This is a genomic window from Membranihabitans maritimus, from assembly GCF_021729145.1.
In the GTDB taxonomy this organism is placed as follows: domain Bacteria; phylum Bacteroidota; class Bacteroidia; order Chitinophagales; family Saprospiraceae; genus Membranihabitans; species Membranihabitans maritimus.
This window is the reverse complement of record NZ_JAJSLW010000010.1, coordinates 57,672-115,342: the sequence shown is the minus strand read 5'-3', so window position 1 is coordinate 115,342 and position 57,671 is coordinate 57,672. Positions and strand designations below refer to the sequence as shown.

Here is a 57,671-nt window from a genome sequence, read left to right as displayed (position 1 = left end):
TCACCGCTCCTGGGTTCGAATTGTGCTGTAGATACTTTCAAATTGTCTTTCATATTATATTCTAAGTTACCTTTTCAATTATTTATTTTTACTAGGTCTCCATTTTGACAAACCACCAGACTCAGCCAAAAATTCAAGCGTTTTTTGATAAGCGATTAACTGTACATCAAGTAACATTTCAGGGGTAAAAATAATCATTTCACCTTCTTCATCCCTGGTTGAAGAGAAACCGTGACTTGGGGACTCCATAGTAAATGTTAATGCACCACAATGCATAGATAGAGCACTATTTAAATTAAAAGGACTATTGATTGATCTTTCCGGATTCGTTTCTCTATCCAGGTCATTTGTTCTTTCCAATCCTGCCAATGTCCATCCCGTCAAAATTTCTTTATAAATTTCATCATAGACAGAATTGAGATCTTTTTCTAAAAAAGTTCTGTGTATTTTAGGGAAAACAGCACCTGTATGCATATTTAAAATAATATCCGGTTTTTCACGGGCACTAAGATCATACAAGGCCTGCGTTTCAGGTTGAATCTCTCCCATAAAATCATCATGTTGAAAATTCACTCCGGCTTCATTCGAGTACCCTCCAGGAAATTTAGGCGTTGTAAAATCGAAAGGAATATGCTCTTTTATATCGGGCCAACCTATTATCCTTCCGTCGGGGAAACCTCCTGTGTTCCAAAATTCAATCACTTTGTGGTTCATTCCACTGTGAGGAGACATTCGTATAGGGACTCTGTTCCTTCCATCAGGATTCATAATAGGAATAATAATTATCCGATCGATTGAATTAATAAGTTCATCATATTGCTCCCATTCAGTTCCTCTCAAATCACTTCCAGTTTCAATTACGGAAAGCAGGTTAATTATCCCCATAATAGGTTCGAATTCTCCACCATGTACACCAGCCATGGCTAACAATACCGTTTTTTCGTGATCAGGTCCGCGATAGGCTTTTATATCCCGGTATCCTAAAGATCCGGAATAAGTACTTGTACCATCACCCTTCCGTGGACTACCGTAAAAAACGGCTCGTATTGGACGGCCTCCCGCAGAAGTGCCGACCTGCTTCACCTTCCCTTTTTTTATCTTTGTATCAAGGAAATTGTTAACCTCATCATTAGTAGTGACCCAAAATTCGGGTATTTCATTCCTTTCTTTTAAATAATCCGTGGGGACTTCAAAAGTATGTATTCCGGGTTTAATCCAGGTCGTTTCTTGAGAATAGCCATTTCTTGAGAAACACGTTCCCAATATCAATACTAATATCGCTAAGCAAATTTTCTTCATTATTCTTTTTTAAATATTTCAAAAACATCTATTATTTCAAAAATTCAATTGACCTTTTAATTTATAACAGACGATAGATCTGCTACATACACTTGTCTTTTACCTTCAGGAGCTGCCTGGAAAACCAGCTTTTTATAAAATCGATCCCATGTAGGATGGCCATCCAGACGAAGAGTCGAATTCTTGAGTCCCTGTCTGGGGGATGTATTCATAGCTAATAGGGAATGATCTGTATTAGTTTGTAGGTCGATCAATCTCAGTTTCAACATTTGTTCATCATTTTCAACGGGAAAGGCATCCGTAGAAATATACCTACTATCCGGAGTAATTCGCGGATGACCTCCCCCAATAATTGAATCTGATAATACATGAAAGTTTTTACCATCGTAACGATGTTGGCAAAATCGGTACGGTGAATGGGGTCCCTCAGGTTTTAAAACCCGGATAATATTTATTCCGTCCGGGTGCCAATTAGGATGGCCTCCTGCTTGGCCCCAAATATGGTCACCGGAAGCAAGATGGATATCCTCCCCTATTGTATTATACGTAAAAACCATAGGATTTCTTCCACCAAAACCACTTGGAAAAACGCATCTAAACACCTGAAGGATACGGGTACTTTGTGGGTTCACCTTTGTGTGCCAGCAATAATACGTTCCATTTTCCTCCGGTGGTTCTACAGGTATTTTAGCAGCCATGTCAGCCAGACTAACCAATAATTCCTTGTGATTAGACAATAGGTCGGTCTTCCATACACCCTGGTCTTTTGCAGCTCCCACTGGCAATTTACGGGGATTAAGAGGATCTTTGGAAGGAATTCCATATCCCTGCTGAGTGATATTCAAAAGCTCTAGGGGAAACCCTACTACAAACTGACCATTGGGCGCAATATTATACATAGGGCCGGCAAAGGCCGTTGTCTTCCCGGTTTCCAAATCAATTTGGACACATACAGCATCCTCACCTTTGAATGAGTCATTAGTATACAGGTATCTATCACTATCCCCCCAGTGAAGTAAAGCTCCAGTCTGAAACCCCCAACTTATGGTCTTGTAGACTGTGGAAATCGTTTGTTCCTGAAGATCAATTACGCAAACCTCTGCGACTTCACCGTATCGTGGAAGACGATCCTCCAGAAATGGTACTTTGGTCACTGCTAAATAACGATTGGAGGGGCTATGGGCAGGAATATCGTAATACGTAAAATTATAATGCCCATCATCAGGTGTTATTCTTTGAACAGGAATATCAGATTGTATGTTCTCCGAAGATATAGCAACACAATCATAGTTACGTTTTGAAAACGTAAGATTTTCTACACTCCACTTCCCCGGAGCAATAGTCCACGCCATAAATCCACACGATGTCTGTACAAATTTTCTACGTTTCATTAGTTATATGTTTCATTTTCATCTATGTCTTATCCTAATCTATTCTCCTGTTTTCCAGTTCCAGCCCACATCATTATTGTTCTTTATTCCATGTTCAGGAAAAGGATGCTTCTCATCAAATGGGTACAAAGTTTCAATATCTTCAATGACTATCCCTCTTTCCTGGAGTTTCCCCTCCTCATCCATCACCTTTGAAAGGTCCAGGTCCATGTGTTTGGCAAGAAACGTATAGGCCGCCTCACGCTTACTTGGACCATAGCCGTGTTGTTCATTTGGGAAATGAGCATTCTCTACCATTTCCTTCTTGTCATACAAGCCATAGATATATTGCATAAATGGAAACTCTACTTCCGGTGTAGCTTCAGTCGCGTCCATCCCGACCGAAACTAACAACAATGGCTTAGGTGCAACACAAGCCGTCATTTCTACATGATTAGTCCTGAAACCTTCAGATTTATGAATAGGCATGCCATTTTCACAGATACATCCTCCTAATGTACGATACGAAACCATAACGACAGGAATTGAAACATCTACTCTGGGATCCACAGCTCCCAAGTGAAAAGTTTGGGTACCTCCTCCTGATGCACCTGTACAAGCAATCCGTGTTGAATCAACCCCCAGTGAAACCAAAAAATCCACAGAACGAATGCTGTTCCAAATTTGCAATTTCATAGTTTCAGGATGTTTATGGATCCATCCTATATCAGCTAGTTGTCCGTATCCTACCATGTCATAGGAAAATACAACAGCACCCATTCGTGCCATAGAGGCACATCTTTTTTGAACGTCGGGTCTGTATCGACCATAATCCTCTCTTTTAGGCCAATGCCCGTGAGGGCTGAGCACCCCGGCAGGATTTTCAGGACTATTGATCGGACTATATATTGATCCGGTTACATATACACCCGGAAGACTTTCAAAAGCTACATTCTGAACCTGATACCCATCCAATAAACGCTTTTCTCCAAAAATGGGGTTAAGCGCACATTTGGCAGGCCATGGATTTAATCCAGTGGTCTTTAAGATATGGGATCTTATTACCTTAGCTCTCTTCCTCCATTCCACAGAATTAGTATTTGATTCCCTGATACTGTCGAGAAATTCTTTACCTTCCTCTTCCGAAATCACATAAATCTGTCCTGCTTTTGATTTCTCAACACTATGAGAATTTTGTTCTTTTTCGCTTTCTATGGAACATGAAACTGATCCTAACAAAATCAATCCCAAAGCTAAAGCTCGTTTCAGAAGAGTCGATTTAATCGTAATAAGAATTCCCATTAATGACTATAAGTTAAAAAAACATTTATTGCTAACAAAGTGATAATACATTCAAAATGAACCTTAACAGGTTTATCGACTATTGATTTCTCCCGGGAAATCATACTACACATTGGCAATAAAATCCCACCTTAATCCCGGTCAAAACACATCTATACTTCGATCGTATAATTCCTCCTCTTTTCTAAAGTAAGAAGAAATTAGCGCCCTATTCCTGTCTCTCAATATCCTGGGTTTTGTACTAATTGCGGTGCCCGGTTCAGTTCATCAGTTTCGATTGGCATCCAGTAGATCTTCTCTGAAAAAATCCGTTCTGGGGCTGCCTGTACTTTTCTCCAGGTGGTAGTGACCTCGCCATCTTCCGTCACTTCACGAATATCCACCCCATAGAGTATAGGGTCAAAATTCTCCTCTAACTCCTTCCATCTTCTAACATCATACCATGCCAAGTTCTCTGAAAATAATTCAAATTTCCTTTCATACTGTAATGCTTCAAAAACATCACCTGTAAAATCCGGAAGACCGGCCCTGTTCCTAATCATATTAATATAAGTAGTGGCCGTCTCTATATCCCCAAGCTCATAAGCGGCTTCAGCATAATTGAGAATGACTTCGGCATACCGTATCCATATTATAAGATTCGTATTATTTTCATCTCTTCCTACTACTTCATCATCCATGAATTTCTTCATTATATATCCGGTATAGTTACCATTGGAAGGAGAAAGAGGTCCTTGTCTCGTATCAAGTCCAAATCTTTCACTCACTACCTCCCCATTTTCAATCACCACCCGAGTCCGTCTGTCGTATATTCCCAATGGATCAATTGGTGCCAGATTATCAAATCTTGGCTGCCATACAGCGCTATCGAATAGTATACTTGCATAAAAACGGGGCTCTCTCTGTTTGTAGGGGTTATTCTGGGTATATTTAGATGAAACATTTACATATTCATCGTTAGTATTAAACTCATAGTGATCAAAAAAATCGGACCCATCGGCCATTTGATACCCATCAACAAAACTACCATACGGGGAATTATTCCCCCAATTATCTATCCCATTTGGTCCATTTCTCAAATTTGTACGGATTATAAAACCTACATCTGCACGATGCATTTTAGCCCACAAAACTTCCGGGCTGGATACATCTTTGGCCTTAAAAAAGTTGAAGTAATTCTCAGCAACGGCTTCCTGATCGGGAGCACCAAAATCTTCCAATTGAGCAGTCCCCATGTCGATCAATTCTTTCGCAGCGTCACGAGCCGCAGTCCATAAAGAGGTGCGATCCGCATTTATATATCCCACATATTCATTTTCCACTTCATCATCAGCTGTCAGGTCACTTGCAGCAAACAATAGCATTCTGGATTTCAGGGCAATTGCTGCTTCTTTACAAGCCCGTCCCATTTCCGTTTCTTCTTTCGGTTTCAGCAATTGAGCTGCCTCATTGCAATCATTCACAATAAAATCTATAGTCTCGGCAAAAGTATTTCGAGTGAAATTGGAAAAGTCCTCCCCAAGGTCTGCTGGTTCATTTAACAAAGGAACACCTCCATAGGACCGACAAATATCGTGATAAAATACAGCCCGCAAAAAAATCGCTTCTCCTTTCAAAACTTCTACTTGCTCTCTAATTTGTTCTCGCTCCGACTCATTGTATGCGTCAGGAACTTCATCGATTCTTTCGAGGAACACATTCAGTTTATGGATATTGCTGAAATGATGCCAGGTCAGGTGTCCCCGATCCACACCTGGACTCCCCGCACTAATATTGCCATTGGAATAATTAGTCAATTCAGCTCCTTTTGTCATTGTTGTTTCTCCAACAAAAAGTCCTGTTTGATACCCGTGGGCCCGTTGATTCCAACCACACTCTACATTATTATACAATTCATTCAGGTAAAATTTTGCGAGACTTATGTCCGACCAAACAACTGCATCTGAATAACTATCTAAAGGATTTCTATCCAGAAAATCATTGTTACAGGCAAATGTGAAAAATATAAGCCCTATAAATATTCGAATATTAAATATATATTTTTTCATAATAATTATTGCTTTTATCATCTTCATTAAACCGATTAAAAAGAAATTTGAGCTCCCACAGAGATCACCTTCATTATAGGATATGACTGCATCCCAAACAACTCCGGATCCATGATATCATTACCGGAATAAATCAACCAAAGGTTCTGTCCGGAAGCATAAATTCTCGCCGATTGTATTCCTATGAAATCCATTACACTCGCAGGTAATCGGTAGTTTAATTTCAAGTTCCTGAGTCTGGCATATGAAACATCAGAATAATTAAAATCCGTAATATGACTACTTCTCCAATACTCTTCCGTCCATTGATAAGCCCGGGGCTTGGTTCCATCTATATTATCCGGGGTCCAACGATCTTCTGCGTCGTACTGAAAATAGTTTCCTGCCGTTCCCGCTCTCAGATCATTGTATACTCGTCGTAAAGCCCTGCCATGTCCCTGTATCAACCCGGAAAGCTCCCAATTTTTATATGAAAAATTAAAATTTAATCCAAAGGTCAATTCAGGTGTTGTCGTCAACGGAAAAAGCTGCCGGTCATTGGCTGTTATCTCCCCATCTCCGTCAAAATCTTCAATAATGATATCTCCCGGCCTGGCACCCGCCACATGTGCCATAGAATTGACATGTTCTTCATCCCTGAAGATGCCTAATGACTTGTACAACAACAATGCACCCTGGGGCTTTCCCGTTCGAACCTGCCAGGGAACCGGTCGTTCCGGTTCATCTGATTCAATAATACGATTTCTTGCAAATGCCAGGTTTCCGGAAAAACCGTATCCAAAGTCCCCTTTAGAGTCATTAAAGCCAAGAAGAAGTTCAAACCCATAGTTTTCAACTATACCAAAGTTCTCATCCGGCAGGGTAATACCCACAAATTGAGGGACAGACACGTTCCTCTGGACCAAAATATTATTTCTTCTTTCGTAAAAGAAATCAGTATCAAATGAAAATTTTGAATTCAAAAACTGGGACTCCCAACCAAAATTAAAAACATTCGCTACTTCCCAGGTAATATTGGGGTTGGGTGCTCCTTGTTGGAGAAGTCCGGGAAAATAGGTTTTATCTGCTCCAAAAGTTCCTCCTGTGGCAAAACCATAACTTGCCAGGTATTGAAATGCCGCTACCCGATCATTCCCCATTTGACCCCAGGAAGCCTTCAATTTAAAGTAATCTATAAACGAAACACCATTTTTCCACCAATCGTGCTGGGAAGGTCTCCATCCGACCAGGACGGAAGGGAAATTACCCCATCTTCCAGCCTCCTCAGAAAAATTCACAGACCCATCCCTTCGCAGGCTAAATTGGAACATATATGTTTCATCATAATTGTAGCTTATCCTTCCAAAATAATTTTGCCTTGCCCCAAACCCAACAGAACCATTATTATCTTTCTCCTCATCTCCACCGGCAAAAAGATATGGAAGCCGATCCGATACAAAATACCTTCTGTAGGCATTAAAGCTTTCATTAAAACCTTCTTGCTGTTCATAAGCCACAAAAGCACTTAAATTGTGCAAATTATTTAAGGTCTTTGAGTAATTAATTTTGAAATTAAAAGTACTTGAATTAGAGTTTGTTGAATAATCAGTTACTCTGGGCTCAGAAAACCCCTTTTGACTTGGTATTAAAAATTCCGAACCATCCTCTTTTCCCGTATTTCCTGCAGCCAGATAAGCTTCTTCATTTAAGCTATAAAGCGTCCAGGGCTTTTGAAACAATTTCCTTTTCTGGAAATATATATCATATGCAAAATAACTGTTAAGACTCAATCCTTCTATCCAGGGAATTTTCAGGTTTGCGGAAAAAAGATTATTGCTTCTGTACCTTTTATCATCGTCAAAACCTGTCTCTTCAGAAGGTATAACCATGGGTTGTTCCCCAAACTCTATATCCGGGCCCGGCAATCCATTTGGAAAAATTGCGTGGTCAGTAGGGTACATTCTCCTAATAGTTCGAAATATTGTAGAAAACGAAACTCCGGAGTACATCCTGTTTTCTTGAATTCCGGTAATATCAAGACCTAAATCCAGGTATTCATTTACTTCAATATCTACATTGCCTCGAAAATTATATCTCTTATATGATGTATTTGAATTAGTATATAATCCATTATCATTTTGTGCCCCAAATGACCCGAAGTAACTAATTTTATCCCCTCCGCCCGTCACTGACAGATTATGCTGTCGGGTAGAGCTATAGTCTTTAAGAGCTGCATCAAACCAATCTGTATTCGGATGGGTCCAGGGGTACTCACCCGATCTATATTTTTCCACATCTTCTTCTGAAAATAGCATATTTGATTCATCTACGCCCCGATAGGATTGATTTTCACGGATCATAGTTGCATACGTAGCTGCATCAGCCATTTCCGGAAGCATTGTTGGAGTCAAAGCACCTTCGTAAAATCCATACGTTACTTTTGTCGGAACATCCTTTTTTCCTCTTTTAGTGGTTACCAAGATCACTCCGTTGGCTGCTTGAGCCCCGTAGATAGCAGCAGAAGCATCTTTTAAAACCGTTATATCTTCAATATCATTAGGATTGAGTGAATTCAAATCCCTTCCCGGAATCCCATCTACCACTACAAGTGGGGAATTATTTCCCAAAGTAGCATTTCCCCTAATTCTTATATTGGCCTGGTCATTTCCGGGCTCACCGTTCTCCTGCATAAAAATCCCTCCGGGTAATCGGCCCGCCAGGGCATTTGAAATAGCCCCTACCGGCGAGGCAGTAATTTCCTCCGAGCCTACTGATGTAACTGACCCAATAACATTTACTTTTTTCTGAGTACCGTAACCTACTACGACAACCTCATCTAACGTCTGGGAATCTTCCAGCAATGTAATTGTTATAGAGCTTCTTCCATCGACCGGTATTTCTGTAGTCTGGTAACCAATATACGATATGATTAAGACGTCATTTTCATTAACATCATTGAGTTCAAACCTCCCTTCAAAATTCGTTGCCGTTCCTTTATCAGTGCCCTTTACCAATACATTTACTCCAATCAATGGTTCACCTGACTGGCTCACAACTTTACCTGTCAGAGTCAGGGCATAACTTTTCAAACCTACCTTTTGAAAAGACAGTATTCCTCGATGTTGTTCCAGTGGTTTTATTGCCCTTGACTGTGAGGGAGAATACACAAGAATTTTATCATCTATAAGCCGAAACATTAATGGAGTGTCTTTTAAAATCAACTTCAAAGCCGTATCCAATTTTATAGAGGTCTCACTTATAGACACCTTGTAGTCAGCAACTTGAACCGGATCATAGGCAAATCGAAAAGGGGTTTGAATTTCTATATCCTGAAAGATATCTTGCAATGTCTCATCCATTGCATCAACAGTTATTATCTCGTCCTCCAATTTTTGACCAAATCCTTCATTGGCCATAATGATCTGTAACCCTGAAAGTAATATGGATACGAAAACAAAACTAATTCTCATCCAAAATTGCTTTTTAAGTCCAGGTAATGCATCAACAAAACACAAAGGCATTGCCTGAAAATGTAACTTTTTCATAAATTTGTATTTCCTTTTTGAATAATTTAAGTACGAATTATTTGAAACATTTAAGCCATCTTGTTATCGGCCTGCCCGCTGAAAGCAGATGGCTTTTTTTTTATTATTTTATCATTTCACTCAATATTTAATTATTAATTTTTTCACAACCGTCTCCTGAGATCACAATACGTCCATTTTCAGATCGGTACCTGGAATTACTAATGCCACAAATAATTATCAGAATATCTTCCAATTCATCTTCTTCGTCAAAGGATGCAAACAATCTACATTCTTTTATTTTCTTGTTCTCATATACTATTTCCCTATTGTACCGCTCTGCCAGGAAGTCTGTAGCCTCAGACATAGAGACATCAGCCATCCTGTATTCTGATGGTTGTAATACCTGTATCAACTCTTCTTCCAATTTATCTTCTTTATCAAAAGAACCAGATTGGACATCATAGGATAAAGATTCATCTTTATTCAAAATACTCAACGCTTTGGATTGATCACTTACCTGAACCTTACCACTTGTCACGGCCACTTTAACCTTTTTATCTTCCGGATGTGCAACAATATTAAATGAAGTACCCAGGACCGTAGTAATTATAGACTTACTTGTCACCTTGAAGGGACGCAAAGTATCCCTTTTAACATCAAACCAGGCCTCTCCCTCGAGTCTTACTTCCCGAACGTCATCTTTAAAGTCTAAAGGATGAAATATTTTGGATCCTTCTTTTAATAAAATATATGTACCATCCTTTAGAAATATACTTTTTGCCCCATTGTTTGCAACAACAACCACTTCTTCTACTTGTTGGTCGACTGTATCTCCAATAGTATACATTGTTAAATATCCCACAACCAAAACCACAATGGTTGCCGCTATACCCATAATATATCTTCTTTTTGAAATACTTTCTTTTTTCTGAATAAATGCCACCCGACTATTGATTTTACGCAATAGCCGATTTTCAAGCTGTTTTTTTTCCATAGCATCCCAATCCCACGTGGAATCCTTATCCTGGAAATACTTATAAAATTTTTCGATCAGGGCTATTTCATCCTGTGAGGCATCCCCATCGAGATATTTTTTTATAAGACGTGAAAAATCCTCTTTTGTCATAAAATCATTTATTCTTTAATGAAAGCCACCCTATGGTCAAATCTCTTTTCATCTTTCCGTTCAGTAAATAGTTGCATTAACAGGTATATAACACGTAACCATTTAATATATTTTTTAAAAAAAAATTTAAAACACCCCCTTAACACCTTGATATTCTAGAACTTATTTTCATACAAAAATTAACGAATTCAATTTCTTATCAGCCCAAGTCCATACCGGTCGGGCAACGACATTACTCCCTCCTTCAAAACAAATCCACTCTGAACAACATCTTCAGCCAGATCCAAACTCCCATCAAGGTCAATATATTTCGTATGGGGACAAGCAAACGCCACATGCAATGCAGCAGTAATACTGATGATACTTTCGTCATTGCACCCCCACATAAGACTTACTCCATTTCTGCATGCTATATCGCCTATTTTAATCGCTTCACTTATACCACCACATTTCATGAGTTTGATGTTAAAAAACCCACAAGCAATGTTTGACTGCACTAACATTTCAGCATCTCCAGGTGAAAGTAAGGATTCATCTACAGCTATTTTTTTTAGAATTTCTTTCGGAAGGGCTACCATTTCATTCTCTTTGCCAGAAGGTAATGGTTGCTCAATAAGTGGGATATCCAAAGATTTTATGCCATCGTAAAACTGGAGTAGATCAGCTATCGTATACCCCTGATTTGCATCGATTATAATTCCCATCCCATATCCAAAAACTTCTCTCAATTTCACCAGCCTTTCTATATCTTCTTCCAGATCTTTTCCCAATTTTATCTTTAGAATTTTAAACTTCCTTTCTAAATATTCTCTTGCCTCCTTTATGGTTTCTTCTACATTCTTAATGCCAATAGTAATCGATGTTGGTTTGGAATATATTTTCTGGCCCAGGTAAAAAGACAGAGGAACTTCCAGGAACTGAGTGAACAAGTCATAAAGCGCTATTTCTAATCCAATTCTAGCTGAAGAACTCTCTTTAAATCTAGTTTGGATTTCAAAGCAAAGTTGATGTAATTCTCGTATATCACGTCCAATTAAAAACCCTAAACGTTCATTAGTCAATACAGTGAATGCATCATCCAGGGTTTCCCCTACTACTTCATGGCTGGGATTAAAAGCTCCTAATCCCTTATTTCCCTGGTCCGAAAAAATAGTTACAATACCATTTTCCACCTTCGTAACTTCTTTAAATGCAATAGTATATGGCCGGGCTAGTTTTAAATTTTTTCTTGCTATTTCTATATGCTCAATTTTCATTTTGTATAAATATATTTAGCCGTTGTAATTACTTGTATAGTCAGTTATACGGTCAATGACACCAGTCACTCCATCTTCAATTGGCAATTCAACCGGGATTTCAAATTCCTTCTCTATATTTATCTTGTGATCTAAAGCCTCTTCCCGGGTCAATCCTTTCGTATTTAGTGTAATAACTATCACTTCAGAACCATAGGTCCGAATCAGGGCAATTTCCCTTTTTAAGGATATTTTTTGTTTTGTATGATCTTGTCCTTTATAATGTTCTCTTGCCGGAGCATGTTGAAGTACTACCCCTTTAGCACGTGCTGATAATAAATATTCTGCACCACATGGTCCACTGGGATTACAAAGAGCCGATTGACCTTCAATAAAGATTATTTCAGGGTTGCAATCCCTATAGCATGAAAGGATCGCTTTCTCCAACTCCCCCGACACAAAGTCATTGACTGTGGTGTCCAAAATGAATCCATACTTATACCCTTGGAGATATCCTGTTTGTCCGGTATAGATCATTTCCGCTTTGACGTCCTTTTCATGCAAAGCATTAACAATCAAAGAAGTGGTTGTCCGCTTTCCCAATGCACAATCAGTGCCCAATACTCCGATAATCGGACATGTAACCTCAAATATATCTCCGGACCAAAATGTAAGCTCATCTTTTGGTTTGGGTTTTCTAACATCAATTAAAGAAACATCATAATACTTAGCCAATGATTTCAATTCAGGTATTTCAGAGAGGTAGTCATGTAAACCCGAAACGATAGACATCCCTGATTTTATGCACTCTATTATCTCCTTCTTCAAAACCTCCGAAATTATCCCTCCTGGAAGAGCTATACCGACTATTGCATATTTTATCCCTCCACCGAATTTTTCTACAGTATCCACTACAGAAGGAAAAACAGGTATATTCCGATATTCTCCATCCAAAAGCTCACCTGCATCCTGCCCGGAATACACGTTGTCAATCACTCCGATTATATTATACTTTTGGCTTACTCTAATCAACCCATGTGCTGTTTTAGCATTGGGGTGATTGAATAAACCACATGTAAGTAATACCGCATTTTCAATCATAACTATCAATGGTTTTTATTTTTTAATTTATTAAAGCTATACCAAAAGGAATCGAAAGATATAATCCATTAATATAAAAGACCTATTATGCTGTTGCACGAAACAACTACAAACACGTAATTTCATTAGAAAAATAAATTTCAGAAACCAACCAAAATCAAATAAACAACTATATAACAGCACTTTAAATCAGAAATCCAGCATACTGGCATGCTTAAATAAGCTTTTCATCCCTATTAAACCAACCAAAAAAGTCAGAAGTATTTGTAATAAAAAATGTATTATCCTAATGAAACATGTTAAATAATTACTATCATTTTGTTATGTTTCAGGAAATTTATCTTTATATTTACTTGCGTCGGAATTTTACTACGCTTTATTATCACAATTATCCAGATTCAAATTTTCAATTGTGATACCTGGCATTCTAAACTGATTATTTTATGATCCGGAAATTATTTGATGTTTCTGACGAAGTCCTACTACAAAAGTTGAGAAAAAACAATCAACTCGCTTTGCAAGAGTTATATGCAAGGTACTGGGATCAGCTTTACATTAATGCTTATAAAATTTTAAAGAGTAAAAGTGCGAGTGAAGACGTGGTTCAGGAAATATTTATCGACCTGTGGGAAAAAAGGAAATTCAATAGTATAGGAAATCTTCCAGCATATCTTTATCAGGCGACAAAATATAAAACACTGATGGCTTTGAGAAGGAACAATATCCAACAAAAGCATTTGGACATACTTGAAAATATTAAGCAAGAACAGTTTGCTGATAGTATTATTGAATTAAAAGAACTTAGGGAAGAAGTTGTAAACTATCTTGACAATCTTCCCGAAAGATGCAGGGAAGTATTTTATAAAAGCCGGTTTGAACACAACTCCAATCAAGAGATCGCTGAACAATTGGGCATTTCCAAAAGGACTGTTGAAACTCACATAAGTAATGCATTGAAATATCTGCGAGGGGTAAAGGAACTTTTGGTGATGATCATTATTTTTCTTTGCTCCTGATTCACAGGGATTTTATATTAAAATATACTTAGCACCCCTTCATCGAACGAAGTAGTAACTTTTGCTTTTTCAAGTCCTTTTCTACTGTAGTTTTCTGTATCAATCCCCATACCGGATTCCTCTGACGAATCTCCAACCCTTAATATTGTAATATCCGGACAGGGATTATTTTCAATTAAATCTGGTAAATCATAACCATAAACAGATCCGGGAAAGGAAGACAGTAAATATTTTGGATTATATTCTACATTTTCCAATACCGATTTCCAGGCCGGAGTGGAACCGTCCAGTACAATTCCATCAAACATATTATTAAATGAAGCAAGCAGCAGATCTCCCACCAAAAAGCCTTCAGCCGCACCATACAAGCTAATATCATCCATTTGACTCTTTAAGAAATCGATAATCATGTCGATTTCACGGGAACGTATTTCAACAGGTAGCAAACCAGTCATAGCACCGCCATACCAAACATTTAAAGGAACATTTCCGATCCGGGCATCTCCTCCGTCAAAGCCTCCACCCAATTCTCCAATACCACTTAAATCAGGAACCAAAACATGATAACCTTTATCGATCAACTTCATCGGAATCGTACTTCCTTTATAATCATCTTTACCATTTTCACGTAGGAGAATGACCGCCTTACCTATTGTATTGGATTTTGGTCTGTACCAAATCAAAGGGACCGGGTACTTCCCCACTTTCCCTACCAGGTACTTTTCTAATGTATAGCTTTCAAAATCATATCTCCCGGAAAAAACAGATTCGAATTCCCCTTCAAACACGAACTTTGATTTCCCCCCTTCTTTAATGATTGATTTTTTGTTTACGGAAGAAGATTTCTTAGAAAGATAATCTTCAAGAATTAATGCATGCATGTTTTTCCCCTTCAGGCTGGTAAAAATGTTTCCGGTTTTTGTCACCCACAATTCTTCTTCCGAAAACGGTTCTGTTTCCTCGTCCTGAGCACTTCCCGGATTTGACAAATACGTTTGAAAAAATTTATAGGCAGACTCCCTGTTCGCTTTTGTCGATGCATGCCCATCATCATCAACAGCCATTTGCAATTGATTTTCCTTTCCATAAGCTTCGAAAATTCTTTTTGACTCCAGATAACTGTCTTTAGCTCCCTGAATATTGAAGAAGTCCCGGGTAGTGCCAATAATCATAGTTGGTTTGGGGGCACGGACTTCTATTAAGTCTGCCATATCCAATCCTTCACTAATTCCACCAATCCAATTTTGTTCTGCATCCTGTGGACCTATTGAGCGGTACAATTTATCAAACGTAGTAATATAACATTCCGGAGCAGATGCCAGGATCCGATCATCCATAGCCGCTATGTAGGCTGATTGAGTTCCCCCTCCTGACCTTCCTGTGATTCCTATACGCTCTCCATCAATCTCCGGTCGGGATAATAAGTAATCCACAGCCCGGATGCCGTCCCAAATAAAATACTTCCCCGGTGTAATTCCTGCTAAAATTGCCTGTGAGCCTGGGTACGAATGTTCATGGGTAGCACCGAATCTCGGCTTCCCATTTTCCAAATATTGAATTCGCTCTCCCTGGCCTATGGGATCAATAGCCAATACTGCAAACCCTTTCTTCACGTAGTTCATGATAATATGCTGATAGGTCTCACTTCTGTATCCATTTTCCGTGTGACCACTGCAGTAAATTATAGCAGGCACTTTCCCCTCCCTTTCTTGGGGTAAAAATAAAGCTGAAGTAACATAGTATCCCGGCATTGACTCAAAATACAGATTCTCTACCGTGAAGTCACTCCGCTCTAAAGTACCTGTTATTACAGGATTCAAAGGATTTTTTTCTGGAAAAGGACCAAATATTTTCTCCAATTTAACCTTTACGTCAAGTTGCCGAACTTTCCAGTCATATAATGTTTCTAAATTATGTATTTCTTCTTTACGATTATCCAACCGTTCAAATCCCCTCTCCGATATGGTTTCATACAGGGAATTGGAGACATTTCCGTAATATTTCCAATAAGGGTAAATAGATAAATCAATATCCTGGGCAATCGAATTAATCGTAAAAAAGAAAAACAATAAGAAAATATTTGTTCGCATACTATTTCGGCTATTTTGAATTGAATCTCCAATATAAAGATTTACTTCATAAAATTTATCGCACACCGTATTATTGGACATTGTAGTTTCCAAACTTTAAGATTTCACACACCAAATTCCTGTTGAATCTCCTCGAGAGACTTCCCTTTTGTTTCCGGTAGGATCAATATGAGAATAATAAAACCGATTGTACAAATCCCTGCGTATAACCAAAAATTGGCCGGCCATCCCAAATTCTCCTTTATGGTCGGGAACGTAAATGTAAGAGAGAAGTTACCGATCCAATGAGCTGTAGCAGCAATCGACATCGCTGCTCCCCTGAGATGGGTTGGATAAATTTCCGATAATATAACCCAAAGTAGCGGGGCCAGGGTAAAAGAATATACAGCTACACTCAACAAAGTCAGGACGACAATGGGAATACCCGATACGCCATAGTAAAAACAAAATCCTTCAATAATATAGATTACTGCTAAAGCCCCTGTCCCAAATAACATAAGTGTCTTACGACCCAAACTATCCACCAAATAAATCGTAAAAATTACCGAAATCACCATTACTGTGCCTATCACGGCAATCTGGAGCATCATCTGTTTGATATCATAACCAGCAGCCTGAAATATATCCGCTGCATAGTAAAAAACCACGTTCATCCCACTCCATTGTTGAAGAATAGCCAGGAAAATTCCCAACATCAAAATTTTTAGCATATTGGATTGTGTCAATTCCTTCCAATAGGATGTTTTTACCGTTTCACTTTTGAGAACAGCTGTTACTTCAGCAATTTCCAGACGTGCATAATCCTCACCCCCTATCTTATTGAGTATTTCAGCAGCTTTTTCATTTTCTCCCTTCTTTAGAAGCCACTTCACACTTTCAGGTATCATCCACATCAGTAAAAAGAATAGAAATGCCGGAATAAACTCGACCCCAAACATCCAACGCCATCCCATTTGACCGCTCCAGCTCTGCCGGATCATTTCCTCAGTTGCATTAGGCATTAGATTAGTATCCATTTCAGAAATTTGCCAGTTAACTAATTGAGCAGAAAGAATCCCAATCATTATCATGAGTTGATTCAGGGAGACAAATTTTCCACGAAGATGTGGTGGCGACATTTCAGCTATGTACATCGGCGATAAATTCAGCACAATACCAATCCCCAACCCTCCTAATATCCGATATGAATTATACGCACTAAAATCAGAACTCATAGCAGTCCCTATAGCTGAAATAGCAAAAAGAAATCCTGCCAGGATCAGCAATCTTTTTCGCCCAAATTTATCTGCCATGTACATACATGCCAATGCTCCTAATATACAACCAACAAGTGCAGAACTCGTTCCCCACCCTTGTTGACCAGGTGTCTCAAGCCCAAAATACGGTTCATAAAAAGGTTTGGCCCCTCCCACAACCACCCAATCATAACCAAATAAAAACCCGCCAATGGCAGCAACAATTGATATTAGGCGGACATAATTTAAGTTGTAGGGAATATTCCTGTTCATTTTATCCAAAATAGAGTATGGCAGCGAGAAATTTTAAATATTAGATATAAAAATAAAATAATTATCGAAGGGAGTATATTTACATAAGGATCTTTTGAATAGAGTGACAACACCCCAAGCAAGATCAATGAGCATTGATTATTTCATCATCGTTTATTGGTCATTGTCCCGACGGAATACCAGACAAGAAACTGATCAATGACTACTGCATACTGGTTCCAAGGCGTAAGCCCCCTCCCCCTTCGCAATAGCTCTCCTGCAAGGTTCTTCCGCCAACGCGGTTATTTGCCTACTTTATTCGATTGGCCATAGTTTTCTAATTTGCAGATTGATCATTGATTTTTCTTAATTGACCTTTGAATGCATTCGTGTTATTTGTGGTTAATCCCCTTTCTATACCCAACACGATTGACACTAATTCTTGTGAGGTCTCCTGACCTGACATTTTATGCTTGGGTTGCCAGGATAAAACTCTTCCATGGAGCCCTTCGCGACCTGACAAGAACCGAAGAGAAAAAAATTAATAACGTGAATTTAATTCCTCAAACACTATCTACTTTGTTCCACTTTCGGGAACTTCAAATCCACAGGGCCCAACAAACCTGAAACACGTAAGAATTTATCTGCACCAGGGCCATTAAATTTCACAATATTAGTCTGAGTCAGCCTATCTTCTTTAGGTAGTTTTCCATCTCCTACAAGGCGATTAGGCCACAAATTGACAATTTTAATAGATAATGTATTCTCACCGTCCCGGAGGTATTCCGTCGCATCAATTTCATACGGAGGAAACCAGTTAGCATAAAATTGATGCCCATTCAAAGTCACCTCAGCAATTGCATGCAAATTGCCCAAATTTAACAGTGCTTTGTTGCTTTTCCAGTCCGACTTTTTGATTGAGAACTTTTTGGTGTAGACTGCTGCACCTGAATAGTACCTGATTCTGGGATCTTCGAATTTCGTCCATGATTTCAGTTCATCGAATCCAACCTTCCCTGGGCCGCCCCAGGAAGTATCAAATTCCACGTCCCAGCTTCCGGTCAGGGGAACCTTTTTCATTTCTTCATTTAATGATATATTGTGGACCTTCCCATCAGACCACTCCAATGTATAATACCCGGTCTCATAAACACAGGTCTGCCATTCGCCCTCCTGCATTTCAAAATCTATGTACGGATTTTTCCTGGCAGCAAAGGAGTTTCCCGGAAATAGACTTTCTCCGTCCTTTTCTATAGATACGATATGATCTTCCATTTCTCCGTCAGCAAAAACAACAAAATAAGAACCCTCCGGAGGGAAATGAAGTGGTAAAGTTATATACCCATTTTCTTCGCGGTACGTCAAAATTTGTTTTTTCTCACCTGTATTGGGATCGAACAAATACGGAATCTTTCCAGATTCCCTGAACTTGCACTCCACCTTTTCGAAACGGTCGGGAAGCTCGGATAAATACCTATATTCAAAATCATTAATTCCCTTACGGGCATACTTATTAACTACGAAATAAATTTCATTTTCATTAGTAGTCCTGTGTATATAATCCAGTTCGGTTTTCGGGTCCGGGCTTATAAATTCAAAATCAGGCCGCACATTCATATCTGCCAGAACACTATTTACATCCTGCCCCCAAATTACTCTCCCTTTGCCGTATTTATTTTCGGTAATCGTCTCTCCATCAATATCGCCCCATAGTTTTTCAGCTATATCATTCAGTTCACGGTCGCCTTTGGGATAATCTGACAATCCGGTAGTAGCTCCCGGAGGTGGTGCTACTACAGTCATACCTTGCTCCACTAAAACTTTAATCTTTTTTAATACTTCCAGGTCAACCGACTGCTCAGGGGCCATGACTAGCAACCGATAACTCATACCGTCAGGTAAAATTATCTCATTATTAGAGAAAGAGACCCTTTCAAGCATCACATCCCTGGAACATTTATCCCAATCATAACCGAAGTCCAATTCGGGATATTCCTCCTTTAAAAACACGAAATTAGGAACATCATCACCATAATAATACAAGACGTCAGCCACAAACAATCCCTGCTGGAGCATAAAACTGCTTCGGTTGAGGTAGTCGATAAAATCATCTGCCTGATCCCACCATGTTACATGGGGGTTGAGATGAGTGCCTGCAAAATATTCATTACCTGGCCTCCCGAATTCCTCTGGAGAAGAAGTAAATGTGTGCCATACGATCCGGTTAATTCCCGAACAAAAAATCCGGTCGATATTTGCCTTGAGGTCTTTGGGTGCCCTCTCCCATTGCGGGCCGATACTTGTAGGGCCTTCAGCAGCTACAATGCGCTTTCCATTAGTATGGGCCACGCACGCACTCTGTTTTACAGCCAGTCTCGCAGCATCCGAAACTCTGTGGGTATTGGACCTCGCCCAAAATTCGCCCTGTGGAAAATCACTTTCAGCCATTACCTGGAGCGCATCTACCGGCGCAGAATGTGGTCCGCCGGATTCCGGATGAATACCCATACCATGTTCATGAGCCAACTCTGCAAATAATTTATAGTGGTTATTAATCACACAATCACCTACGGTCTTTCTAATATCGTGCAAAAATCGATTTGACAGCTCCCTGCCAGCCACGATACGACCTGTCAGAACCGGCATAAACTTATCTAAGTCATATCCCCTGAGTTTTTTGAATTCTTCAGGAAATCGATTCGTCCAGTTCGTCGTTCCCATCTCCCAACTGTCCGTCTGGAGAAATTTCACACTGTTACCTGCCACCTTAGCTGCATCAATTAAGGGTTGTATCACAGTCTTTCTGAATAGCTCAAATGCATCCGGGTTCAGATGATCCAAAGACAAGCCACTCCACCCATCACTTGTGGTCGATGTACGGGCTCCCGTGCAGGTCCACCCGTACCGTATGACCAACCAATTACCAGAGGGCACCTCCCATATAAGCTGATCACCATCAAATTGACCGGTCAAATCAATGATGTCACTTTTTCTAATAATCTCTGTACTTTTTGTAGAATCTTTCATTTCTCTCAATTGATGTAGAGGATATATTCCCTTCCAACCCATGGGTTTATTGAAAGATTTTTTCTCCCAGTAAAGTATAGCATCGTTTTTGACCGGTGCCCCCTCTGGTGGTAAGGGGATAGCTTGTACCATTACATCCCTGTATATAAGGTTTGAATCAGGTAAGGGCAACTCCATTTGAATCCTTTGCCCGCCAGCAACTTCAGCTTCGGAATACACCAGCTTTTTAACAGCCATTTCAGGGGTTATGGTAGGGGCTCCGGGATTCCATCCACTTTGTACATTAACACTTAACTCTATTCCTATCCGATCTGCCTCTTTTACAGCGTGTTGATACAAATCCATCCAATTCGGGCTCATAAAAACAGGCCCTGCTTTTGTTTTGTGGGCTATGTCATAACTTGAACTACCGGCATCCACAATGGAGGCTCCTCCATACCCTTTGGCTTTCATTTCTTCCAGGTCCCGGGTAATGGATTCTTTAGTTGCCATTCCGTTGAGCCACCACCAATAGCACCGTAAACGGGACCCAGGTGGTGGATTTTGAAATCCTGAATCCAGGTCATTAAATGATATATCCTGTTTTGTTTTAAGTGAATAATCAGTTTGCCCGCAAATGTCAATAGAGAGCAAAGTAATTAACACCAATAATATATATTTTGGCATGTATTTCTAAAATTTTTAGCCTTAGAAAGCGTACGTAAAAATGCTGAAGTACTAGGTCCCTTACAATTTCTATACTTCCAATAGAACATGTTCCCTTGGAACAATAATATTACCGATTCTCCCAGCCCTCGTTTTGTGGGATAGGAGCATCTTTGTTGGTATCTATTACATCTTGTGGAATCGGCCACAAATTATAGTCGAAAGTTAGCGTAGCAGGTGTTTCAGGCCAATGTGCATGTTCCCTTATACGTTCAACAGCAATATTATCCCCCATTCTAAGCAAGGTATTCCAGCGGCACTCTTCATATATTAATTCCCGGGCTCGCTCATCCAATATCGTATTGAAGTCATCATCCATATCTGCGGCTGTCACCAAATATTCACATTGTGCCCTTTCCCGCAATACATTAACATCGGCAGCTGCACCGGCTTTGTCCCCCAGTCTTTGTTTGGCTTCAGCCCTTAGCAAAATAGTTTCAGGGAGACGTATAATGTATTCATCACGGAATAGGTTACTCCTGTTTTCACCATCTTCCAACCCGGTGTATTCATCTACTGCTATTTTACATGAAACCGGATAAATCTCACTTGTATTATTTCGAATAGTAGTTTCATCTGCACTTAAATTATACATTACATCCCACGGAACTATCTCCTGGTAATACGGAGACGAAGTGACATTCCCTTTATATCTTCTCCTAAAGACAATTTCTGAATTTCTCATGTCATCTTCCCATTTTCCTTCGTATACCTCATCCCTGGCATACATGGTAATATTGACTTGCGAAATCCCCCTTCCTCCGAGACTCTCCAATGTACCTGAAAGATGTTCGCTTACTATATCCCTGAAAACCGGGCCATAAGTACGGGAATAAGGCAACTTTGATTTCCCATCTTCCGTAAGATATGCCGTATAATCAATTTGCGCTGCCCAAATACTCTCGGTATTACCGTCCTGGTAATTCACATTCTCTTCCTGAAAAAGATCCCAATAATAATTAGGCGTTAATAATAATGTGTCAGCAATAGGATTAACGGTTGAACCATTGTCATAAACTTCAATTGTCACTGACTCTTCATCAACTCTCGAGCCGAATCTCTCGTTTACAAGTGAATACACTCCTCCATCGATTACTTTATCGGCATTGACTACAGCCTTCTGATAAGCTGCCTGGGCTTCTGAAGAATTACCTTCTGCTTCCAATTGGGTTCCAAGGGCCAGGTACAGTTCACTTAGATTATGCTGAGCCGCACCACGGACAATTCGCCCTCCACGAGATGTCGTTTCTGGCAGGTCATTTTCGATAGCCTCTAATTCTTCAATGGCAAATTGATAAGTTTCTAATCGAGTAGAAGGTTGAAAATCGTACTTTGGCACTGTGCTTATTTCCGTTACAATCGGGACCCCTCCAAAAAGTTCTCCCAGATTTCGGTAAGCAAAAGCCCGAAAAAATCTTGCCTGTGCCAGGGCATATGCCTTTTCTGTATCCGAATCCCAGGTAATCTGGGGAAGTTCGGCAGCGTACAAAGCCAAATTGGCTCTGTTAATCACATAATACCAGGTAGAATAAACCTCGTAAAAGGTACCGTGGTCTGGATTAATTGCCCCATAGTCACTAAAAGTATTTCCTCTTCTGATAATGGGGACATCATACATGTCAGTCCCTTTCCCCCTGAAATTAAATATCCACTGCTGTTCAGTAGGATTGACCCATAAATCTCGAATATGGGAGTATATGGAAACAAGTACCTGATCTATTTGGGCAGAAGTAGAAAATGCATTATCGACAGTATAGAAAGTTGGCGGGTCTTCTTTAAGAAATTCTTCATCATTACATCCAACAAAACTGAGGATTATTGTCAAAAATATAATATTGATGTATTTAATATTTTTCATCGTTGTTTACTTTTAAAATTTTAGAAACTGACATTCGCACCCACAGAAAAGGTACCCATTACCGGAAAGGTGTTTGACAAGTAAGTAGCACCTACTTCAGGGTCACCTCCTTCCCAATTGGTGAAAGTTGCTACATTTTTCGCTGCAACAAATACCTGTAGCCGATTCATATTCACCCTTTGCAACCAACTTTGTTCAAAGCTATAAGAAAGAGTCACATCCTGTAACCTCACAAAACTTCGTGACTGTAATCCCAAAAACCGGCCATCGCCTGAAAATGTGGGTGCCGGATATTCGTTGCTTTGATTTTGCGGTGTCCAATACGGCTTCGAAGTCATATTGTCATTAAATCGATTGGTCCGTGTAAGGTAGGCATTGACATTAGACTGCATATATCCATCGCTACCGCCAAATACCCCTGTAATCAATGTATAAAATTCAAAATTCCCAAAAGTAAGCGTATTGCTCATGTTTAGTCTAAAACGCTCCTGGCGGTACCCCAGAATGGTTCTATCCTGTGATGTAATTCCCTCTTCACCATCCAGATCTACATATTTAGGTGCCCCCGGGGAAGCCCCCGTTAATGCGATGTAATCATCATCACCTTCCTGGACAATACCCTCTTGCTTATACCCATAATAAGGATTGATAGGTTCACCGATAAAAAGGCTATTCCCAATATCGTCATCCTCCACACCGTCACCGTCGTTATCTTCCCCGTATAATTTAGCCAGTTTGTTGTTATTTTGCCAAAATGTAACGGAAGAAGACCAATTAAAATTACTCTTCTGGATATTAATGGATCGTACGGTCAACTCTACACCTGAGTTATCAACCTGCCCAAGAGATGCAAAAACAGTTTTAAACCCAGTCATAACCGGAATATTTCGTTGAAAGATCTGGTCTGTAGTCTGAGAAAAGTAAATATCCAAATCCACAAATAGACGATTATTCAACCAACTAGATGAAAATCCTGTGTTCCAGGTTTCTGTACTTTCCCAGCCCAATGTTGAATTTCCCAGTGTACTCTGTACCAAACCGTAATAAATTTCACTCCCGGTATGTGAAAATTGATATCTATATCCCCCGGAAGGTCCATTGGCTACCTGCGATAAAGTAGTATAAGGACCAATTCCCTGATTACCATTTTGCCCCCAGGACAGTTTTAATTTCAGGTCATCAATGAAATTGTAATTTTGCATGAAATTCTCTTCTGAAATCCGCCAGGCCAAGCCAACAGCTCCAAAATTACCCCATTTTCTATCCGCTCCAAAAACTGAAGCACCGTCTCGTCGCAAAGAGGATGTTAAATAATATTTTCCCCCATACGAATAATTTAATCTTGCCAAATAACCAATATTCGTTCTTTTATTAGCTCCTGACAAATCAATTCTCTGGACATTTCCAAAATGAAGGCCGTTCATACCAAGCTCTGTATTTCCATTGGTGGAAAAATCAGAAGCTGTCATACTCTCATTAACAATCTTCCTGGAATCTCTTGTAGCCACTAAAGTAGCATCTATACCGTGTTGGGCAAATGTTTTATTATAGCTGAGTATATTGTCCCAAACATAACTAAAAGAAGTATTGTTATACGCCGATCCATTGGCCCTTGCCAGGAATCCCTGAATAGTGGAAGGGAAGTACCGGTCGGCCCCTTCTCCTTCTGCAACGTAATAATCTTCATAAATAAAATTCCCTCCGTCACTTCGATCGGATGTAAGCTGAACATTCATACGGAAATTCAATCCCTCAATTCTGGGGACATCAACCGAAGCATATGTTTGCAATCTATAATTATGCTGTATTGTTTGGTGATCCCTTGTCCCATCATTTACTCCCCACAACGGATGAATCAGGGATTGGGTATATGGATACTTTTCCAGATTCCCTTCATCATCCCGGAAGTTCACTCCGTATGGAGACATTCTGTAAGCTGAAGACAGGCTTGCAGAATAGCCTGAAAAATCTTCCCTGTTGTAGGCTCCATTCACACCGACGTTAATCCAATTATTGATATCGGCATCCATTTTCCCTAAAATAGACACCCGGTTAAAATCATCACCCTTGATTACGCTTTCATCTTTATTATATGTTGAGGACAAGTAGTAATTCACGTTGTTGGAAGCCCCGGACACTGCCAACTGGTAGTTTTGAAATAATCCCTGCTGAGAAATTTCATCCAACCAATTCGTTTCATTCCCCGCCTCATAATTTTCTAATTCACCGGCTTGCATCCAATCAGTCGAACCTTCAGCCAAACCGTTCCGGTCAATTACTACATCTATCCATTCTTCCCCTTTCATTAATTCGGGTCTATTTGGCCAAGTTTTCACCCCCGCTCTTGTATTGAAAGTGATCAACGGTTTTTCAGACCTTCCTTTTTTCGTGGTAATGGCAATTACACCATTAGAGGCACGCGAACCGTATGCTGCAGCCGACACAGCGTCTTTTAGCACATCAATACTAGCTATATCATTGGGATTTATAGTGTTCAGGTCTCCCATATAAATCACTCCATCCAAAACGATTAGAGGACTATTGCTACCATTAATTGAATTTTGCCCACGGACCAAAATACTCGGCGATTGCCCGGCTGCGTTTGAAGCACCAATATTCAAGCCAGTTACATTTCCTTTCAAAGATTGAAGCACATTCATATTGGGAGCCAATGATACAGGAGAGTTCTCCAGGTCTACCGAATTGATCGACCCAGTTATGTCAGATTTCCTTTGCACCCCGTATCCGACAACTACTACTTCTTCCAGGGTCTGTGAATCCTCTTCCAGAGTAATGTCTATATTATTTTGCCCATCTAAAGAAACTTCTTTAGTTTGATAACCTATATAAGAAAATACAAGTACTGCATTGTCTTCGATGTCACTAAATGAGAATTCTCCGTTAAAATCTGTAGAGGTTCCTTTTGATGTTCCTTTTACTAAAACATTAACGCCTATAAGCGGTTCCCCATTGGCATCGACTACTTTTCCTGATATATCAGCCACTAATTTTTTAAATTGAAGTCGATCCAATGCCCTAATTGACTCAGGGTAATCCCGTATAACCGGGACTTGCTTTACATTCTTCCTGTATATGATGATTTTATTATTTATCACTTTATACAGAAAAGGTGTCTTTTGCAGTAGAACATTTAGTATCGTATCCAGACTGCTATTATCATTTTTCAGATTTGCATAATATTCTCCTGCTTCGTTGGGGTTATAAGCAAAGCGATATTGGGTTTGTTTTTCGATTTTTTTAAATACGGTTGGCAAGGGTTCATTAATCGCTTCTATATTGATGATTTCATCCTCCAGACCCTGTGTATATCCATCAGTAGCTAAAAGCAAATTCAGCCCCAGGGTAATAAATACAACTAATGTAAAGCTGACTCTCATCCAAAAACGCATTTGCCTGCTTACTTCGGGGTAAAATACCTCGTAGGAAATTCCCCGGGGAAACAAATATTTCATAATTTTAAATGTTTTTAAATAGTTAAATGTCTTGATTATTTAAGTACACTCAAGTCTTTCCGGTGGCAGCCGGAAGGACTTTTTAATTCAAAGTAAAAGTTAAATTATTCTCCTCCTTTTGTATTGAGGATTTTCCTTATTTACATCCTATTCCATATATGATAATTTTTTGATTTTCAAATTTATACTTCGCATTCACTACTGTGCATACTACGTTTAGTAACTCTTCCAGAGAATCTTCCTCAAAAAATGTGGCCGACAGATAACAACCTTCGATTTCCTGGCTTGCAAATTCAATCTTTCGATCCCACCTTTTGCTGATAAACCCGGCCACTTCACTCATTGACAAATTCGATAAGCTGTATTCGACCGGCTTCCATGCCACGGCTTCTTTCTTTGGGTTTAAATCCATTTGGGTAAATTCCTTGGAATCCTTATTATACGCTATTTGCTGGTCAGGTGTAATCACGCCTAATTCTTTTTTATCCTCCAACACCTGTACTTTACCCCTGGTAACGGTTACTTTTATTTCATCTTCATCCGGAAGAGCCCTTACATTAAAAGCTGTTCCGAGGACACGCGTTGATATATTTCCACTCCGTACAATAAAAGGTCGTTCCGGGTCGTGTTTTACATCAAAATACCCTTCTCCTTCGAGAAATACCTCTCTCCCAGAAGAATCGAACTCAGATGGATATCGCAACTTGCTCCCCTCATTCATATAAACGATACTTCCATCTGGCAGATAGATATTCTCCATCTTCTCACTGGTTATCAAAATTTCATGAACAACAGCGACCTGATTTTCCGGAGATACCTCATTTATTGGATTTTCGTTATCTCTGCCCAAAAATACAGTAGCTACCAAAATGGCTATTGCAGCAGCGACACCGGCTATTTTCATCCCAATCGGAATTCTTGAACGGTTTTTCCTTTTTAATCCACTTTTAATCCTTTTTTTTATCCGGATTTCAAGCTCGCTTTGTTCTTCTTTAGTGAATTCTTCCAATACATTATTATTCTTATCAAAATACTTGTAATACGAATCCAAAAAAGCGATCTCTTCCTCCGAAGCCTCTCCTAATAAATATTTATCAATAATATTCTTTATGTATTCTTTATTCTGCATTGTATGGTTTCATCATCCTTTTCATATTAATAAGTGGTCAAAATCACCAAACCTCCCAAAACGAGAACAGACTTTTTTGTAAAAAAAATATTATTCTGACAAACAAAGATTACTTTCCCTTAAATACTAAAATACCGATCTTCTGTTCGTCGATTCAAAATGATTGTTGATCTAAATTCCTCCGCGACCAATAGGTTTTTTTAGTTCTTTTTTTCTCGAACTAAAAATAATTACTATATTTGCCTTTGTAATTGCAGGATCAATTTGTGAAATTCTAAATTTGATTTGCAAAACAAAAAAAATGGAAACGAAAGAAAAGCATTATCCGGAAAAGCAAGTAGTAGAACGTCTGGGTGTTCAAATGGAAAAAATGAACACACCACCCGTTCATTCAAGAATATTTGTCCTTTTACTTCTTGTGGACCCGCCGTATTTGAGCTTTGAGGAGATACAGGAATATCTACAGGTAAGTAAAAGTTCGGTGAGTAAGTACATTAATGCAATGCTGGAACAAGGTACATTGGATTACAAAACGTTCAGTGGTGACAGAAAACGATATTTCTATCTCAAATTAGACGACCTTCTGGATAAAATTTATGCCGGAGCCACAAAATTTTCTATTATCAGTGAACTAATGCAAAATTGCTATCGAGAGAGACAAAATTTGGATTCTCCAGATGTCAATGAACAATTGCGTGAATTGGCTGAATTTTTTAAATTTTTAGGAGAAGGGATGGAGAATCTCGTAAATGAATATATGAAGAAAAAACAAGAATAAATTTTTTTATTTCAATTAGTTCGAATTTTCCCGAACTAATTATTTTTAAAAAACTCAACAACCAACATAAAATGAAATTCACAAAACTATTATCGGTTTTCATATTAATTACAGTGTTGTCCCAAAGCCTAAAAGCACAGGAACATACAATAAAATTGGATCAAGCAGACTCACTAACACTGGACGACATCATCGAATTTGCCATCCAACATAATCCGGATGTACGCAATAGCCAGTTGGATCAATTATCAAATAATGCAAGCATCAAAGAAATTACCAGCCAGGGAATGCCACAAATTAGTGCATCAGGGAACTACAATAATAATTACGCTCTTCCTCAACAAATCCTTCCCGGTGAAATTATCGGACAACCCGGTACCACAGTCCCTGTAAAGTTTGGTGTACAAAACTCTATAACTACATCTGTGCAGTTGAACCAAATGGTCTACAACCCTTCTTTCTGGGTAGGTCTGGAAGCTGCTAAAACCTCAAAAACCCTTTACGAACTTTCTACATTTAAAACCAAGGAGGAATTGGTCTACAATATTATACAAGCCTATTATCAAATTCAAATTACCGAAGAGCAAATAGCTATTTTATTGCGCAACTTAGGAACTATGGACCGATTGATAGACATAGCCGAAGTGCAATATGAAGAAGGCATTATCAAAAAGCTGGATGTCGACCAATTAAAGGTCAATAAAATAAATCTGGATAGTGAAATACAAAGTAGTTCTCTTGGATTGGTTCAATTAAAAAACCATCTTAAATATTTGATGGGAGTTCCCCAAAGTAAAGAGATTAATTTAAAACGTGACCAACTATCTGTATCGGATTTTGCCCAAAAAAATGAGTTGAACCTTGAAACCAATACAGATTTGAGATTGATCAACATCCAAAAAGAATTAAACGAACTGGAAATCAAAAATATTCAGGCGGGCTATATACCATCTGTCTCCTTTTTTGCAAACTACGGATGGCAAGGTCAAACCGACCGGTTATTTTCAAAAGAGGAACAGTATGATATTGTGGGTTCGGGTACGGGATCATTTGGAGTAAGTGTTAATATTCCCATTTTCGACAGTTTTCAAAAAAAGCACCAAAAACAACAGGTCGTTATTGAAAAACATAAACTCGAAAACAATCGGATAAAGACTGAATATGCCACTACTATGGCATACAAAAATGCCCGCGAAAAGCTGGATGTCAATCTCAATCTGGTAGCTACACAAAAACAAAATATGGAACTCGCACAGAATTTATACGATGTCTCTGCTCTTTCTTTTAAAGAGGGAGTCGCCCCTCTCACAGAATTGATCAATGCTGAAACAAGTCTTAGGCAATCACAAACTCAATACTTAAGTGCTTTACTGCAAGTAGCATTGGCAAAATTAGACCTTATTAAAAGTAGTGGTTCATTACCCAACAAAATTAATCAACAATACAATACTTTCTAAAACAATACAAATTATGAAAATTAGTAAGATTCTGATACCTATCATTGTTCTTTCAGGACTCGGTTACCTGGTATATGCACAACTAAGCGAAAACAAAGTAGTCATTGAAGAAAGATCTGCTCCCAGGAAAGAAGTGAATTTGGAAATGCCCGTCTCAATTTATACGGCAACAACTTCTGAATTTAATGATTCACTTAATTTCAATGGTACATTTGAAGCAAAGAAAGAGCTTTCAGTCATAGCTGAATCCTCTGGAAGGATTACTGATTTATTTGTCAAAGAAGGGCAACGAATATCCAAAGGACAAGTCATTGCTAAAATCGATGACGCTAGTATAAAGGCGCAAATGGATATGATCAATGCACAGTTGGACAAAACGAAAAATGATGTTTCCAGCTATGAAAGACTTTTGAAAGCAGGCGCAATAAGTGAGCAACAATACGAAGAAGTAAAGCTTTCTTTGAAAAACATAGAAGCCAATTTAGCTGCTACTACTCAACAACTAAAATACACTACATTAGTAGCTCCAATGTCCGGTGTAATTCAATCAATACCTGTAGAACAAGGAAGTTTTGCTACACCCGGAACACAAATTGCAAATGTAGTCGATATTTCATCTTTGAAAATGGTCATTCAGGTTCCTGAAAAAGATGTTGTAAAGCTCCGTACCGGACAGAAGGTAAATATCCAAACAGAAGTATACCCCGAAAAATCATTTACCGGAGTTATAAGTTTGATTGCTGTGCAGGCAGATGCAGCACGCAAGTACAATGTCGAAATAGAACTGCCTGTATCTCCTTCTTTCCCACTAAAACCGGGGATGTTTGGGAATGTTAGTATCAATACCTCTTCAGAACCCACACTCGCGCTTTTTATCCCTAGAAAGTCCATTGTCGGTAGCATTCAAAACCCTGAAGTATTTGTGGTATCAAATAGGAAAGCAATGAAAAAATCGATTAAAATTGGACAGGTAAAGGGTAGTTTAATAGAAGTAACAAAAGGGGTTCAGGAAGGAGACCAGGTTGTAATTAGTGGACAGGTCAATCTTGAAGAGGGCACTACAGTACAAATTACTTCTTCTGAAAACCAGGACCAAAATAGCAATTTTAAGCAATTATCTGAATAACAATAAGTCATGTCAATAACAGAATTATCGGTCAAGAGACCGACATTAATTATAGTAATATTTACAATTTTAGTTTTTTTCGGGATCTTCGGATATAACAACCTCAACTACGAACTTCTCCCAGATATTGAACCTCCGGTCATGTCTATTTCTACCATGTACCCGGGAGCGGGGCCGGGAGAGGTAGAAACCTCCGTAACCAAAGAAATAGAAGAAGAACTCTCATCTTTAGAAAATATCGAGTCACTTCAATCCATTTCAGTAGAGGGGTTTTCGGTTATAATGGTAGAACTGGTATACGGCACTAATGTTGATGTTTCAATCCAGGAAGCCCAGCGAAAGATCAATGCTATTAAAGCAGACCTACCCGAAGATGTAGAAGAACCAGCAATAGATAAGTTTTCCCTTGATGATTTACCCATTATGAGAATAGGGGCTACTTCTGATATGGATAATGTGGAATTCACCAATCTTTTTGAACAAAGGATACAACCCGAAATAGCACGTATAGAAGGTGTAGCTCAGGTAGATATTGTAGGGGGTGAAGACCGAGAAATAGCGGTCAACGTAAGTGGTACTAAACTGGAATACTACAATATACCACTACTACAGGTAACCCAGGCAATTACCCAGGCCAACCTCAACTTTCCCACTGGAAGTGTAAAAAACAGTGACCAGGATGTAATGGTCAGGTTATCCGGAAAAATCAGAAGTTTAAACACACTTCGTAATCTGGTAATTCACACCATGCCTGACGGCTCCCAAATATTTCTGAGCGATGTAGCGGAAGTCTACGACACGAAAGTCGAAACCCAGACTATTTCCCGATTAAACGGAATAAATTCACTGGGGATATTGATCAGTAAACAATCTGACGGGAATACCGTAGAGGTAAGTCGACAAATCAAAGAGAAAATTAAAACACTTGAGGAGCAATATGCAGATATAAATCTATCTTTTGAAATTGCTCAAGATAGTTCAGAATTTACATTAGAGGCGGCCAATGCCGTTATTCACGATTTATTCCTTGCCGTAATTTTGGTCGCTTTGATAATGCTATTCTTCCTCCACAATTTGCGAAATGCTGTTATCGTAATGGTAGCTATACCAATTTCAATTGTATCCACATTTGCATTGATGAGTGCTGCGGGCTTTACTCTTAATTTAATGACATTACTTGCATTGTCGTTAGTAGTGGGGATTCTGGTAGATGATAGCATTGTAGTGTTGGAAAATATTCATGCACGAATGGAGAAAGGGGCTACAGCTAGACAGGCCGCTATTGATACATGGAAGGAAATTGGACTCTCTGTTAGTTCCATTACGCTTGTCATTGTAGTGGTTTTTCTACCCATTGCCTTTGTCCAAGGGATAGTAGCCGATTTATTACGACAATTTGCACTGGTAGTAGCAGGTGCCACATTGATCAGTTTATTGGTATCATTTACCCTTACTCCGTTTCTGGCATCAAGGTTTACAAAATTGACACACCTCAATCCCAAGAATTGGTTTCATCTGCCTCTTATTGGATTTGAAAAATTCCTTCAATATATCCAGGATGGGTACCGGGGCTTATTAAAGTTTACATTAAAACATAAAATAATCACCATCATAATAATCTTCGGAATGGTATTTTCTTCGTTTATGCTAATGACTAAAGGTTTTATTGGCTCGGAGTTTGCAGCATCCGGTGACACCGGTGAATTGATTGTGGAAGTAGAACTTCCCAAAGATTCGCCCATTGAACGAACTAACCAGGTAACACAGCAAGCTGAAAAGTTGATACTTTCGCAAACCGGAGTGGACAGAGTATTCACTACCGTCGGTCGCGTCAGTTCAGGATTTTCTTCAAGTTCAAGCCCCTTCCAGGCAGAACTATCAGTACTTTTAGTAGGGGCCGAAGAGCGGTCATTTAGTTCGGAAGAATTTGCTTACAAAATAAAACAGGAATTGCAAAAAAATATTTCTGGTGCAGAATTTAAAGCGCGTCCAGGAGATATGATAGGGGCAGGTGGAGTTCCGATACAAATTATTCTGCAAAGCTCTGATGTCGAACAACTTTATTCCTGGTCAGACACTATATTGAATGTGGTAGCTAGCGTAGCTGGTACCTCCGAAGTTGAAAAAACGGTAGAAGATGGCACCCCCGAAGTAAGGGTTGATATCGATCGCCAACGCATGGCGGATTTGGGGCTTTCCCTTAGCCAGGTAGGTGCTACGATGCAAAATGCTTTCACAGGCAATACTGATACGAGATTGCAGGACGGACAATTCGAATATGATATTCGCATTCAATTAGATGCTTTTGACAGACGAAATATCGAAGATGTTAAAAGCCTGACTTTTGCAAACGGCCAGGGAAAACTTGTCACTTTAGATCAATTCGCTAAGGTATACGAAGGCACAGGACCATCTCAATTGGACCGGTTGGACAAAATCAGCTCCGTAACCATCGAATCCCAGGTTGTTAACAGGCCAGTAGGTTCAGTTGGAGAGGAAATACAGGCGGAAATAGGGAACCTGGATCTCCCGACCGGTTTGAATATCAAATATGCCGGGGATTTGGAAAATCAGGCCGAGGCATTTGGATCTTTGGCTTTTGCACTATTGACTTCCATCCTCCTTGTTTACCTAATAATGGTAGCTTTGTATGATAATTATATTTATCCGCTAGTAGTAATGTTTTCAGTTCCTGTAGCGATTATCGGAGCATTATTGGCCCTCGCACTGGCCCTGCAAAATATGAGTATATTCTCAATGCTGGGAATGATTATGTTAATTGGCCTCGTAGTCAAAAATGCTATCCTGATCGTCGATTTTGCCAATCAATTGAAAAGAGAAGGAATGGACTCTTACACAGCAATTGTAGAAGGGACTATGCAGCGATTCAGGCCGATCCTGATGACGACAATCGCTATGGTTATAGCCATGATACCAATTGCCGTAGCATCTGGCGCCGGTTCGGAGTGGAAAAATGGATTGGCCTGGGTGTTGATCGGTGGTCTGACTTCCTCAATGATCCTTACCATCATTATAGTTCCGGTCGTCTACAGGCTAGTTGATCAAATAAGCGAATGGTGGCAGAAAATCATGGAAAAACGAAGAGCTCGAAAAGCTATTAAAAATGCGGAATTGTCTTCTCAATAAAAAACCTAACTTCCCAAAAATACCTTTTCTAATTTTCATAGTATTTAAATGGAGGTCTGCTATGGCCTCCACTTTTTCTAATCCGTAGTTTTTGATTGCAACAAACGAATCAACCTCCTGAACTAAAATTTCTCATATAATATTTGTATAATAGATATATGCATAAATGCCAGATATGGATGCAATTGTCAAAAATCCACCGCGAACATTTATGGAAATTTTTAGGGGACTTCCGGAAGAAACTTAGACACAACTAATAGAGAATCACCTCGTCATTAAGCCAACCCATCAGGATATCCAACAGAAAATTCTTCTGGAAATAGATCATAGAATTTATAATTATGTAAAATCATATAAGCTTGGAGAAAATCCGGTTGGCACTTAGATGTCATTTGGATGGGCAAAAAGTTTTTCAACCCGATATTGTATTTATTACATGTGAAAGAAAGAATATTAATCTTGAAAACGGCCTCAAAAGATTTCCAAGCCTGGCAATCAAAATCCTTCCCAACTTATAAAACAATTCGATACAGGAAAAATAATGAACGATCAAAACAAATCTAAAATATAAGCAGATCATGGTGTTGATCCGCCAACTGCTAAAGTCGATAGATTCATGGACATAAAAATATTCCGCTAACGTAAAAAGGATGGCTCCGAATCACTCTTAAGTGCTAGATAGGGGCATTTGAATTTTAAGAATTTAAGAATTTTCGTAAGGCTCCATTTGTCTCATCATCCTTTTGGAGGCAAGAAAAAACATATATGCAGATAAACAAAGGAAAATATGGCTAATATCCACGTGATTAAACCAAACACTTACACCCGTTTTAGTAAGAAAAAAAACAGAAGCACAAGCTGCAAATCCCACAGACCACATAAGGTAAGATATCATTCTTGTCCTGTTCTTTTTCCAAAAATAATGGTATAAGCTAAAGCCGAAGACAAACACTGTCAAACCGTAAGCAGTATGAATTTCAACATATCGAAACTGCAACGTTGTGAAAGCCAAAATGGCAAAAACAATTAGTTCTATAATATTAAAAATCGAGAAAAAAGAAGTGACTTTCGGTGGCATAAATGAACGGGAATACGCTATCATGACTCGTTCCATTAAGTTAATTGCTACCATACTGAGTCCCCAACCCAAAAATTTCCATTGTGGAGCCAAAGCGTACAAAAATCCATGACCGACAATTCCACCAATAAAAGTAGAAATAGCCATACATAGGAAATAACCCCGAAATAAAATATACACCCTGTGATCAATCTTATACCTTTTCAACTGAAAAAATGCATATAAGCAGACAGCAGACACCATCAGGTCTGTTAAAGTCGTAACTGGTTCATCAACCCTTAAACCAAATATATCGATAGAAGACTGCAACATTTCCGGGGCTAAAATAAGATTTTCTTTCATCGGCGTGAAAATATAAAATGGAATGGTTTTTTAGAAAGGAGTTAAGTAAAGTATTCCAAAAATTAATGAAGTTAATCCGAATCAATTTTCAAATTTAACGTCTTAACAAACATATCGAGCTTTGGATTCTTTTCCCGCAGTGCATTGAACTTATCCTGGGGAGTAATAAGAGGGCTTTCATTTGATTCATCTTGTGACTCAGATTCCTCTATTTCAAATTTTATTTGTATGTTTCTTGGACCTGACACACTCCGAATATTTTCGAACAGTTCACGCTGTTCCAGAATAGAAGACTTTGCCAACTGTGAACTCACTCTCACAATTAACTGATCCCCTACTAATTCGAGTAAAGAATCTTCCATGAATGATCGCAATGAAGGTGAAGAATGTGATTCTCTAAATTCTTTCCAGGAAGCATTAATTTCAGCTTTCAAAACTTCATTATCTTTTACTGCTTCACCTTTATTATTTTCCTTTTCTATGTCTGCTTTTATGTTACTCAAATTATTGAGCTTAGGCAAAACATGTTTTCCCGCAGACTGTTTTTTTACAGGAGTGGGGGCCCTTTTTTCAATCCCCTTTTGGATACTCCTTTTCTCAGCACCTTCTACCGAAATGTTCTCCGTAGCTTTCTGATCTGGTTCGGATTTAACAGTTGGAACTTCTGGAACGTCATTTTCCCTGGATTCTACTGAGATATTTTGAGATTCATTACCCGCTACCGGATTAACTTTTTTTTTTGCAGGCTCTTCACTTATTTCATTCAAATCAGTTCTCATAGCCTTTACATTTTTGAAATAGGCTATTTTCATTAACGCTATTTCCACATGTAATCTTTTATTCTGAGCCATTCTATAATTCACATCACAGGCATTAGCCAAATCCAGTGCCGTAAGTATAAAATCTCGCTCCACTTGTGCCGCCTGTCTTATGTACTTTTCTTTGAGATTTCCCACAGCATCAACCAAAGCCTCCGTTTTGTCCAGTTGAATCATTAACAATTGTCTGAAGTGTTCTTGAAGCCCCAGTAAAAAAACATGAGCATCAAAACCTCGCGAAAGCACATCATCAAATAGCAAATAAATTGCCCCTAAATCACCAACCATTAATTGATCTACAAATTTGAAATAGTAATCGTAATCTAGAATATTTAATTGCTTAATTACTTTTTCATATGATAGTCGACCTTCTGCAAAACTTGCAATTCTATCAAACATAGACAAAGCATCCCTAAGCGCTCCATCCGCTTTTTCAGCAATTACATGCAATGCCTCCTCTTCAAAGTCAATATTTTCGCTTTGGCATATACTTTGAAGGTGAGAAACTATCTCCCGAACCTGAATTCTTTTGAAATCATATATTTGACAACGGGAAAGGATTGTCGGTAAAATTTTATGCTTTTCCGTTGTTGCCAAAATGAAAATAGCGTGTGAAGGAGGTTCTTCGAGTGTCTTCAAAAAAGCATTAAAAGCCGAAGCAGACAGCATATGAACCTCATCGATTATAAAAAGTTTATAATCTCCATGCGCCGGAGGAATTCGCACTTGCTCAATTAAGTTCCTTATATTTTCTACGGAATTATTAGATGCTCCGTCCATCTCCAGAATGTTCATTGAATTTTGATTCTGGAATGAAACACACGATTCACATTTACCGCATGGCTCAACTTCTGAACCTGGATCCTGGCAGTTTATGGCCTTTGCTAAAATACGGGCAGTTGTTGTTTTTCCAACCCCCCGGGGGCCACAAAACAAAAACGAATGGGCAAGTTTCTGCTGCCTTATAGCATTCTTAAGAGTCTGTGTAATATGTTCCTGACCCACTACTTCCTTGAATTGCGTAGGTCTGTATTTTCTAGCCGATACGACAAATTGATTCATAGTTAATGTAAAGATATATAATTCTTCGTCATGCCAAGGAATTGATATTTATAGATTCTATTGCACCAATTGATTTATCGGTTAAATTTATTCTCCCCAAAGGCACCATACCCCCATAGGAAAATCCCGTTTATGGAGGATATCCCTTACATGCAAAAATTATATAAAAGTGCACAGAGACTAACTATATTATTTCTATTATTTGATTTCTTGTTCAACAAGTTGCATTGAAATTTGAATACAGCACCAATTGAAACAATTATTTTCACATTGCTCCAGATTCTCCCCTTTACGAAAGGTCAAACTACCTCTTATCAAAAAATTCATTTATATTGAGTGTAAGAAAATAGTATTTAACTTTATGTCGTGATTTATAGTTGAATTTCAAATGATTGGAATTAATCCGACCTTCAAGCCAGACGCTTATTTAGGTTAAAGAACAAAAAAAAATTGAAAAAAATATTACCAGGTCGGATACCAAAAATAAAATCATCATTAAATCACTTCAAAATAAAAATTTACCACTGAGATGAGGAAGATCTATATTTTTTTATCCATTGCACTTTTTTTCATTACGACAACAAATAGTTTATCAGCACAAAAAACAATAAAAGAAGCTACACTTACCTGGGCTGTCACCCAATCAAATGCCACCTCAGATCAGGGAGCACAAGCATTGGAAATGATGAAAAGCCTGGAAATGAAATGGACATTCAATGAATCAAAGATGCTCGGCAATATGACGATGGGCTCCATGATGGATACTAAATTCGTAGTAGACAAAAAGAATGATTCCAGAAAAGTATTTATGAGTATGATGGGACAAAAGTTCAAGGCTGACCTAAAAGAAGATCAATTTTCCAACATGGTAGGGAATATGCAAAATCAGGGCGGTAATGATTTCACAATAAAAAAAGACCAAACTAAGACAATCCTGGGCTATAACTGCTATCTTATTACCAGTGAATTTACACAACGTGGGATGAAAGGAACTATAAATGTTTACATTACCGAAGATATCAATATCGAAGATGCTGAGGGTTTATTTAATCAAAATGCCTTTGTGGATACAGAAGGGAACCAGGTGAAGGGCTTTCCTTTGAGTATGAATTATCAATTCCCGGGATTCACCTATACCATGCAGGTGATAGAGCTTAAAGAAACCTTTTCTCCTCATTTAGTCGAAGTGCCTAAAGGAGAAGAATATAAAGCCATGGATCCTTCTATGCTCAAGCAGTTTTCAGGTCAGTAATTACTTAGGTTTTACATTTTACATCCTCTTAAGAAATCTAAAGTCTGTCTTACATGGAATCAGTTTTTACAAACGACGCAGTAGTCTTAGGTATTTTAATAATCGTATTAGCCCTTGTTTTTTACACTTCCCAATTTGAAACACCCTTTTGGAAGAAGTTTTATACCATCTTCCCACCGCTATTGCTTTGTTACTTTATCCCTGCTATACTAGTGTGGCCTTTTAAACTGATTGGGGACGATGATTCTAGTTTATATTATATGAGCTCAAGATACCTCCTGCCGGCAGCTTTGGTACTCCTATGCCTAAATATCGACTTCAAAGGCCTTATCAATCTGGGCCCCAAAGCCTTGATTATGTTTATCACCGCTACATTTGGTATTGTCTTGGGGGGACCTGTTTCGATTCTAATTATCAATTACTTATTTCCTAACCTGCTCAATATTTCCCCTGATGAACTATGGAGAGGTATGTCGACCATAGCGGGTAGCTGGATTGGTGGTGGTGCGAATCAAACAGCCATGAAGGAAATTTATAAAGTAAGTGACCTTGTTTTTAGTTCCATGGTGGTAGTGGATATTATTGTCGCCAATATATGGATGGCCGTGTTGTTATATGGAGCAGGAATTACAAAAAAAATTGACCGGTGGCTAAAAGCAGATTCTACCGCAATAGAGGAGTTAAGGGAAAAACTGGACAATTACCGCTCCTCAATTGAAAAAATTCCCTCGGTTACACAATTATTCATACTACTGGGAATAGCCTTCGGAGGGGTAGCTTTGTCGCATGCAGGATCAGATATTATTCTTCCGTGGATGGAAATGCATAAATCCACATTTCAATCCATGAATTTACAATCGTTAGTTTCGGGTTTTTTCTGGATTATAGTTATAGCCACTACACTGGGCTTGGGACTTTCTTTCACTCGTTTGAGAGAACTTGAAGGTGTCGGTGCGTCTAAGTGGGGTACCATTTTTATCTATATCCTGGTAGCTACCATCGGCATGAAAATGGATTTTCAGGAAATATTCAAAAATCCGGGACTATTTCTACTCGGAGGGATTTGGATGCTGGTCCATATTATTTCGCTTTTAATGGTTGCAAAATTAATCAAGGCACCTTTCTTTTTTGTAGCAGTGGGCTCACAGGCTAATGTAGGAGGAGCCGCTTCTGCCCCGATTGTAGCCAGTGCTTTTAGTCCTTCGCTATCTGCAGTAGGAGTTATAATGGCCGTTATGGGGTATGCAATGGGAACTTATTTTGCTATTGTTTGTGCTATTCTCATGCAAGCCGTAAGCGGATAAAATTACAATCAGGAAAATTAGTTTATCAGATTTTAGTACTTGTAAAAAAATGCAATTAAATCGTTTCGCGATCATCCATTTCATTACTAAATCACGAAATATTCAGGGACTCAATCGCACAAAAATGATGATGAATCAAAAGCAAAGCATTCTAAAGAAGAATTGTCAAACTGTCGAAAACTAAACAAATCTTACAATAGTACTTATTTTTTTTGTATTTTTGCAAACTCTAAGCTATTTGAATTAAAAGACGGGATAATGAGTAAGAAAAAAGTCTTGATCGTTACTCAGGAAATGGAGCCTTATACAAATCTGAGTATTGTTTCAAAAATTGTCAGGCAGTTACCTTCATACATACAGAAACAAGGAATGGACATCCGAATATTAATGCCTAGATTCGGTACAATAAATGAAAGAAGGCATCGATTGCACGAAGTTGTTCGTTTATCAGGTATGAATATAATTGTGGATGAAGACGATTATCCATTAATTATAAAAGTGGCATCACTTCCGGGAGCCCGGCTTCAAGTCTATTTCCTGGACAATGATGAGTTTTTCCGTCGTAAAATGATCTTTGAAGATAAGGAAGGAAATCCTTTCAGTGACAATGCAGAACGCATGGTCTTTTTCTGTAAAGGAGTAATGGAGACAGTGCGAAAATTTGGATGGCCCCCAGACCTTATTCATTGTCACGGTTGGATGACGAGTTTAATTCCCCTTTATTTAAAAAAGGCGTATAAAAACGATCCCATTTTCACCAATTCCAAAGTAGTGTATTCTATATACAGTAGTCCTTTTGAGAATACATTGGAAGATAGATTCCTGGAAAAAGCATCCATTAATAATCTTGACGAAGGAGATTTGAATGCTTATCTAAATGGCACTGGACTAAACTTACATCACGGTGCATTGAATTATGCAGATGCTACTATTCTCGGCAAGCCCGAACTAAAGGAAGAAGTAGCAGACCTATTGGACGATAAAGATCATCCAGTATTCCTTCCCGAGTCCGAAGATGTAGAAGAAATACTTTCGGAATACATGGTCTTTTATAATAATTTATTTGAAAAGGAAGAAGAAGGTGAAAAAGCACCTGAATAACAAGGAATTTTAATTTCATTTATGAAAATAATCAAAAGCCTTTTGACAGTTATCTCTTTAGGGATAATGCTAAATGCCTGCACCAAATTCGAAGATGTAGGTTCAGGACTTGTTGATGATGGCAAATTGCAAATCATTACCGATACGGCACTGGACATTTCTTTTGAGAATATAAAAAGAGATTCTTTTATAGCCTTTCAGAATGCTGAAGGAGGTACTTATTCTCCTTTACAACATTTAATTGCCCGGTTTCAAGATCCCATATTCGGGGAAGTACAATACGAACTTAATGCCCAGTTGGTTCCTGGAAACTCATACAACTTTGAAGGGGCTTCCTTTGATTCGGCTTTTTTCTATCTGGCATATGATTCCAATTTTGCGCCGTATGGCAATTACGAACAACAACAAACTATAGATGTATACGAATTGCAAAACGAGGAAATTCCCAATGAAATATACACTGTAGACAAATTCCAAAAAGGTTCTGAATTGTTGGGGACATTAACCTTTTACCCAAATCCTACGGAGGAAATTGTCGTGGATTCTTCTGAAACTTTATACCCTCATATCAAAATACCCTTAAATGAAAAATTCGGGGAAAAAATTCTTTCACTGGACACTACGGTTACAAATAACGTAATTGACTTCCTCGAAGAATTTCAAGGCCTTTCCATAACACCTCGTGAAGGATCATTTGATGGTGGCTTGCTGTTTACTCTTAACTCTAATGTAACAACTATCGGGGGTGTAGAATTACATTACACAGTAGAGGATGAACAAAAAACAGCTAGGTTAAACTTCAGTAGTTCGGTTCCGCATTTCACCTCCATCAACCATAATCTGGAGGGCAGTATTGCCGAAGACTATCTAGAAACCCCTTCTGTAGATCCCGACTACCTGTTTTTACAACCTGGAAATATTGGAGTAAAATTGACCTTTAATGACCTTTCTAACTATCAGGGCGCTATCATCAATAATGTGGAGTTGGACTGGGGGATTGCCGGACATCCAACCGATGATACCACAATCTATTTGCCGGCAGAACATATTTTTGCCACCACCGGTGATGAATTAGGTAGCAGAAATGTAATTTCTGATATTGGACAATATCTTTCAGATAACCTTTACCGTACTTTTTTTGGAGGCGTACGTCAGGAAAATGAAGCTGAAAATGGAGCAAAAACATCTTATAAAATGAATATAACTCATCATTTTCAGCGCATGGTAGATGGGAAAGTAGATAATGTTATATATATTATTACTACGCCACAAGATGTAAACCGGATTCGTCGTTCTGTCATATATGGTCCAGGTGCTGAAGATCCATTGTTGCGTCCAAAAATAAAAGTAGACTACAGTACCATTAACGAATAATTAAATAAATCGAATGTACAATTTCCAATACAACACTATAAATCAAGACATACGCATTCCGGAATACGGCAGGCACATCCAGAATTTGGTTGATTACGCTATTACAATTGAGGATGCAGATAAAAGGCAAAAAGTAGCTGAGGAAATTGTAAAAATCCTGATTTCCATGTCCAACACTTCCAAATCCAGTGGAGATCCGTATCAAAAGGCATGGAAACACTTATTTTATATTGCAGACAATCGTCTGGACGTTAAATTGCCAAAGAATATTGAAGTAAGTAACACGGAAGAATTGTTTATCCATGAGCCAATGGAATATCCCCAAATGGATATAAATTTTAAACATTACGGGCAAAATGTTCAAAGGATGCTGGCCAAGGCCGAAAAAATGGAAAATCCGGCACATAAAACAGAATATATTAAGCTGATCGGATCTTATATGAAAATGGCTTACAAAACCTGGCACAAAGAGCAATTTGTAAATGATGAAATTATTAAAAATGATATCCAGGGTATTACGGATGGTAAAATAACCGACGATTTGAAAGAAATTGATTTTGATGCGCTACGTCATACCAATACTACTAGCTCCACCAGGAAGAAATCTCGCAACCAAAATAGAGGAAAAAGTAACCGCCGCAGACGAAAATAACTAAATCCAATGCAAGCAGAATCATTCATTGTAAAAGGCGGACAAACGCTCAAGGGTATCATTCAACCACAGGGGGCGAAAAACGAAGTATTGCAAATTCTCAGCGCAGTCTTGCTAACCCCTGAAAAAATTACTGTAGATAATATACCGGGAATTGTAGATGTTGACAAAATGCTTTCTCTACTCAAAGGGTTAGGAGTGAAAATTTCAACAATAACTCCCTCAAAATACGAATTTCAGGCAAGTGACCTGGACCTGGATTATTTATTTAGTCCTAAATACTATGAGGATGCCCGCAGAATCCGTGGTTCTGTCATGTTACTTGGTCCTCTTTTGAGCCGTTATAAAAAAGCATACATTCCCAAACCTGGAGGTGATAAAATTGGCAGACGAAGAATAGATACCCACATAAATGGGTTTCTCAAACTGGGAGCTACTGTAGAATATGACGAAGTACAGGATAGTTATTACCTTTCTGGTACAAAGCTTAAGGGCGACTTTATTTTAATGGATGAAATTTCGGTAACAGGTACAGCCAATTTGTTAATGGCTGCAGTACTTACTCCGGGTAAAACAACCATTTACAATGCAGCTTGTGAACCATATGTCCAGCAATTATGTAAACTATTGGTCAAGATGGGTGCCAGGATTCAGGGCATTGGATCCAATATGCTCACCATTTCCGGGGTAGAACAACTGGGTACAGCAGAACACTCGGTTTTACCGGATATGATAGAAATTGGAAGTTTTATTGGAATGGCAGCTATGACACAATCAGATATCACGATTGATGGAATAGAGCCTAATCAACTGGGAATTATCCCACAAACATTTGAAAGACTGGGTATCGCCCTGGAAATCAAAGAAAAACAACTTAAAGTTTTTGGATCACAACCCTATGAAATCCAAACCTTTATTGATGGATCTATACTCACCATATACGATAGTCCCTGGCCGGGGTTTACACCTGACTTAATGAGTATAATTCTCGTGGTGGCCACACAAGCAAAGGGAAGTATTCTGATTCATCAAAAAATGTTTGAAAGCCGTTTATTTTTTGTGGATAAACTTATAGATATGGGAGCCCAAATCATACTTTGTGATCCGCATCGCGCTACGGTTATTGGACTTGACAGGGCTTCCACCCTAAGAGGCATTGAAATGAGCTCTCCGGATATCCGGGCTGGAGTATCACTATTAATTGCCGCTATGTCCGCTGAAGGCGAAAGTATTATACATAATATTCAACAGATCGACAGAGGATACCAGAACATTGATGGGCGATTAAATAAGATGGGAGCATCTATAAAGAGAACCGTAATCCAGTAGGCAGTAGGCAGTAGGCAGTAGGCAAAAATTTAAAACTTCCTGTTTCCAATAAAATCAGCAAGTTTATATAGCGCCGATTTTGTATCAGATTCAGGGTGATCTGCCAGGTGCTTTTTTGCACGATTAATAAATTCTATCATTTTCTCTTCTGTATATTCTATTCCACCATTTTTCACTACTTTATCAATAATGTACTGCACTTGATCCTTCTTCTTGTTTTTCTTTTTAAGTATCCGAATAATCTTTCTTTTTTCGGATGACTCAATACTTTGAAGTGTATACAATAATGGCAAGGTAATTTTCTTTTCGCGTATATCATTACCTGTAGGTTTCCCGATCTTATTTCTCCCGTAGTCAAATAAATCATCTTTCATCTGAAAAGCAACACCGATACAATGACCATAGTTGGCAAGATCTTCGATTATTCTTCCTTCTTCCAAAACAGATTGAGCCCCGGCCTTACAGGCAGCTGATATAAGAGAAGCTGTTTTTCTTTCTATAATCTCAAAATATTCCTTTTCTGTAATATCCAGGTTCCTGGATTTTTCAATTTGGAGCAGTTCCCCTTCACTCATCAATCTTACAGCATCTGACACTGTCTCTAATATCTCAAAATCCTTATTTTGAACTGCCAGAAGAAGACCTTTCGACAATAAGTAATCACCTATTAAAACAGCAGCCTTCTTTTTCCATAGCGCAAAAACACTGAAAAAACCTCTTCTCTCAAGCGCATCATCTACTACATCATCGTGAACGAGTGTAGCGGTATGTAATAATTCCACCAAACTGGCGGACCTATAAGTCTTCTCCGAAATTTCTCCAGCCATCTGGGCACTTAAAAAAACCATCAAAGGCCTGACCTGCTTCCCTTTATGACGCGTAAGATAGTGAGTTATGCGATCCAGTAAAGGAACACTACTTTTCATTGCCTCCCTGAATTTGGATTCAAATGACTTTAACTCATCCCGTACAGAGTACTTTATTTCATCTAGCGACTTTGACATATATTGACTAAAAGGATTTGCAATATAGAAAAAATTAGTCCGATTAATGATTTCCCTATTCCTTATTTTATACGCAGAAGTATACGAATCTCAAGGAACAACAAGTTATCATTTTAAAATATGCTAAAAATGGTCCCAGGATATAAAACCAAAACGAATATAGTCTTTTCATACAATTTCGAAAGTCACAATTATTCAATTGTTCAAATTTTTTACGAGGGTTTTAATTACTTTTGTACATGAGAAAATCAAATCTTGGAAGTGCCAATCCGGAAGTAATCACAACCGTTTTAATAACTCTTCCAAGGGATAAAGCACAAGAAGAATTTATTCAAACTAGCTACTCATTAAGTTATTCGTTATATAGCTTTATGCTCTATATAAAATTTTATTTGAACCGAATTCTTTGGCCAATAATATATAATTAAACACTGTAAGTATTTTGCTTCAATTTTTCAGAGAAAATAGGATCTTTAATTACATTTTTGTTCTGGCCTACCTTCTGGTGCTTCGCTTCTTCACCTTCTTCCACAGCTATGGCCCCGTGGACGAGAAAGATTCCATTGTATACTACCTTTTAAATTGGGATTTTAATGGGAAGCAAGTTTGGGTGATTTTTGTTTCCATGATCCTGATCTTTTACCAGGCAGCATACATCAATAGACTCGTAGGAATTAATAAACTGTCAATATCCAACTCCTTATTTCCTGGCATTTTTTACATTCTTATTTTGTCGATTATTCCAGAAATACACCCACTTAGTTCTACACTTGTAGGAAATACTTTTGTAATTATTTCCCTTTATCACATGTTTATGATTGTACATCGCATACAACGGCCAAAAAGAATTTTCAATTCGGCTTTTTACCTTTGTCTTGCATCATTATTTAATATCGAATACATCCTCTTATTCCCATTTTTCATTATGGCTGCCAATGCATTTGTAGCAGTGAAGGCCAAAGATCTCATACTTTATGCGGTGGGCATAATACTTCCGTATTATTTCTTGTTTTCGTACTTGCTCCTCACGGGGCAGGTCGCTGCTTTCACTTCCCAGTTTCTAAGTAACCTTGATTTTTTTAAATATCCATTCATTTATCAAAACTACGGTATTGTAAAAGTTGGCATTATTGGAATACTCGCTTTACTGGTTATCGTTACATTTACTTCTGCAGTTTCTAAAACTAACATTTTTGCACGGAACAAACTGGAATATATTCTTTACCTTCTCATTTTTAGTATGGTTATTTTTGGTTTGTCAACTAACATATATTTATCTGACATTCAGATAGTTTTTATTCCTCTTGTGGTTCTATTAGCTGTTTACATACAGCAAATTAGCAAAAACAATATTGCCGAGAGTTTTCATTTTTTACTCTTTATTATCGCTATCCTATTCCAATATTTTTTAAACTAATTTAAAAAGGCATAATTTTCAGCAGGCTTTTTCATCTGTAATCCTATTATTAATCAGGGTGAAGTGCTACCTTTGTAAAAAATTAATCTATCATGAAGTTTGGAGTGATCGTTTTCCCTGGTTCGAATTGTGATGATGACATGGTTCATATTATCGGCACAGTAATGGGGCAACCTGTGGAAAAAATCTGGCACAAGGAAAAAACATTGAATGATTTTTCATCAAGCGATTGTATCATTGTTCCCGGTGGATTTTCATATGGAGACTATCTTAGAAGTGGTGCTATTGCAAGATTCTCTCCCATCATGGAATCAGTCATCCGTCACGGGGAAAATGGAGGATTAATTTTTGGCATTTGTAACGGCTTCCAAATTCTCTGTGAAGCGGGTCTTTTGCCCGGCGTACTACTTAAAAATACAAACCAAAAGTATATATCAAGAAATGTAGACCTTAGGGTAGAAACCAACCAACGGGTTTTGACGCAAAAAACCAGCGTTCATAGCATACTTACTATGCCCGTAGCACATGGAGATGGCAGATACTACTGCGATCCTCAAACACTTGAATCCCTCAAGGCAAATGATCAAATTTTATTCAGATATTCCAATACACAGGGGCAGGTAGATGACTCAACAAATATCAATGGTAGTATCGAAAATATTGCAGGAATATGCAATAAAAATGGAAATATTTTTGGTATGATGCCCCACCCTGAAAGGGCTGCCGAAGATATAGTAGGAATCGACGATGGGTTAATTCTATTTGAAGGTCTTATTAATCAGGTAGCAAATCCCGTATAATTTTTTTTATCTTCGTTATTGAAATCATAATCTCTCTTTTTACTCATTAACAAGTCGTTAAAGCACATTCAGCTTGAGATGCCTGGCATGATTTTAACTATTTTTGTAATGATAATAATGCACTGAGAAACATGGTAAGATTCTTTCTTTTATTGACCTTTCTGTTTACATACAATTTTTCCCAGGGACAAATTGAAGATCCAGTTCACTGGACTTTTTCTAAAAAACACATTTCCGCCAATACCTGGCAGCTTGTTTTTGACGCTGAAATAGAACCCGGTTGGTACGTATATTCACAACACGTTGATGAAGGAGGTCCTGTCCCTACTTCTGTAAATTTTGAACCCTCCCAAAAATTTACCCCCGTCGGAGAAGTAGAAGAATCCGGAAATAAGAAAGAAGGTTTTGACAAGACTTTTGAGATGCAAGTTGTCAAATACTTTGAAACACTCCAGTTAACCCAAAAAATTGAAATCGAGCCCGGAACGAATGCAATTGAAGGATATGTAGAATTCATGACGTGCAATGACGGTCAATGCCTTCCCCCCACTCCTGTAGATTTTTCATTTACCTTTGAAGGAGATGATACTTCCTTATCCAGTACTACCAGTAATAATAGAAGTGCACATCAAGAAAATGATACGGACAGTCCACAAGAAGCAGAAACTTCAAAAAAAGAAGATGCGAATGAGGATACAGGTGAAGTCACAAATCCGGTAATCTGGAAAGCCTCGGTAGTAGAATCTCAAGAAGACGGCAGTGTTGAACTGTCCTTTTATGGAGAAATTAATGAAGGTTGGTATCTGTACTCCAGCACAATGAGTGCTGATCTGGGGCCAATTCCTACAATGATCAGTTATGATCAGTCTGATATAACCCGACCTGATTTTCCCCTTAAAGAAAATGGAGAAAATGTAGCAGAAGAATACGATCCAATATTTGAAGTGGACGTTGTAAAGGTCAAAAATAATATAGAACTGTCCCAGCCAATATTTCCCGGACAGGACCATCAGTTGATATCGGGAAAAATTGAATATATGGCAACTTCGGACAAGGTATTTTTTCCTGAGCCGATAAAATTTGAATATAATGTAAAGGAAAAAGATCTCATTATCCTTAATGGAGGGGCTTTTGAAGATCCGGTAAAGGATGTAAATGAATTAAAAAATGAACTACAAGCCTATTATAAATTAGACCCCAAAAAATTAGACCATCAAGGCCTGGTTAATTGCCTGGCAGAAGGTGAAACTTCCCAACCAGAATTAACAAGTACCGGGAATGGTAAAATTTTCTTTTTGGGATTTCTGGGGGGATTAATAGCTCTATTGACACCCTGCGTATTTCCAATGATACCACTCACAGTAAGTTTCTTCACAAAAAGTGGGGGATCTAAGTCCAAAGGTATGGGAAATGCGCTTTTATACGGAGGGTTTATTTTTCTCATTTACTTTTTATTAAGTGTACCTTTTCACTTTTTGGATTCTATAAACCCTGACATTCTCAATAACATCTCTACCAATGTAGTCTTGAATATTGCATTCTTCCTGATATTTATATTTTTTGCTTTTTCCTTTTTTGGATATTATGAATTGACCTTACCCTCATCGTGGTCCAATAAAGTAAGTAAAGCAGAAGGATTAGGTGGGATATTGGGTATATTTTTTATGGCACTCACATTAGCCCTTGTTTCTTTTTCTTGTACGGGGCCTATCCTGGGATCTTTACTTGCAGGGTCTTTAAGTTCTGATGGCGGTGCCATGCAATTGACGGCAGGTATGTCGGGGTTTGGATTGGCATTGGCCCTTCCCTTCGGCCTGTTTGCTGCCTTCCCTTCCATAATGCAAAAACTTCCCCGATCCGGTTCCTGGATGAATACGGTAAAAGTCGTAATGGGATTCCTCGAGTTGGGACTTGCCTTCAAGTTCCTTTCTAATGCCGATTTGGTAAAACATTGGGGACTGCTCAAAATAGAACCCTTTTTAATAATTTGGATACTTATTTCACTGGGATTAGCCTTATACCTTTTCGGGATCATCAAATTTCCCCATGATAGCAAAAGCATAAAAATATCACTTACCCGAAAGATACTCGGAATAATTTCTGTGGCATTTGCGGTATATTTGATGACCGGATTTAGATATAACGAATCGACAGGGACTTTTACATCGCTTAAACTATTAAGCGGATTGGCACCACCTGTCGGGTATAGCTGGATATATCCCAACGAATGTCCCAATAACATCGATTGTTTCAAAGATCTTCGGTCAGGCATGCAATATGCCAAAGAAAATAATCTTCCCATTATGCTGGACTTCACGGGATATGCCTGTGTCAATTGTCGTAAAATGGAAGAACACGTATGGCCGGATCCGGGCATAACAAAAATGCTTAAGGATGAATACGTATTGATCTCTCTGTACGTAGACGACAGGGAAGTATTAGATGAGAATGAACAAATCACACTTCCGAAACACAATGGCGGTGAACGCACCCTTCTTACAGTAGGAGATAAATGGCAATTTTTCCAAACTGAATTTTTCCGGGCAAATACCCAACCATTATACGCGCTTGTATCACCAGATGGAAAAATATTAAACAAGCCTATAGGTTATACTCCCCAGGTGAAAAACTTTAAAGCATTTTTACAGTGCGGACTCGAAAATTTTAAATCAAATAAAAATACAATGGGGCTCAATACTTTGAAAGAACCCCATTAATAAAATAAATTTTAATTCAATATTTCATTGACTATCCGGTCTGCTTTGTATATGTGGATTAGTGCTCCCACTATACCGCCTGCATGAACACTAACCGACCTGTTTTCTGTCTCATCGAAAATAAAATTTCCGGGCAATGATTCTATATTCCCATCAAATATCAATCCGACCGCCTCTCCTTTGGAATTGATAATTGCAGAACCGCTATTTCCTCCAATGATATCATTGGTAGATACAAAATTCAATGGCGTTTTCAATAAATCCATAGTGGGGTTCAACCATTTATCCGGCAAATCCCAGGGAAATTCTTTTTTGTGGCTATAATACCGATCGTATAAGCCAAAATAGGTTGTATTAATCGGAGCGACCGTACCATTGTACTTAAATCCCTTTACAACACCGTCTGAAATCCTCAATGTAAAAGTAGCATCAGGGGGTAATTGATCACCAAATACCCGAAATGCAGCATTCGCAATTGCCTCATTTTGTGCGGCTATTTCCTTACCGTATTTTTGATTTAGCTCTACTGCTTTTTTATACTCCGGAATCATTTGGTTAGCCAACATAATTAACGGATCATCACTGGTTTCCGGATCATCAGAATTAAGCCACTCCTCCACTTTAGCTGAATCTGAAAAAAGGGTTGATGAAAATATTTTTCCTATATCCGTTGGGGTTACATTTTCATCAGAAAAGGCATTAAAATCCCTTACCAAAACATTGAGATACATTTCCTGGCTTTCATCGATAGGTGTCATTGATAAAATCTCATCTTTCAATGCCATTTTATTAGAGTCGGCGGTTTTATCGTCGAGGAAATCATATAATTTATGTAAAAGCCCGGTGATGGAACCTCGATATGGGCTTGGGTTCAATAACGTAGAAAAAGCTCCGTATTCTTCAACTTCGCTATAAATTATGTCTAATTTGTCCCAGGGATCATCCTGGTTTTGAAAATCAGATCGGACAGCGTCTCGAATTTCATCTTCCGCTGCCTTTTTCCGGGTCATATATTCTTCGTTTTGCAATCCTTCCAAAATACCTGTATATGCTTTTCGACCATTTTCCAGGCTAAATATCGAATTCATAACCCTCGGATCATTATTCTCTTCATATTGACTGCGAAGCACCTCCACGGCACTTTTTATAAAAGTCAATACTGCCGGGATACGCACTTCCCGGTCGTATTTCAACTGAGTCATCGTTCGATACCGTTCGGTATTCCCCGGATTCCCTATAACGAATACCGGTGTGCCTTCTTCTACACCATCCGGGTTAACCGGGAAAAAATTCGCCGAAGTATTTAAAGGCTGACCCTTTTCATCGTATGCTCTCCAAAAAGTAAAGTCCAGGTTATAGCGAGGATAGGTGAAATTATCAGGATCTCCTCCAAAAAAGCCCAGTGCATTTTCCGGAATAAGAACCAATCGGATATCCGAATACCTTTTGTATCCGTACATGGCATACCTGCCTCCGCTGTAATAAGTAACCAATTGCAGTCTCAAATCGCTCCATTTCTCATTTTCTTCGTATTCGGATTTCAACATTTCTTCAGCTTCCGCTGCATCATTATCTTTCAATAATCCCTTCATTTTATCAGTTACATCCTGGGCCTGTATAAGTTGGTCTACAAATAGTCCTTCTGCCTTCCTCTCTTCCATCTGGGTATTGGCATAAAATCCATCCTCTTCAAAATTTTCATTTTCCCTTTGAAGATTGGTTGCCACACCCCTGGAACAATGATGGTTGGTCATGATCAATCCTTTGCCAGATATAAATGACGCCGAACAAAACGTCGAAAACCTAAGGGCCGATTTGCGCATTTTGTCCATCCATGCCTGGTCCAGCTCCAAATCATATGTTTCGTTAAAATAATTCAGTGGTGCATCTTCGAAGGTCCACATCCGACCAAAGTCAAACTCACTAAACTCCGGCTCGTCCTGTGCCAATATTGGCACGTTAAAGACCACAAAAATCAAAGTCAGTGCAGTAAGCGATAATTTCATTTCTTTCATCAAACTAATTTTTTTTATTTCCAGGCACTTTGCCCCTCTCCATTCCCCCTAAAGTACATCCTACTAACGTCCGGACCCAAGAGTGCCATTATATTTTTTAAATTTAGTAAATATCCATCATTCAAATTTAATATTGAACAATGTACTTTGAATAGATAGTAATAATTTATTAAACCTATGCTTTGACACTAAAAGTATTTTTAGGAAATTCAATGAATAAACTGATGGTTAGCGTAAGGAAAGATTTTAATATATCCATTCTATTTCAGGCTCAAAAAATTGTGAGTCGCGCATATGGCAACGGCTCTTTAAGTAATTTTATACCTTTCACCTAAGGGACCTTCCATAATCTGTATTAATATGAAACCTGTAAAATGTGCTAAGAATGTATTTAATGCTAACAAGCGCTATCAACTGCCCCTTCAAACCTTAAATCTGTAAATTTCATCCTTTAGTAGAAAAGAGCATCACCTATTTCTCAAGACTATAGATCTTTTACACATCTAAAACCGGTATGATTATAACTCGACTTAGCATCTCCTTTCATCCTTCTGGACACCCGATATCCACTGCAATACGAATCATTACACAAAAAAGAACCTCCTCGCAACACTCTTTTTTCTATCAATGGTTCATCTGGATCATAACTTTCCTGAGGACCTTTGGGATTATAAGCGACCTCGCGGTCACTATTCATTTCGTACGACTTAAAATGATACAAATCACTACACCACTCCCAAACGTTTCCCGACATATCATATAATCCATATCCATTTGCAACAAAATCCCCTACCGGAGCACTAAGGTAATACCCATCCTCTTCGGAATTTTTAAAGGGAAATGAACCTTGCCAATAATTAGCGTGAATAGTATCTCCTTTGTCAAGTTCCCTTCCCCAGGGATAAACGGATTTGCTTAATCCTCCCATGGCAGCCCATTCCCACTCTGCTTCAGTGGGCAATCTTTTACCTGCCCAATCTGCATAAGCTTTGGCATCTTCCCATGAAATATGGACCACAGGCCATTGGTCTTTCCCATCGATATTGGATCCTGGCCCTTCCGGATGCTTCCAGTCAGCTCCTGTAGTCCAGGCCCACCAATACCCCGGATTGTTTAGGGGTACAGGCCCTTCCGTTGCTTTAAAAACCAGGGAACCGGCTCGCAACATAGATGCATCCGGTTTTGGCGTTCCTTCAGGTAATTGCTTCTTCATCTCCTCCCAGTCAATATCCTTTTCAGCCGTAGTAACATATCCAGTTGCATCGACAAATTCCCGAAATTGAGCATTGGTCACTTCCGTAACATCCATTAAAAAACTATCTACTTTTACCAGGTGCTTTGGATACTCATCTTCGTCTGCCTGGTCACTATTAGCTCCCATTTCAAATTCACCGGCAGGAATTTTCACCATACTACCTATAATAGATTCTCTATCTACATCGGAATGGGAAACCTGAACAGCTTTGGGAGATGGTACCGGGGCCATCTTCACTTCTTCTTTCTTTTCATTTTTACACGAATAAAAGAAAGTAATTGCAATCAGAAATATAATAATGCGGTTCATACTGATATTCTATTTGGAAAAATTAGAGCTAGATACCATGTATTCATTGATTTACACTCTACAATTATAATATTCACATCGGCTTTTCGAAAAAATAATGGTACCATTTAGCCGGAACAAAATTAAATTCAATCAACAATATAATACCTAATAGAAAATATTCTGCAAAAACGATCAACAGATTTTCTTTATAGGGCTCAGAAACATAACTAGTATAACTAAAAATAATCAGAAAACTCCAAACAATCGGATACCGGTAATGAGAAAATAAACAAAAAGCAATTAGAAAAACCAAATACCACGGGTGTACAGTTGTGCTGCTAAAAAGTAGAATTGTAAATACAAATAGTGCCCTGACGAGGACCCCTTTATCATTTAAGTATTGCAGTATATACATAAAAAAATATCCGCCAACAGCCAACACAGATAAAAATGGTCCGATCCAGTAAATAAGATTATAACCTTTCCAATGATATCCTATCCACCTGAAAAAGTAATAAAAACTGGCATTGAATTCAAATTTCTGAAAATAAAGCCGAACACTTTCAATGTAGTGAAACAGATAGTCCCAAATTCCCATATATATGTATGGAATGGCCACAACTAAAACAATGATCATAAATGAATAAAGGAATCTCCTCAATCCCAATCTTTTTAATAGTAATGGGAATAGTAAAAGTATAGTCAATTTTGTCAATATCCCAAAAGCAAAAAAGATACTAAAAAGCACCCATTTCCCTTTTAATAGCCACCAAAAGCTCAACAGAAAAAAGAATAGCATAATTACTTCCGCATGCAAATTCCCTGAAAATTCTAAAATCACAAGGGGATTAAGAGCATACAAAAGTGCATTTTTTTGATTGTATTTTAAGGCCGGCAATAGTTTCATCAATAAATATATGATACCAATGTCAGCCGCAATAATGAATACCCTCATACCAACAGCACTTAAATACAGGTTTTCACTGGTAAAAAAAGTTGAAATCCTATATAATAACTGGCTAAAGGGTGGGTAAATAGAATAGTAATCCTGTGAATTTAACCGTGGAAATATCTCATTGATTAAATATTGTGAGACCCCCCCCCCATCAACCATTTCCCTGGGAGTCATCGCATACGGTGAATAACCGCTGTTACTAACTACTCCATCCCAAAAAAAACGATATAAATCGTCCGACAACCCCGGCCAGGCCAAAAGCAATCCCACTCTAGCTATAATCGCTACACTTACGTAGAACAGAAAACTATGGTGGCTTTTTACTTTCTTAAAAATAAACAGGAACACACCAAAAAGTAAGGTATAGGATCCAAGAAATAGAAAAATATCCGTGCGGGGTATCATGTACCCGATAGTCCAAACGGTCAGGATAAATAATGTTGCAAAAAAATACTTCACGTATATCTCAGGTTTCCTAATTTAAGATTAAATAAAGATAGGTAAGTAGCTGAAATTAAAAGCACCGATCCTGACTAAATATGATAAAGATCGACCAGGAATGGATAATTCTACACATACGCATTATTTACCTCCATTTTAATTCCCGCAAACTAAAATAGAAAATACTCCCGAACCCAAAGGCCAATAAAATGTGCAGAAATAGCATTGAATAATTTTCCAACCTAATCCCTGCAACTATACCGAAAACAAAATATAAAGCCATTAATCCCTCTAAAAAAATACTTTTATCTATCCGGTTTCGCTGATTTTTATTACCCGGTTTATCCACACCTTGTTTTTCCTTAGTTACATCAATGACATTTAATTTGGGGGTACGGATAAAAGGACTACTTTTCCCTCTGTATCCCTGGATTACTGCAATCGAATTGTGTAGGGAAAGGCCCATAGAAATAGCCATAAATACCGGAAATAAAAAAAGAAACCGGATAATTTTTTGTCCCACCGACAGACCGGATTGATTATAAGGATTCAATACATTTGCCTGATAAAAAGTCCAGGAAATAGCCAATACTCCTAAAACAAATACAAGGTAAAAGCCCATATTAATTTCAAGCTGCTTAATAGCCCATATCATAGGCACCGATAAAACTGCCATGGAAAAAATTAACAAAAAAACAGTTGATGCTGTCAAATGGGCCGTAGCATGAATCTTTTTCCAAAATGAAATATTAGATTTCCACACCGGCAACATCAACTTTCTGGCCGTTTCTGCTCCTCCCTTCATCCATCGATATTGCTGAGTCTTGTAACTATAGATTTCAGCAGGGAGTTCTGCCGGAGCTCCGATATCCTCACGATATAATATTCTCCAGCCTTTTAATTGCGCGCGATAGCTAAGGTCAAGATCTTCGGTTAAGGTATCAGCATGCCAACCCCCTGCATTGATTATCGCCTCCTTCCGCCAGATTCCGGCTGTTCCGTTAAACTGTAACAAATAATCCGATAAACTTCTTGCGCTTTGTTCAATCGTAAAATGTACATTCAACTGAAATGCCTGTATTCGCGTCAATAGAGAATCTTGTTGATTCAGGTGTTCCCACCTGGCTTGAACGACTCCGATTTCAGGATCCCGGAAACAGGGTAATGTCCTCATTAGAAAATCATCAGAAGGCAGGAAATCGGCATCAAATATAGCAATGAATTCCCCAGTAGCCCCTTTCATACCATTTTGCAGCGCTCCCGCTTTATATCCTTTCCGATCTTTCCTGTGTATCAACTCGACATTTATCCCCTTCTCTTTATAGTAATTGACTTTCTCCCGGGACAACTCTAATGTATCATCTGTCGAATCGTCCAAAACCTGGATTTGAAGTTTGTCCTTAGGATATGCCAATGAACATATGTTATCAATTAACCTACCAACTACATATTTTTCATTGTAAATAGGTAACTGTACCGTAACCGCTGGCAAATCTTTCAATTCTTTGCATTTCCTGGGGACACGGTCTCTATTCCTCTTAAATTTCCGATAATTGAGTAAAAGCTGAAATTGAATTAAATTATAAAATAGAATATACAGCAGTACCAGGCTATATAAAATAAAAATAAATGAATATATAAAGGACATCAATGCCATGACGCTATAAATACTTAAATATTGTCGAAATAATTTTATAGCCGGCCAGTACAGAACCTTTTAGTGTACCCGAAACCTTTGAAATACCTATACGTGCTCGGTAATCTACAGGAACCTCAGAAGTACGTAACTTGTATTTTGCCGCTTTCACCTGCATTTCAACGGTCCAGCCATAATTCCGGTCTTCCATATTTATTTTTTTCAATGCTTCTGCTGTTATTGCCCTAAAAGGTCCCAGGTCAGTGAATATATATCCATAAAAGAATTTTATCAAACGCGTGGCCAACCAATTACCAAAAATCTGATGGGGTTGCATTGAATTTTGTTGCCTGTTCCCAAGTGCCCTGGACCCTATTACCAATTCATAACTGTCGCGAATTATCGGATTTACAACTCTGTCCATTTGATCCGGGTAATCGGAATAATCTCCATCCAAAAAAACGATTATATCCGGAGAATGTTCTAATCCCATAATATATTCTATACCACTGAGACACGCATTACCGTATCCCTTTTCTTTAGAATCG

36 protein-coding genes (2 of these 36 cut by a window edge) are annotated in these 57,671 nt (G+C 38.5%); 13 read left to right on the top strand and 23 right to left on the bottom strand.

Going from position 1 to position 57,671, the window contains the following annotated elements; translation table 11 throughout:
* The 9 genes from LVD47_RS13430 to LVD47_RS13390 form a co-directional block, all read right to left on the bottom strand.
* On the bottom strand, nt 1-53 hold the 5' end (the start) of the coding sequence (locus LVD47_RS13430; RefSeq protein ID WP_236977162.1) for a nitrilase family protein. 907 nt of this gene lie to the left of the window's left edge; 53 of the gene's 960 nt are visible here — the first part of the coding sequence; the start codon lies at nt 51-53; its stop codon lies beyond the left edge, outside the window.
* 25 nt (nt 54-78) lie between these two features.
* The gene (locus LVD47_RS13425; protein ID WP_236977160.1) at nt 79-1,299 is read right to left on the bottom strand and encodes a M14 family zinc carboxypeptidase; all 1,221 of its coding nucleotides are present in this window, start codon (nt 1,297-1,299) and stop codon (nt 79-81) included.
* 56 nt (nt 1,300-1,355) lie between these two features.
* Entirely contained in the window at nt 1,356-2,690 is a 1,335-nt protein-coding gene (locus tag LVD47_RS13420; protein ID WP_236977158.1) for a hypothetical protein, read from the bottom strand.
* A 39-nt stretch (nt 2,691-2,729) separates the two neighbouring features.
* Complete coding sequence (locus tag LVD47_RS13415) at nt 2,730-3,971, bottom strand: alpha/beta hydrolase family protein (protein ID WP_236977156.1); 1,242 nt, start codon at nt 3,969-3,971, stop codon at nt 2,730-2,732.
* Between the two features lie 221 nt (nt 3,972-4,192).
* Nucleotides 4,193-6,019 (bottom strand): RagB/SusD family nutrient uptake outer membrane protein, encoded by a 1,827-nt coding sequence (locus LVD47_RS13410; protein WP_236977154.1) that lies wholly within the window; start codon nt 6,017-6,019, stop codon nt 4,193-4,195.
* 35 nt (nt 6,020-6,054) lie between these two features.
* Nucleotides 6,055-9,543, bottom strand: a complete 3,489-nt coding sequence (locus LVD47_RS13405) for a SusC/RagA family TonB-linked outer membrane protein (protein ID WP_236977152.1) — start codon at nt 9,541-9,543, stop codon at nt 6,055-6,057.
* 127 nt (nt 9,544-9,670) lie between these two features.
* Complete coding sequence (locus LVD47_RS13400; protein WP_236977150.1) at nt 9,671-10,651, bottom strand: FecR family protein; 981 nt, start codon at nt 10,649-10,651, stop codon at nt 9,671-9,673.
* 188 nt (nt 10,652-10,839) lie between these two features.
* Nucleotides 10,840-11,907 carry a mandelate racemase/muconate lactonizing enzyme family protein gene (locus LVD47_RS13395; RefSeq protein WP_236977148.1) on the bottom strand — a complete coding sequence of 356 codons (1,068 nt, stop codon included), beginning with the start codon at nt 11,905-11,907 and terminating at the stop codon, nt 10,840-10,842.
* 15 nt (nt 11,908-11,922) lie between these two features.
* On the bottom strand, nt 11,923-12,987 hold the full coding sequence (locus LVD47_RS13390) for an N-acetyltransferase DgcN family protein (RefSeq protein WP_236977146.1): 1,065 nt from the start codon (nt 12,985-12,987) through the stop codon (nt 11,923-11,925).
* A gap of 443 nt (nt 12,988-13,430) precedes the next feature.
* Here LVD47_RS13390 and LVD47_RS13385 point away from each other — a divergent pair, with 443 nt between their 5' ends.
* A complete protein-coding gene (locus LVD47_RS13385) occupies nt 13,431-14,003 on the top strand; it encodes an RNA polymerase sigma factor (protein WP_236977144.1) in 573 nt (190 codons plus the stop codon).
* Between the two features lie 17 nt (nt 14,004-14,020).
* On the opposite strand, the gene LVD47_RS13380 is transcribed toward LVD47_RS13385, so the two are convergent.
* The 6 genes from LVD47_RS13380 to LVD47_RS13355 form a co-directional block, all read right to left on the bottom strand.
* Nucleotides 14,021-16,093, bottom strand: coding sequence for an alpha/beta hydrolase family protein (locus LVD47_RS13380; protein ID WP_236977142.1), 2,073 nt, complete (start codon nt 16,091-16,093; stop codon nt 14,021-14,023).
* A 104-nt stretch (nt 16,094-16,197) separates the two neighbouring features.
* Nucleotides 16,198-17,601 (bottom strand): sugar porter family MFS transporter, encoded by a 1,404-nt coding sequence (locus LVD47_RS13375; RefSeq protein ID WP_236977140.1) that lies wholly within the window; start codon nt 17,599-17,601, stop codon nt 16,198-16,200.
* Nucleotides 17,602-18,150: 549 nt separating this feature from the next.
* Entirely contained in the window at nt 18,151-21,273 is a 3,123-nt protein-coding gene (locus tag LVD47_RS13370) for a glycosyl hydrolase (protein WP_236977138.1), read from the bottom strand.
* A gap of 109 nt (nt 21,274-21,382) precedes the next feature.
* Complete coding sequence (locus LVD47_RS13365) at nt 21,383-23,170, bottom strand: RagB/SusD family nutrient uptake outer membrane protein (protein WP_236977136.1); 1,788 nt, start codon at nt 23,168-23,170, stop codon at nt 21,383-21,385.
* Between the two features lie 20 nt (nt 23,171-23,190).
* On the bottom strand, nt 23,191-26,643 hold the full coding sequence (locus LVD47_RS13360) for a SusC/RagA family TonB-linked outer membrane protein (RefSeq protein WP_236977134.1): 3,453 nt from the start codon (nt 26,641-26,643) through the stop codon (nt 23,191-23,193).
* A 136-nt stretch (nt 26,644-26,779) separates the two neighbouring features.
* Nucleotides 26,780-27,772 (bottom strand): FecR family protein, encoded by a 993-nt coding sequence (locus LVD47_RS13355; RefSeq protein ID WP_236977126.1) that lies wholly within the window; start codon nt 27,770-27,772, stop codon nt 26,780-26,782.
* Between the two features lie 301 nt (nt 27,773-28,073).
* Between LVD47_RS13355 and LVD47_RS13350 the strand changes: the two genes are divergently transcribed.
* The 4 genes from LVD47_RS13350 (at nt 28,074) to LVD47_RS13335 (ending at nt 34,280) form a co-directional block, all read left to right on the top strand.
* Nucleotides 28,074-28,550: a GbsR/MarR family transcriptional regulator gene (locus LVD47_RS13350; protein WP_236977118.1), complete on the top strand. Its 477-nt coding sequence runs from the start codon at nt 28,074-28,076 to the stop codon at nt 28,548-28,550.
* Between the two features lie 71 nt (nt 28,551-28,621).
* Nucleotides 28,622-30,007 (top strand): TolC family protein, encoded by a 1,386-nt coding sequence (locus tag LVD47_RS13345; RefSeq protein WP_236977116.1) that lies wholly within the window; start codon nt 28,622-28,624, stop codon nt 30,005-30,007.
* A 13-nt stretch (nt 30,008-30,020) separates the two neighbouring features.
* On the top strand, nt 30,021-31,133 hold the full coding sequence (locus LVD47_RS13340; protein ID WP_236977107.1) for an efflux RND transporter periplasmic adaptor subunit: 1,113 nt from the start codon (nt 30,021-30,023) through the stop codon (nt 31,131-31,133).
* Between the two features lie 9 nt (nt 31,134-31,142).
* On the top strand, nt 31,143-34,280 hold the full coding sequence (locus LVD47_RS13335; RefSeq protein ID WP_236977097.1) for an efflux RND transporter permease subunit: 3,138 nt from the start codon (nt 31,143-31,145) through the stop codon (nt 34,278-34,280).
* A 703-nt stretch (nt 34,281-34,983) separates the two neighbouring features.
* On the opposite strand, the gene LVD47_RS13330 is transcribed toward LVD47_RS13335, so the two are convergent.
* Nucleotides 34,984-35,700, bottom strand: coding sequence for a DUF6962 family protein (locus LVD47_RS13330; protein WP_236977095.1), 717 nt, complete (start codon nt 35,698-35,700; stop codon nt 34,984-34,986).
* A gap of 71 nt (nt 35,701-35,771) precedes the next feature.
* Entirely contained in the window at nt 35,772-37,580 is a 1,809-nt protein-coding gene (dnaX, locus tag LVD47_RS13325) for a DNA polymerase III subunit gamma/tau (protein WP_236977093.1), read from the bottom strand.
* A 529-nt stretch (nt 37,581-38,109) separates the two neighbouring features.
* On the opposite strand from dnaX, the gene LVD47_RS13320 reads away from it, so the two are divergent.
* From LVD47_RS13320 to murA, 6 genes are all read left to right on the top strand, one after another.
* On the top strand, nt 38,110-38,832 hold the full coding sequence (locus tag LVD47_RS13320) for a DUF4412 domain-containing protein (RefSeq protein ID WP_236977091.1): 723 nt from the start codon (nt 38,110-38,112) through the stop codon (nt 38,830-38,832).
* Nucleotides 38,833-38,885: 53 nt separating this feature from the next.
* Nucleotides 38,886-40,136 (top strand): DUF819 family protein, encoded by a 1,251-nt coding sequence (locus LVD47_RS13315; protein WP_236977089.1) that lies wholly within the window; start codon nt 38,886-38,888, stop codon nt 40,134-40,136.
* 258 nt (nt 40,137-40,394) lie between these two features.
* On the top strand, nt 40,395-41,237 hold the full coding sequence (locus LVD47_RS13310; protein ID WP_236977087.1) for a glycogen/starch synthase: 843 nt from the start codon (nt 40,395-40,397) through the stop codon (nt 41,235-41,237).
* A 21-nt stretch (nt 41,238-41,258) separates the two neighbouring features.
* Nucleotides 41,259-42,611: a DUF4270 family protein gene (locus LVD47_RS13305; protein ID WP_236977085.1), complete on the top strand. Its 1,353-nt coding sequence runs from the start codon at nt 41,259-41,261 to the stop codon at nt 42,609-42,611.
* Between the two features lie 13 nt (nt 42,612-42,624).
* Nucleotides 42,625-43,263: a DUF4290 domain-containing protein gene (locus LVD47_RS13300; RefSeq protein WP_236977083.1), complete on the top strand. Its 639-nt coding sequence runs from the start codon at nt 42,625-42,627 to the stop codon at nt 43,261-43,263.
* A 9-nt stretch (nt 43,264-43,272) separates the two neighbouring features.
* Entirely contained in the window at nt 43,273-44,592 is a 1,320-nt protein-coding gene (gene murA, locus LVD47_RS13295) for a UDP-N-acetylglucosamine 1-carboxyvinyltransferase (RefSeq protein WP_236977081.1), read from the top strand.
* 29 nt (nt 44,593-44,621) lie between these two features.
* Here the strand turns inward: murA and LVD47_RS13290 are convergent, their stop codons facing one another.
* Nucleotides 44,622-45,596: a polyprenyl synthetase family protein gene (locus LVD47_RS13290; RefSeq protein WP_236977074.1), complete on the bottom strand. Its 975-nt coding sequence runs from the start codon at nt 45,594-45,596 to the stop codon at nt 44,622-44,624.
* A gap of 1,509 nt (nt 45,597-47,105) precedes the next feature.
* Here LVD47_RS13290 and purQ point away from each other — a divergent pair.
* Nucleotides 47,106-47,813: a phosphoribosylformylglycinamidine synthase subunit PurQ gene (purQ, locus tag LVD47_RS13285; RefSeq protein ID WP_236977072.1), complete on the top strand. Its 708-nt coding sequence runs from the start codon at nt 47,106-47,108 to the stop codon at nt 47,811-47,813.
* A 131-nt stretch (nt 47,814-47,944) separates the two neighbouring features.
* Nucleotides 47,945-50,530, top strand: a complete 2,586-nt coding sequence (locus LVD47_RS13280; RefSeq protein ID WP_236977063.1) for a protein-disulfide reductase DsbD family protein — start codon at nt 47,945-47,947, stop codon at nt 50,528-50,530.
* An 11-nt stretch (nt 50,531-50,541) separates the two neighbouring features.
* Here LVD47_RS13280 and LVD47_RS13275 read toward each other — a convergent pair whose 3' ends face one another.
* The 5 genes from LVD47_RS13275 to LVD47_RS13255 all read right to left on the bottom strand — a co-directional run.
* Nucleotides 50,542-52,545, bottom strand: coding sequence for a S46 family peptidase (locus LVD47_RS13275; RefSeq protein WP_236977061.1), 2,004 nt, complete (start codon nt 52,543-52,545; stop codon nt 50,542-50,544).
* 484 nt (nt 52,546-53,029) lie between these two features.
* Nucleotides 53,030-54,109, bottom strand: a complete 1,080-nt coding sequence (locus LVD47_RS13270; RefSeq protein ID WP_236977059.1) for a formylglycine-generating enzyme family protein — start codon at nt 54,107-54,109, stop codon at nt 53,030-53,032.
* Between the two features lie 73 nt (nt 54,110-54,182).
* A complete protein-coding gene (locus LVD47_RS13265; protein WP_236977057.1) occupies nt 54,183-55,505 on the bottom strand; it encodes an MptA/MptB family glycosyltransferase in 1,323 nt (440 codons plus the stop codon).
* A gap of 127 nt (nt 55,506-55,632) precedes the next feature.
* Nucleotides 55,633-57,135: a cellulose synthase family protein gene (locus tag LVD47_RS13260; protein WP_500797286.1), complete on the bottom strand. Its 1,503-nt coding sequence runs from the start codon at nt 57,133-57,135 to the stop codon at nt 55,633-55,635.
* A gap of 13 nt (nt 57,136-57,148) precedes the next feature.
* A protein-coding gene (locus LVD47_RS13255) for a glycosyltransferase family 2 protein (protein ID WP_236977053.1) crosses the window boundary here: on the bottom strand, nt 57,149-57,671 show its 3' portion. 170 nt of this gene lie beyond the right edge of the window; 523 of the gene's 693 nt are visible here — the last part of the coding sequence; its start codon lies off the right edge, out of view; it ends in the stop codon at nt 57,149-57,151.

Coding starts and splice junctions, on each gene's coding strand:
- LVD47_RS13425 (WP_236977160.1), bottom strand. CDS start 1,299: ATGAAGAAAATTTGCTTAGCGATATTAGTATTGATATTGGGAACGTGT.
- LVD47_RS13420 (WP_236977158.1), bottom strand. CDS start 2,690: ATGAAACGTAGAAAATTTGTACAGACATCGTGTGGATTTATGGCGTGG.
- LVD47_RS13415 (WP_236977156.1), bottom strand. CDS start 3,971: ATGGGAATTCTTATTACGATTAAATCGACTCTTCTGAAACGAGCTTTA.
- LVD47_RS13410 (WP_236977154.1), bottom strand. CDS start 6,019: ATGAAAAAATATATATTTAATATTCGAATATTTATAGGGCTTATATTT.
- LVD47_RS13405 (WP_236977152.1), bottom strand. CDS start 9,543: ATGAAAAAGTTACATTTTCAGGCAATGCCTTTGTGTTTTGTTGATGCA.
- LVD47_RS13400 (WP_236977150.1), bottom strand. CDS start 10,651: ATGACAAAAGAGGATTTTTCACGTCTTATAAAAAAATATCTCGATGGG.
- LVD47_RS13395 (WP_236977148.1), bottom strand. CDS start 11,907: ATGAAAATTGAGCATATAGAAATAGCAAGAAAAAATTTAAAACTAGCC.
- LVD47_RS13390 (WP_236977146.1), bottom strand. CDS start 12,987: ATGATTGAAAATGCGGTATTACTTACATGTGGTTTATTCAATCACCCC.
- LVD47_RS13385 (WP_236977144.1), top strand. CDS start 13,431: ATGATCCGGAAATTATTTGATGTTTCTGACGAAGTCCTACTACAAAAG.
- LVD47_RS13380 (WP_236977142.1), bottom strand. CDS start 16,093: ATGCGAACAAATATTTTCTTATTGTTTTTCTTTTTTACGATTAATTCG.
- LVD47_RS13375 (WP_236977140.1), bottom strand. CDS start 17,601: ATGAACAGGAATATTCCCTACAACTTAAATTATGTCCGCCTAATATCA.
- LVD47_RS13370 (WP_236977138.1), bottom strand. CDS start 21,273: ATGCCAAAATATATATTATTGGTGTTAATTACTTTGCTCTCTATTGAC.
- LVD47_RS13365 (WP_236977136.1), bottom strand. CDS start 23,170: ATGAAAAATATTAAATACATCAATATTATATTTTTGACAATAATCCTC.
- LVD47_RS13360 (WP_236977134.1), bottom strand. CDS start 26,643: ATGAAATATTTGTTTCCCCGGGGAATTTCCTACGAGGTATTTTACCCC.
- LVD47_RS13355 (WP_236977126.1), bottom strand. CDS start 27,772: ATGCAGAATAAAGAATACATAAAGAATATTATTGATAAATATTTATTA.
- LVD47_RS13350 (WP_236977118.1), top strand. CDS start 28,074: ATGGAAACGAAAGAAAAGCATTATCCGGAAAAGCAAGTAGTAGAACGT.
- LVD47_RS13345 (WP_236977116.1), top strand. CDS start 28,622: ATGAAATTCACAAAACTATTATCGGTTTTCATATTAATTACAGTGTTG.
- LVD47_RS13340 (WP_236977107.1), top strand. CDS start 30,021: ATGAAAATTAGTAAGATTCTGATACCTATCATTGTTCTTTCAGGACTC.
- LVD47_RS13335 (WP_236977097.1), top strand. CDS start 31,143: ATGTCAATAACAGAATTATCGGTCAAGAGACCGACATTAATTATAGTA.
- LVD47_RS13330 (WP_236977095.1), bottom strand. CDS start 35,700: ATGAAAGAAAATCTTATTTTAGCCCCGGAAATGTTGCAGTCTTCTATC.
- dnaX (WP_236977093.1), bottom strand. CDS start 37,580: ATGAATCAATTTGTCGTATCGGCTAGAAAATACAGACCTACGCAATTC.
- LVD47_RS13320 (WP_236977091.1), top strand. CDS start 38,110: ATGAGGAAGATCTATATTTTTTTATCCATTGCACTTTTTTTCATTACG.
- LVD47_RS13315 (WP_236977089.1), top strand. CDS start 38,886: ATGGAATCAGTTTTTACAAACGACGCAGTAGTCTTAGGTATTTTAATA.
- LVD47_RS13310 (WP_236977087.1), top strand. CDS start 40,395: ATGAGTAAGAAAAAAGTCTTGATCGTTACTCAGGAAATGGAGCCTTAT.
- LVD47_RS13305 (WP_236977085.1), top strand. CDS start 41,259: ATGAAAATAATCAAAAGCCTTTTGACAGTTATCTCTTTAGGGATAATG.
- LVD47_RS13300 (WP_236977083.1), top strand. CDS start 42,625: ATGTACAATTTCCAATACAACACTATAAATCAAGACATACGCATTCCG.
- murA (WP_236977081.1), top strand. CDS start 43,273: ATGCAAGCAGAATCATTCATTGTAAAAGGCGGACAAACGCTCAAGGGT.
- LVD47_RS13290 (WP_236977074.1), bottom strand. CDS start 45,596: ATGTCAAAGTCGCTAGATGAAATAAAGTACTCTGTACGGGATGAGTTA.
- purQ (WP_236977072.1), top strand. CDS start 47,106: ATGAAGTTTGGAGTGATCGTTTTCCCTGGTTCGAATTGTGATGATGAC.
- LVD47_RS13280 (WP_236977063.1), top strand. CDS start 47,945: ATGGTAAGATTCTTTCTTTTATTGACCTTTCTGTTTACATACAATTTT.
- LVD47_RS13275 (WP_236977061.1), bottom strand. CDS start 52,545: ATGAAAGAAATGAAATTATCGCTTACTGCACTGACTTTGATTTTTGTG.
- LVD47_RS13270 (WP_236977059.1), bottom strand. CDS start 54,109: ATGAACCGCATTATTATATTTCTGATTGCAATTACTTTCTTTTATTCG.
- LVD47_RS13260 (WP_500797286.1), bottom strand. CDS start 57,135: ATGTCCTTTATATATTCATTTATTTTTATTTTATATAGCCTGGTACTG.